The following is a 57,671-nucleotide window of genomic DNA, read 5'->3' as shown; positions in this document are numbered from 1 at the left end:
CTTTCACCGCCATAATCGCCACACGCTCCGGCCGCGGCGACCACGGCGGCGCTGGCAAAAACACACACGCCTGGGAGGCACGCGATGGCTGGTATCCGCTGGTTGGTTGCAGTCGGCATGACGATCACCACCCTGGGCAGCACCAGCCCGCGACTCGCCGCCACCCCGGCCAGCCCGCCACCACCCACCCGCTACGCCGACTGGCCACACATCAACAGCCCCTGGCATGCCGATGCGGCACTGGAAGCGCGCGTGCGGCAGATCGTGGCCGGCATGACGCTGGCGCAGAAGGTGGGCCAGATGACCCAGGCGGAGATCAAGTCGATCACGCCGGCCGAGGTGCGCCAGTTCTACATCGGCTCGGTGCTGAACGGCGGCGGCTCCTGGCCCGGCGGCAACAAGCACGCCAGCGTGGCCGACTGGCTGCAGCTTGCCGACGCGTACTACGACGCCTCCATGCACACCGACATGAAGGTGCCGCTGCCCATCCTCTGGGGCACCGACGCGGTGCACGGCGACAGCAACGTGTTCGGCGCCACGCTCTATCCGCACAACATCGGTCTGGGCGCCGCGCACGACGTGGCGCTGGTGCACGACATCGGCGCGGCCACCGCCCGCGCCGTGCGCGCCACCGGCGTGAACTGGGCCTTCGCGCCTACCCTCGCGGTGGTGCAGAACCCGCGCTGGGGCCGCACCTACGAGGGCTTCTCCAGCACCGGACCGCTGGTACGCGCCTATGCGAAGGCCTACGTCGACGGCCTGCAAGGCCGCTTCGGCGAGCACAACGTGCTGGCCACCGCCAAGCACTTCATCGGCGACGGCGCGACCTACCACGGCACCGACCAGGGCCAGTCGCGCGTCGACCGCGCGCACATGATCAACGTGCACGGCGCCGGCTACTACGGCGCGCTCGAAGCGGGCGTGCAGAGCGTGATGATCTCCTACAACAGCTGGGACGACGTGGCCGACCACCTCGACTACGGCAAGATGAGCGGCGCCAGGGCGCTGGTCACCGGCGCGCTGAAGGACAAGATGGGCTTCGACGGCCTGGTGGTGTCGGACTGGAACGCCATCGGCCAGTTGCCCGGCTGCAGCAACGCCCAGTGCCCGCAGGCGATCAATGCCGGCATCGACATGGTGATGGTGCCCGACGACTGGAAGGCCTTCATCGCCAACACCCTGCGCGAGGTGAACGATGGCGAGATCCCCATGTCGCGCATCGACGATGCGGTGCGCCGCATCGTGCGCGTCAAGCTGCGCATGGGCCTGCTGGACGGCAAGCGACCGTCGCAGCTGGCCGGCGCCGGCGACGTCTCCGCCATCGCCGACCGCGCGCTGGCGCGGCGCGCGGTGCGCGAGTCGCTGGTGCTGCTGAAGAACAACCGCCACGTGCTGCCGCTACGGCGCGGCATGAAGATCCTGGTGGTGGGCAAGGCCGCCGACAGCATGGCCGACCAGGCCGGTGGCTGGTCGCTCACCTGGCAGGGCACCGGCAACGCGCCGGCCGACTACGCCAGCGGCGAAACCATCCTCGCCGGCCTGCGCGAAGCCGACGGCGCGGCCAACGTCAGCTACAGCGCCACCGCGCGGGGCGTGGATTTCTCGCGCTACGACGCCATCGTGGCGGTGCTCGGCGAGACGCCGTATGCGGAGACGATGGGCGACATCGTGCCGGCGGCGACGCTGCGCCACAGCGACCGCTATCCGGAAGACCTCGCCGTGCTGAACGCCGTGGTCGCCGCGCACAAGCCGGTGGCGACGGTGTTCCTCTCCGGCCGGCCGCTGTTCGTCAACGACCTCATCAACCGCTCCGACGCCTTCGTCGCCGCGTGGCTGCCCGGCAGCGAGGGCGGCGGCGTGGCCGACGTGCTGTTCGCGCGCGCCGGCGGCAAGCAACTCGACAACTTCCGCGGCACTTTGGCCATGCCCTGGCCGGACACGCCCTGCCCCGCCAGCGACGACAACGGCATCACCACGCCGCCGCTGTTCCCGCTGGGCTACGGCCTGCGCTACCCCAGCCAGCATGAACTACCCCGGTTGCCCAGCCACGCGGACATCACCGCCTGCGCCAAGGTGGATCAGCTTGCGGTGTTCCACACCCTGCCCGTGCCGCCCTTCAAGCTCTACCTCGCCGACGACCACGCCGAGCAGGGGCTGGCCGACGATTTGAACGCCACCATTGCCTGGCCCACCGCCACGCCGGCGCTGCGCGTGCGCACCGTGCAGCTGAACACCCAGCAGGACGCCAAGGAAGTCACCTGGCTCGCCCCCGCCAGCTTCTTCGCGCGCAGCGACCAGCCGGTGGACATCACCGCGCTGCTGGCCAGCCATGCCGCGCTGGAATTCGACCTGCGCGTTGTCACCCCGGCCACCCAGCCAGTGAACCTCTACATGCGTTGCGGCACCGGCTGCATGGCCAGCGTCGACCTTTCACGCACCCTCGCCGGCGATGCGGATGGCCAGCGCCACCACGTCAGTGTCCCGCTGTCCTGCTTCGTGCGGCGCGGCGCAGGCTTCGACAGCGTGGAGGTGCCCTTTGGCGTGGCCGCCGCGGCGCCTTTCGCCGCCGCCTTCGCCGACGTGCGCATCGTCGCCGGCGCCGCCGCCAACGACGCCAATTGCAACGCTTATCCGTGACCGACACCCGGCCCGACCGTCCCCGTCGCGGCACCGGCCATGGCTGAGCCGCGCGGAGTCCCCGTCTGGCTGGCGACCGCCACCATCGCGCTGTTCAGCGTGCTGGCGCTGCTTGCCCCGCATGGCCGGCGCGCGCCGGTGCCGACAACCCGGCCGGCGCCCCTGCATTGGGTCATGCCGCCCGCGCCCACGGTGCAGCTGTGGCTCTCCACCGCCGATCGCCGCCTGCAGCTGGCGCGGCAGCCGGACATCCCGCTGACCCGATCCAGCGCGCCGGCCACCATCGTCATCGACACCCAGCACCGCTTGCAGACGATCACCGGCTTCGGCGCCGCGCTTACCGACGCCTCCGCCTGGCTGATCGAGCAAAAACTCGGCGACGCGCAGCGCGAGGCCTTCCTGCGCGAAATGTTCGGCCCGCCGCCGGGGCTCAACCTCACAATGACGCGGCTCACCATCGGCGCCTCGGATTTCTCGCTCAGTCACTACACGCTGGACGACATGCCCGCCGGCCAGGTCGACCCCACGCTGGCGCACTTCAACGTGGTGCCCAACCTGGCCTACCTGATCCCGGTGGTGCAGCAGGCGCTGGCGATCAACCCGAAGCTGCGCATCATCGCCTCGCCGTGGAGCGCGCCGGCATGGATGAAGACCAGCGCCAGCCTGCTCGGCGGCAGCCTGCTCGAAGCCTACGAAAGCGCCTTCGCCGACTACCTCGTGCGTTACGTCGACACCTACCGCCGCTACGGCATCCCGATCTTCGCGCTCACCGTGCAGAACGAGCCGATGTTCCAGCCGCAGACCTATCCCGGCATGGCACTGCCCGACGATGCGCGCACGCGCCTGATCGGCCAGTACCTCGGCCCCGCGCTGGCCAGGCGCCAGCCGAAGACGCTGCTGCTGGGCTGGGACCACAACTGGGACGATCCCATGCAGCCGCTCGCCGTGCTGGCCGACCCGGTGGCCGCCGGCTACATCGACGGCATCGCCTGGCATTGCTATCGCGGCGCGCCGATCGCGCAGACCCAGGTGCACCAGGCCTATCCGGACAAGGACGTCTACATCACCGAATGCTCGGGCGGCGACTGGGCCTCGGCGAAAAACGGCGAGCTGCTGTGGTTCGCCCGCGACCTGCTCCTGGGCGGCTTGCGCAACTGGGCGCGCGGCGTGGTGTACTGGAACCTGGTGCTCGACCAGCACCACGGCCCGCATGCCGGCGGCTGCGCCAACTGCAAGGGCATGGTGACGCTGGACACCACCACCGGCGCGATCCACCGCAACGACGAGTATTACGCCTTCGCCCACTACAGCCGCTTCGTCCTGCCCGGCGCGACGCGGGTGGAATCCACCGCCACCGGCAAGGGCATCGACAACGTGGCCTTTGAAAACGCAGGCCATGGCCCGCTGGTGCTGGTGGTGGTGAACAGCGACACCACACCACGTGCCGTCGACGTGCGCCAGGCCGACCGCCGTTTCAGCTACACCATGCCGCCGGCAAGCGTAGCCACCTTCGTGTGGCCAGCGGATCGCCGCGACGACGACGGCGGCGATGCCGGCGACAGCCCGTCGCCCTGACCGCGGCTTGCGCCAGTGCGGCGGGATGGCCACGATAAACCACCACGAGCCGAGGCAAAGCACCATGCGCCCCACATCCGCCCTGCTGCGCCGCGCGTTCATCGCTGCCTCGCTGCTGGCCATGGCCGGCCTGCACGCGCAGCCGGTACCGCACACCAAGGTCGTCGTCATCAGCCTCGACGCCTTCGCCGCGCAGAGCCTGCGCGATCCGCGCCTGCCCGCGCCCACGCTGCGGGCGCTGATGCAACAGGGCACCTACGCGGCCTCGATGACGCCGATCAATCCCACCATCACCTGGCCCAACCACACCGCCATGGTCACCGGCGTCGACGCCAGCCGCCATCACCTGCTGGTCAACGGCCGCGTGGTGCACCAGCGCGAGGCCACGCCGCCGGAGATCCGCATGTGGCTGCCCAAGTCGCAGCTGGTGCCGCTGCCCACGGTCTACGACGTGGCGCACGCCGCCGGCCTCACCACGGCGGAAGTGGACTGGGTGGCGATCAAGGACGCCAAGGGCATCGACTGGTCATTCTTCGAGAATCCCGATCCGGACGGCAACATCGCGCGCGAGCTGGTGGCGCAGGGCGCGGTCAGCCGCGACGAGCTGGCGCACTTCCACGACTCCTCGCAAGCCTGGCGCGACCGCATCTACACCCGCGCGGCGGTGGACATCATCCGCCGGCACCATCCCGACCTGCTGTTGCTGCACCTCCTGTCGCTGGACAGCATCGAGCACGCCACCGGCTACGGCAACGACGCCGGCATCAACACCATCGCCTTCCTCGACGACCGTGTGCGGGACGTCATCGACGCGGTGCGGGCCGCCGGCGACGGTGATCGCACCGCCTTCCTGATCGTCTCCGACCATGGCCAGCGCAGCCTGCACCACCGGCTGCACGCCGACGTACTGCTCAAACAGGCCGGCCTCGCGGTGCCCGGCGCGAAGCAGCCGGCCTGGAGCGTGGCCGAAGGCGGCTTCGCGCTGATCTACCAGCAGCATGCCGACGCGGCCTCGCGCGACAGGCTCAAGGCGCTGTTCGCCGGCCGGCCAGGCATCGCCGCCGCGCTCACCCCGGACGAAGCCGCGCAGCAGGGCTGGCCCACCCCGGCGCAGACCGACCAGGCGCCCGACCTGCTGCTCTACGCCGCCGCCGACTACGCCTTCGACGACGGCGACACCGGCGCCTTCGTCACGCCCACCGCCGAGCGTGGCGCGCACGGCTACCCGAACACCGACCCGCAGATGCAGGCCATCTTCATCGCCGCCGGGAGCGGCATCCGGCCGCTGGGCGAGCTCCCCGCTTTCCCCAATGTCGACGTCGCCGCCACCATCGCGCGCTTGCTCGGCGTCACCATGCCCGGCATCCAGGGCCGGCCGCTGGGCGCCATCCTGGCACCAGCGCCGCCAGCCGATGGCGGACGCTGAGGGCTTGTGCGTTTTTCACGCGCTCAGCCTGGCCACGGACGGCCGGACACCAGGCAGGCGCGCCAGTGCCGGCCTGGTGGAGCTGCGTACGGGCATGTACCGGACGCGCCGATGAGTCGTCCGGCAGGAAGCCGAACGCCTCACAAGCCACCAACCTTGCCCGTTCCGCGCCACCTGCTCCGCCGCTGCCTGTTCGCCCTGCTGCTGGCGAGCGTGTACGCGCTGCCGGCGCGGGCCGGCGTGCAGGTACGGGTACAGGGCGTGGACGCGGCCATGGCGCAGGCGGTGGCCGCCTCGGTGGCGCTGTCGGCCTATGCCGGGCGCGACATCAGCCCGGCGCAACTGCGCCGCCTCTACGCGCAGGCGCCGGCGCAGGCCAGGGCGGCGCTGGAACCCTGGGGCTACTACGACGCCGACGCGACGGCGCAGCTGCAAGCGGCCGGCAAGGATTGGCAGGTGACGCTGACCATGCACCTGGGCCAGCCGGTCGTGGTGGGCGCCGTGGACGTGCGGCTCGACGCCGACGCGCTCGCCCTGGCGCCGGTCCGGCGTGCGCGCAACGCGATCGAGCGCCTGCGCGGCAAGCGCCTGGACGACGCCGGCTACGAAGCCGCGCGCGACGCCTTGTCGGCCGCGCTCGCGGCGAACGGTTTTCTCGACGCGAAACTCGTCACCCATCGCGTGGCGGTGGACACCGCCCGGCACCGTGCGAGCATCGAACTGGCCTGGCAGGCGGGCGCGCGCTACCGCTACGGCGCGGTGCATTTCACCGGCGCCCCCTTCGTGCCCGGCGTGCTCGAGCGCTACCTGCCGTTCCGCGCCGGCGACTGGTTCGCGCAGGATCAGCTGCTGCAATTGCAGCAGGCGCTGAACGGCACGGACTACTTCGCCGTGGTCGACGTGCAGCCGCAATTCGATGCCAGGGCCAACGACCGTATCGACATCGATGTGACGCTCACGCCGGCCAAGCGCACGCTCTACACCGGCGGCCCCTTCCTCGGCACCGACACCGGCTACGGCCTGCGCGCCGGCATGACGCGACGCTGGGTGAACCGGCACGGCCATCGCTGGAAGAACGAACTGGTGCTGGCGCAGCGCCTGAAGACGCTCGCCACGCTCTACACCATTCCCCTGCCCGGCGACGACCAGCGCAGCTGGAACTTCGGCGCCAACTACCGCGACGCCGATACCAGTACCTCGCAGTCGCACACGTTGGAGCTGGTCGGCAACGCCAGCCGGCAGTGGCGGGGCTGGACGCGCACGCTGGGCATGCATGCGCTGGCAGGCACCTTCACCGTGGGCCGGCACGGCAACGAGCCGGAGTCCACGCCCGGCGTCGAACACGGCAACAGCACGCTGCTGTTCGCCGAGGCCGCGCTCACGCGCAAGCAGGTCGACAACCCCGACTTCGTGCACGACGGCTGGTCGCTCACGCTGGCCGCGCGCAGCACCGCCGGCGACCTGCTCTCCTCGGCCAGCTTCAGCCAGCTCACCCTCGATGCGAAATGGATACACGCCTTCGGCGCAAAGGGCCGCAACCGCCTGATCCTGCGCACCAGCGCCGGCCACCTGTGGAGCGACGACTTCGCCGTGCTGCCGCCGCAGCTGCGCTTCTTCGCCGGCGGCGACCGCTCGGTGCGCGGCTACAGCTACCAGTCCATCGGCCCGCAGAACCGCTACGGCCGCGTGCTCGGCGGCACCAGCCTGCTGGTCGCCAGCGCCGAGGTGGAGCACTACGTCACCCGCAACTGGGGCATCGCCAGCTTCCTCGATGCCGGCAACGCCTTCGACGGCACCGACTATCGCCCGAAACTCGGCACCGGCATCGGCGTGCGTTGGCGCTCGCCGGTGGGCATGGTGCGGCTCGACCTCGGTACGCCGATCCACAACCGGCAACGCCACGGCGTGGTGCTGCACCTCGTGATCGGGCCGGATCTGTGAGCGGGCGCCCCCGCGCCCGGTCACAGGCAGCCCACGGACGGGCCGCACCTGCCGCAGCCGCTTCGTGGCTGCGGCAGGGAGCCACGCCCGCGAAGCGGGCATGCCGAATCAAGAACGGGCAGGACAGCCCGTTCTTGATATAGGCAAGGCTTGGCCCCGATGCGCACCAGTTCGACAATCGCCGCCAGTATCCGGAACCCTCCCATCGCATGACCTGGCTCAAGCGCATCGTCCTGGCGACTACTGCCCTGCTGCTGGTACTGGCGGCGGCAACCTGGTGGCTGCTCGCCACCGGCGCCGGTCTGCGTTTCGTCCTCGCCCGCGTACAGGCAGCCACGCACGGCGCGCTGCAATGGCGGCAGGCGCAAGGCTCGCTCATCGGCCCGCTGCAATTGGCCGGACTGCGCTACGGCGACGGCAAGGGCACGGTGATCGATGTGGCGCAGGCACGGCTCGACCTGCACTGCTGGCCGCTGCTGGCCGGACGCGTACAGGTGCGCGCGCTCGATGCCGACGGCGTGACGATCGCGCTGCCAGCGAGCACGCCAGACCACACGGGCACTGGCAGCTTCTCGCTGCAAGCACCGATCGACCTGTGGCTCGACCGCGTCCATGTCGGCAAGCTGCGCGTGAGCCAGGCCGGTCAACCCGTATTCGCTTCCGACAGCCTCGACCTCGCCGGCCGCTGGACGCACGCCGGCATCGCCATCGACGCGCTGAAGCTGCGCGCGCCGAACGGCCATGTCGATCTCGCCGGCCGCCTCGTACTTGCCGCCCGCGCGCGCGGCGACGGCCACGCCGACTTCGCGTGGACGCTGGGCGCGGCCATCTATGCGGGCCGGCTCGAAGCCAGCAGCAACGGCAAGCTGGCGCAACTCGACCTCGCCTTGCAGCAGCCGCTGGCGGCGCGCCTGCATCTGAGCCTGGCGCAGGACAACCACCACGACTGGCAGGCCACACTGGAGGCGCCGCGCTTCGATCCGGAACCGCTGCTGGGCGACAGCACGCTGAAATCCGTGGCGCTGGCCGTGCAAGGCCACGGCGACCGCCACGGCGGCGAACTGACCGGCACGCTGGATCTCACCCAGTACCGCGTGTTGCTGCAGCCGCTGCGCGCGCGCCTGAGCGACGATGGCAAGACACTGACGCTGCAGCAGCTCGCCGTGAGCTCGCCGCAGCTCAAGGGCAACCTGGCCGCCAGCGGCACGCTGCGACTCGCCGCCAAGCCTATGGACGGCGCGCTGGCGATCCAGTGGAACGACGTGCAACTGCCGGCCGAGCTGGCCGGCCAGCCACTGGCCAGCTCGGGCAGGCTCACGGTACGCGGCAACGCGGAGCGCTACCACGCCGATGGCGAACTCAGCCTCGGCCCACCGAACAAACCCACGCAGCTGACGCTCAACCTCGACGGCACGCCGCAAGCCATCGCACTGCACTCGCTCACGCTGCAACAGCCGCAGGGTTCGCTGACCGCGCAGGGCACGCTGCGATGGCAGACCGCCCTGGGCTGGCAGCTCGACGCCAGGGCCAGAGGCTTCGATCCCGGCCAGCTGTTCGCCGGCTGGAATGGCGCGCTGGATGCCGCGCTGACCAGCACGGGCAAACTGACGCCGAGCGGCCTCGACGCCACGCTGCAACTCGACCGACTCGACGGCCGCCTGCGCGGGCGCAAGCTGAGCGGCCACGCGAAACTGCAACTGTCGCCCGGCCGGGTGATCGACGGCCAGTTGCGCCTGGCCTCCGGCGGCAGCACGGTACGGCTCGACGCCAAACCGGGCCGCGCGAACGATGCCGAACTCCAGCTCGCCATCGCCTCGCTGGGTGACTGGCTGCCCGATGCCGACGGACGTCTGGACGGCCAATTCGCCATCCGCGGGATGCTGCCGAAGCTGTCCGTGAACGGCCACTTGAACGGCAGCGCGCTGGGCTGGCGGCAACAGCGCGTGGACACGCTGCAACTGGTCGTCGGCCTGCCCGATACCAGCCGGCTCGCCGGCAAGCTGGAGCTCTCCGCCGGCGGCGCGCACCTCGGCGGCCTCGCGTTCGGGCGCATCCACCTGCTGGCCGAAGGCAGCGAGGGCGACCACCGGCTGCAACTGGATGCGCGCGGCAGCCAGCTGTCCGCCACGCTGGCACTGCACGGCGCGCTGAAGAACGGCGCCTGGAACGGCACGCTGAGCACGCTGCACCTCGCACCGCAAGGCCTGCCCGACTGGCGCCTGCAGCACGCCAGCCGGCTCGCGTGGCGCGACGGTGCCTTCCGCCTCGACGAACTGTGCCTCAGCGCCGGCGACCCGTTGCTGTGCGTGGGCGCACGGCGCAGCCGGGCCGGCGACCTCGACGCCAGCTATCGGCTGCGCGCGCTGCCGCTGGCGCTGCTGCAGAACGCCGCCGGCGAGGCCGACCTGCCGCTGCGCATGGAGGGCGAACTGCACGGCGATGGCCGGCTCCACCGCAGCGCCGCCGGCCAACTCAGCGGCAACGCCAGCCTCGGCTCCGAACGCGGCAGCATCACCTGGATCGAGCATGCCGATGCGCCGCTGCTGAGCTACGAAAATTTCGCGCTGGACGCCGAGCTCGATGCGCGCAGCCAGCGCCTCAGCCTGCGCACCGCGCTCGACCATGGCGGCAGCGTGAGCGCCCAGGCGAGCCTTCACGGCAAGTCGCAGGCGCTGACTGGCCGGCTCGACCTGCGCCTCAACAACCTTGGCTTCCTCGAACTGTTCGGCAACGCGCTGGCGAACGTGCGCGGCCAGGTCACCGGCAGCTTCCAGTTCGGCGGCACGCTGGCGCAGCCGGCCGTGGGCGGCCAGGCCACGCTGGGCGACTTCGCCGCCGAGGTGCCGGCGGCCGGACTCAAGCTCGCCCAGGGCCAGTTGCTCGTGCACGCGCTCGACGCCCACCGCCTGCGCGTGGACGGCAGCGTGCGGTCCGGCGCGGGCACGCTCAGCGTGACCGGCGTCGCCGGCCTCGCTGGCGACGCGCCCACAGACCTCGCCATCCACGGCCAGCAATTCACCGCCGCCGACATCCCCGCCGCCAAGCTCGCGATCAGTCCCGCACTGCGCCTGCAGCGCGACGCGCAAGGCCTCGACCTCACCGGCTCGCTGCAGCTGGACAGCGCCGACGTGAACCTCGACCAGTTGCCCGACGCCGGCGCCAGCAAGGCCTCGCCCGACGTGGTGGTACTCGACCGCCCGCCGCCCGCGCCGGGCGGCGCGCTACCGTTCGCCGCCTCGGTGAGGGTGGATCTCGGCCGCAAGACCCACCTCACCGGCTTCGGCCTGGACGGCCGCCTGAGCGGCGTGCTCACGGTGAACGAACGCCCCGGCCGCGCCGCCACCGGCCAGGGCCAGATCACGGTCGACGGCAACTACAAGGCCTATGGCCAGAACCTCGCCATCGAGCACGGCCAATTGCTGTTCGCCGGCACGCCGCTGGACAACCCCGGCCTGGCCATCCGCGCGGTGCGCAAGCTCAACCCCAACGCCACCGTCGACGACGGGCAGGAAGTGGGGCTGGACATCGCCGGCACCGCGCGGCATCCGCTGCTCAGCGTGTTCGCCAACCCGGCGATGGAACAATCCGACGCGCTCGCCTACCTCGTCACCGGCAAGCCGCTGGCCCAGGTGAGCGGCAGCGAGGGCGACATGCTGGGCAGCGCCGCACAGGCGCTGGGCTCGGCCGCCGGCAACCTGCTCGCCCGGAACATCGGCGCGAAACTGGGCGTGGACGACATCGGCGTCGCCGACAACGCCGCGCTGGGCGGCAGCTCCGCCTTCACTGTCGGCAAATATCTCTCGCCACGGCTCTACCTCAGCTACGGCGTGGGCCTGTTCGAGCCGGGCCAGGTGGTGACCCTGCGCTACCGCCTGAGCCACCGCTGGCACCTCGAAGCGCAGAGCGCCACCAGCTTCAACCGCGCCAGCCTCGACTACCGGCTGGAGAAATAGCGCCGGGCGACAAACGCACGCGGCGTCAATGCCCAAAGGTCATGCGCCTCGCACACCAGTACCGCGCTATCGTGGTGGTCTTTCCGCAATGAAGGGCACGATCATGCAGCGCACCCGTTGGCTACTTGCCGCCGCCATCGCCGCCAGCTTCGGCGGCCCCTCCGCCTGGGCGGCCACGTCCGCCGCGCGCGGCCCCGTCATCGGCATCGACCTCGCCGGCGTCGATCACGCGGTGCAGCCGGGCGACAACTTCTTCGACTACGCCAACGGCACCTGGCTGAAGACCGCCAAGATCCCCGCCGACCGCTCCAGCACCGGCACCTTCCTCAAGATCTTCGAGCTCACCGAGCAGCACACCGCCGACCTCATCAGGCATGCCGGCGCCAGCCATCCGGCCGCCGGCAGCAACGCGCGCAGGATCGCCGACTACTACGCCGCCTACATGGACGAGGCCGCCATCACCCAACACGGCCTGGCGCCACTGAAACCCGAGCTGTCCGCCATCGACGCCATCGCCTCGAAGGCCGACCTCGCCCGCGTGCTGGGCAGCCGCCTGCGCGCCGACGAAGATCCGGTCAACGCCACCAACTTCCACACCGAACACCTGTTCGGCCTGTTCGTGGCGCAGGGGCTGGAAGATCCCTCGCACACCATCGCCTACCTGCTGCAGGGCGGCCTGGCCATGCCCAGCCGCGACTACTACCTCTCCACCGACCCGCACATGGCCGCGGCGCGCGGCAAGTACCACCCCTACGTGGTGGCGCTCCTGCAGCAAGCCGGCATCGCCGACGCCGCAGCCAAGGCGGACACCGTGATCGCGCTGGAGACGAAGATCGCCAAGGCGCAGGAAACCCTGCTCGACAGCCAGGACGTGCACAAGGCCAACAACCTGTGGACGATGGCCGATTTCGCGAAGAAGGCGCCGGGGTTGGACTGGGCCACCTACTTCAAGGCCGCCGGCCTCGACGGCCAGCAGCAGATTGACGTGTGGCAGCCCGGCGCCACCAGCGGACTCGCCGCGCTGGTGGCCAGCGAGCCGCTGGACGCGTGGAAGGATCTGCTCGTCTTCCACACGCTCGATGCCGCCGCGCCGCTGCTGCCCAAGGCCTACGCCGATCTGCACTTCGATTTCTACGGCCACACCCTGCAAGGCACGCCCGAGCAGCAGCCACGCTGGAAGCGCGCGGTCGGCGCCACCAACACCGACCTCGGCGACGCCGTGGGCGAGCTGTACGTGAAGAAATACTTCCCCGCCTCGTCCAAGGCCGAAGTGCAGCAGCTGGTGAAGAACCTGATCGCCGCCTTCGACGAACGCCTCGACACGCTGAGCTGGATGACTCCGGCCACGCGCGCCAAGGCCAAGGAAAAACTCGTCACGCTGAAGGTCGGCGTGGGCTACCCCGAACACTGGCGCGACTACGCCAAGCTGGAGATCAAGGCCGACGACGCACTGGGCAACCACCTGCGCGCCGAGAAGCACGAATACGCACACCAGCTCGCCAAGCTCGCCGCACCGGTGGATCGCGGCGAATGGTGGATGACGCCGCAGACGGTGAACGCGGTGAACCTGCCGCTGCAGAACGCACTGAACTTCCCCGCCGCCATCCTGCAGGCGCCGTTCTTCGACCCGCAGGCCGACGCCGCCGCGAACTACGGCGCCATCGGCTCCATCATCGGCCACGAGATCAGCCACAGCTTCGACAACACCGGTGCCGACTTCGACGCACAGGGCAAGCTGGAGAACTGGTGGACCAGCGCCGACGAGGCGCACTTCAAGGCTGCCACGGCGCAGCTTGCCAAGCAGTTCGACCAGTACGAGGCACTGCCCGGCCTGCACGTCAACGGCGAGCAGACCCTGGGCGAGGACATCGCCGACGTCTCCGGCCTCACCATCGCCTACCTCGCCTACCACAAGTCGCTCGGCGGCAAGCCCGCACCGGTGATCGACGGTCTCACCGGCGACCAGCGCTTCTTCCTCGCCTTCGGCCAGGCCTGGCGCTCGAAGATCCGCGACGCCGCCCTGCGCCAGCGCCTCAACACCGACGTGCACGCCCCCGCGCAGTTCCGCGCGCTCACCGTGCGCAACCTCGACGCCTGGTATCCGGCCTTCGACGTCAAACCCGGCCAGAAGCTTTACCTCGCGCCGGAGCAGCGGGTGAAGATCTGGTAAGCCGCACGCTGCCGCCCGGCTCGCGCCGGGCGGCTCGCGCCGGGCGGTACGCCGGCGGATCGATCAGGTCACCAGCGCCGCCGTCACCACGATCTCCACCTTCCATGCCGGATCGGCGAGGCGCGCTTCCACCGTGGCGCGCGACGGCGCCTGGCCCGGCACCACCCAGGCGTCCCACGCGCGGTTCATGCCGGCGAAATCGGCGATGTCGGCGAGATAGATCTGCGCACGCAGGATGCGCGTCTTGTCGCTGCCGGCCTGCGCCAGCAGCGCATCGATGGCGGCGAGCACCTCGCGCGTCTGCGTCTCGATGTCGGCGTCTGCCGTTTCGGCCACCTGCCCGGCGAGATAGACCACGCCGGCGTGGATGCTGGCCTCGGACATGCGCGCTCCGGCGTCGATGCGTTGGATCATGGCAGGGCTCCCGTGCGACCACGTCGCGTGAGGGTTGACGAAACGCCGCGCCGACGCGCGGCAGGGATTCACTCGCGCGGTGCGTCCGCGCCGGCGCCGATGCCCAGCCCCGCGATGCCGGCGATGGCGGCGGCGTCGAAGCCGGCCAGCTCGGCGAAATGCCGGCCGCGTTCGGCGTAATCCTTGAACTGATCGAAGCTGGGCGCACCGGGCGAGAGCAGCACCACGCCGCCTTGTGGCGTGACGATGCGCGCCATCTCCACCGCCTCGTCGAAGCTCTCGGCCTCGCCCAGCGGCAGTTCGGTCTTCGCCTGCCGCAAGGCCAGCGCGATGCGCGGGCCGTTGGCGCCCTGCGCCACGATGCGCAGGCGCGGCCGATCCTTCACCGCCGCCACGAACTCCGACCAGTCCAGACCGCGATCGTGGCCGCCCACGATCACCGTGACCTCGCGCGCGGCGAGGCTGTCCAGCGCGGCGCGCGTGGCCTTGGGCGTGGTGCTGATGGAGTCGTTGATGAAGCTGAGCCCCGCGCGCTCGCCCAGCGGCTGCAGGCGATGCGGCAGCGGCTGGAAGCTGGCCAGCGCGGGCGCGGCCCGGATCGCGTCGAAGCCCATCGTCTCCAACGCGGCCAGCGCGGCGCAGGCGTTCAGCGCGTTGTGCTCGCCCGGCGCGGTCATCCCGGCCAGCTCGAACACGCGTGCGCCACCGCGATGGATCGCGCCGTCGGCCACATGCCAGCCATCGGCGGTGCCGAACACGAGGCGCTGCGGATGCGCGGTGGTGCGTTCGATCAGGTTCGCCTGCAAACCGTTGACCAGCAGGGTGCGCGAGACGTCGGCAAGCTTGAGCTTGTCGGCCACGTAGCGCTCGCGCGAGCCGTGCCAGTCGAGATGCTCCTCGTACAGGCTGGTGACCACGCCCAGCTCCACCGCGCCGGCCTCGCCGGTCTGGAAGCTGGAAAGCTCGACAGCCCACAGCTCGGCCGCCTGCCCTTGCAGTTCCAGCAGCGGCAGGCCGATGTTGCCGGCCAGTGCGGTGCGCACGCCAAGCGCGCGGGCCAGGTGCGCCACGAAGGCGGTGGTGGTGCTCTTGCCCTTAGTGCCGGTAATGGCGAGCACGCGCTCCTGCGGGTTCTCGCCGAACCACAGCGCGGTGCCCGAGGTGAACACGGTGCCATGCGCCTGCGCGGTGGCGATCTCGGGTTTGTAGAGCGAAATGCCCGGCGACTTCACCACCACGTCGTAGGCGCACAGCGCCACCGAGCTGGGCTGTTGGCCGTAGACGGTGAGCGCGGCGTCGAAGGCGCTCGCGGCGGCGACCTCGTCCTCGCGGCAGTACAGCGCCAACGGCAGTTGCGGCAACGCGGCGCGAATCGCGCGGATCACGGCGCGGCCTTCGCGGCCGAAACCCCACACGGCCACGCGCTTGCCGGCCAGTTCACCGAGGCGCATCAGGCGATGGCCTGCAGCGCCGCCTGCAGGCGCACCGGAACACGGTGCTCGGCGGACGGCACCAGCCACGGTTCCAATGCGAGCTGCGTCCGGTCGAGCTGGGGCAGGATCTCCGCGCGGAAGCGCTCGACCAGCGCGTCCTCCTGCCACTCGGGCCGCTGCGCCAGCGCAAACATCGCGGCGCGCGCCTCGGCGCCCTCACCCACGCATTCGAAGGGCTTGTGATCCTGGTATTCCAGCAGCGCATCGAAGCCGGCGGCCTGCGTTTCATCGTCGAGCAGGTTGCGGCCGAAGATCGCCAGCAGCCGCGGTTTGGGCAGGAACGGCGCCAGCGCGAGGAACACGAAGTGGCACTTCGGGCACTGCCCGCACCAGCGGTCGGCGGGCTTGGGGCCGAGCAGCTTGAAGTTGCGGTTGCAGCTGGAGAACACGTCGAAATACGGCGTGAGCTTCGCGAAGGCACGCGTGATCGCCAGCTCCGAATACGGACGCAGCAGCGAGCAGTAATCAAGGTCGGCCGCCACGTGCGTGTGCAGCCAGTCGCCCAGGAGCTGCTCGAAGGTGTAGCCCTTGCTCCACTGGTGGTTCACCTGCTGGCCGTCGTACTCCAGCGTGGCGGCGGAGGCGGAGCGCTCATTGGCGAAGGCGATGGAATCGAAGCCGTAGAGGATGGCGGCCACGGCGAGGATGGCCGAGTTCACCGCGGTCACCGGGATATGCCCGTTCCACGCGCCGAGGCGGTTCAGCTCGAACAAGCCGGGCGCCAGCTCGCGCCCGATGTTGAGCGTGGGCAGGCCGGTGCGCTCGGCGCAGGACTGGATCAGCGCGGAGCGGCCGATCCATACCGCGGTGGCTTCGCCGGCTATGGACTTGATCGCCTCGACCGCAACGAGCGAATCCTTGCCGCCGCCGATGGGGATGAGGGTGCGATGGGGAAGCTTGAGGCTTGGAGCCTGCGGTGAATCCGTACCCTCTCCCCCGGCCCCTCCCCCGCTCGCGGGGGAGGGGAGCGAAGCACGGGGAAACTGGATGCGTCCACGCAAGTCGAGCCCATTGCGGTAGGCGAACTCGGCGAGGCCATGCAGGTAGAGCGCGTCGAGCAGGTCGGCGGTGGCGGCATCCAGCGGGCCGTCGGCCAGCTCGATCCTCAGCGGCACACCAGCCTTGTAATAGCTCACGCCGGCGACCAGGTGCAGCAACTTCAGCGCGGCATCGAACGCCGCCTGGCGCTCGCGCGGCAGGGCCGGCGCATCGGGAAAGACGATGCGCTCCACCAGCGGCGCGCCGTCGTCGAAAGCATAGGCCAGCTCGGCCACGCCGTCGGCGTAGCGCGCATGGAGAAAACGGAACGCCTGGGTCAGGCGGGGGTTGATGGTGGTCACTCGTCAATCTCCACAGCTCGCCCCCGTCAAAGAGGGCGCCGGGCGGGCCAGGGTTCGCATCAGCGACCCGGCACGCCCTCGATGGGCAACAAAAGGCATTGTCCCAGAAACCCGCACGATCCGTAGGAGCCTGCGGGTGGGCGATAGGCCCTTCGCGAAAGGCTTCATCGCCCGCCAGCGGGCTCCTACGAGCGGTCAGTTGTCCAGCACCACCTCTTCGGTTTCCCCGCGCAGGTTGTATGGCGAGGACATCACCTTGCCGTAGGCGCCGGCCTGGGCAATCAGCATCACGTCGCCTTCCTGCGGTTCCGGCAGGCGACGGTCGCTGCCCAGCACATCGCCGGATTCGCAGATCGGACCGACCACCTGGAACAGGCCGGTGGCTTCCTCGTCCAGCCGCGTGAGGTTGGCGATCTCGTGCCAGGCGTCGTACAGCGCGGGGCGGATCAGGCTGTTCATGCCGGTGTCCACGCCAAGGTAGCGCCAGCTGCCCTTGCCCTTGGTCTGGGTGACGCGCGCCAGCAGCACGCCGGCATCGGCCACCAGGTAACGACCCGGCTCCATCCACAACTGGTAGTGCGGATAGGCGGCCTTGACCTCGCGCAGCACCTTGTCCAACGCGGCGATGTCCAGCGCAGCCTCACCCGGATGCGCGGGCACGCCCAGGCCACCACCGATGTCGAGGAAGCTGATGCTGCCGATCCGCTCGGCGAGGCTGGCGAGCTGGCCGTGCACTTCGCCCCAGTGCCTGGCGTCGAGCACGCCCGAACCCAAGTGCGCATGCAGGCCGCGCACGGTGACGCCATGCGCGTCGGCATGACGCAGGAAGGCATCGAGCTGCTCCAGCGGCAGGCCGAACTTGCTGCCGCTGCCGCCGGTGCGCACTTTCTCGTGGTGGCCCAGGCCGCGGCCCAGATCCAGTCGCAAGGCGATCTCGCGGCCACGGAACAGCTCGCCCCAATGCTCGATGGGATGCAGCGCATCCAGCGTGATGGTGGCGCGCGTGGCAAGCCCTTGCACGTAATCCTCGCGCGCGGCGAAGTTGGGCGTGAACAGCAGCGGCGTACTTTCCGGCACGACGCGGCTCACGGCTTCCAGCTCGCCCGGCGAGACGCACTCGAAGGCGAAGCCTTCCCCGGCCAGTGCACGCAGGATGGCCGGATGGGTGTTGGCCTTCACCGCGTAGTGCAGTCGATCCACCGCCGCCAGCGATTTCAGCGCCCGCGCCTGCGCGCGCACCGTAGGCAGGTGGTAGACGTAGCGCGGCGTGGCTTCGGCGGCCAGCGCGAGCAGGCGCGCGCGTTCGGCCAGCGCGCGCCACCACGCGGCGGACAGCGCCGTCTCGCCCGTACCGTAGAGGCTCTGCCAGCTGGGGCCGAACAGCGCGCTGTCGTCGGTGCGCAGTGCGCCGGCGGCGATCAGCAGCTCGTGCAGGTGCGGGATCAGCGTGTCGACCACGTCCTCGTCCACCACGAAGGTGAGGTTCAAGTTGTTGGACGATTGCGAGATCAGGTGTACGCGCAACTGGTCGAATTCGGCCAGCACGGTGGAGAGCGTATGCAGCATCGAGCGCATGCCGCGACCGACCAGGCTGATCGCGGCGCAGGGCGCGATCACCTTGACCCGGCACACCTTGGCCAGGTCGGTGGCCAGCGCGGCGATGGCGTCGGAGTCGAGCAGGTTTTCGGTGGGGTCGAGCGAGACGGTGACGTTGGTTTCGGCCGAACCGATCAGGTCCACCGACAGGCCGTGCTTCTTGAAGTATGCGAACACGTCGGCGAGGAAGCCGACCTGTTGCCACATGCCCACCGATTCCATCGAGATCAGCGTGATGCCCTTGCGCGCGCTGATCGCCTTCACCGAGGGCGCGTGCTCGCGCACCTGCGGGCCGATCACCGTGCCGTCCAGTTCCGGCCGGTTGGTGTCCTTCACCAGGAGCGGCACGCGCGGCTCGCGCAGCGGCGACAGGCAGCGCGGGTGCAGCACCTTGGCGCCGGTGGAGGCGATTTCCTGCGCCTCCTCGTAATCGAGCTTCTGCAGCAGGCGCGCGCCAGGCACCTGGCGCGGGTTGGCGGTGAACATGCCGGCCACGTCGGTCCAGATCTCCACGCGCGCGGCCTTGAGCAGCGCGCCGAAGTAGGACGCCGAGGTATCCGAGCCGCCGCGGCCCAGCAGCACGGTGCGGCCCCCGCTCTCGTTGGAGACGGGCTCGCGCGCGATGAAGCCCTGGGTGATGAATACCTCGCCCTGCCCCGCCAACCGCGCGCCAAGGGCAGGGTCGGGCTTGGCCTCGACCATCGCCGAGAGCAGCTTGGTGCGCTCGTTCTGGTTGGGCAGCGCGATGGCTTCGAGGCAGTCGCGCGCGTCCACCCACTGCGTGGGCAGGCCGGCATGGGTGAGGAAGGCCGCGCCCAGCGCGCTGGAGAGCAGCTCGCCATGGGCCTGCACCCGCGCCTGCCAGGCCAGCTCGCCCAGCACGGCCGGGCCGTCCGCCGCGAGCGCCATCAGCTCGTCCAGCCGCGTGCCCAGCGTGGGGGGTAGCGGCAACTGCATGTGGCCGAGCAGGTCGTGGTGGCGCTGTGCGATCGCGTCGGCCGCCGCCTTGCGTTTGCCCGCATCGCCCGCACCGCACAGCTGTTTCAGTGCGTCGGTGATGCCGGTGAGCGCGGACACGACCACCAGCACGCGCGCGCCTTCGGCACGGCGGCTGGCGACCAGCTCACGGATGTTCTGCCAGCGCGGCAGGGTGGCGACACTGGTGCCGCCGAACTTCATCACGATCCAGGGGGCGCCGGCAGGAAGCGGCGCGGAGGCGTTCAAGGTCACGGGCGATCGGGCCATGGTTGCGGGAAAAGCGTTCCCGCCAGTGTTGCGCTGCCGCAAAGCAATTGCAAGACGCCGCGCCATTGCCGCGATATGGACGTTTAGACATCCATCCGGTGACTGGCCTTGAGCATGGGGATGGCTGCTGTCTGCCCCGCGGGAACAGCGATGGCCCAACCCCTCTCCCGCTTGCGGGAGAGGGGTTGGGGGAGAGGGTGCCGGGGTTTGTTGCAAGCCTCGCACCCTCGCCTCAATCCTCTCCCCACAGGGAAGAGGAGGCGAAGGCGTGCGCTTTGCGCACAGGCTTTATTCGATAACGACGAGGGGAATCTTGCCGATCTTGCCGCGCCATTCGCGCGGGCCGGTCTGGTGCACCGAGACGCCGTTGCTGTCCACCGCCACGGTGACCGGCATGTCCTGCACCTCGAACTCGTAGATCGCCTCCATGCCCAGATCCGCGAACGCCACCACGCGGGCGGCCTTGATCGCCTTGGAGACGAGGTACGCCGCGCCGCCCACGGCCATCAGGTACACCGCCTTGTTGTCGCGGATCGCCGCGATGGCGGCATCGCCGCGCTCGGCCTTGCCGACCATGCCGTACAGGCCGGTCTGTTCCAGCATCTGGCGGGTAAATTTGTCCATGCGCGTGGCGGTGGTGGGGCCGGCGGGGCCGACCACTTCGTCCCGCACCGGATCGACCGGGCCGACGTAGTAGATGAAGCGGCCGGTGAAATCGACCGGCAACTGCTCGCCGCGGTTGAGCATCTCCACCATGCGCTTGTGCGCGGCGTCGCGGCCGGTGAGCAGCTTGCCGTTGAGCAGCAGGGTTTCACCAGGCTGGAAGCTGGCGATTTCCTCGCGGGTGATGGTGTCGAGGTTCACCCGGCGCGCGTTGGTGGGGTTGAAGGTGAGCTTGGGCCAGTCCTCCAGCGAGGGCGGCGCCAGCGTGACCGGGCCGGAGCCGTCAAGCACGAAGTGCGCGTGCCGGGTGGCGGCGCAGTTGGGGATCATCGCCACCGGCAGGTTGGCAGCGTGGGTGGGGTAATCCTTGATCTTGACGTCGAGCACGGTGGTCAGGCCGCCCAGTCCCTGCGCGCCGATCCCCAGCGCATTGACCTTCTCGAACAGCTCGGTGCGCAGCTCTTCGATGCGATTCTTCGGGCCACGTGCGATCAGCTCCTGGATGTCGATTTCCTCCATCAGCGCTTCCTTCGCCAGCAGCATCGCCTTCTCGGCGGTGCCGCCGATGCCGATGCCCAGCATGCCCGGCGGGCACCAGCCGGCACCCATCAGCGGCACGGTCTTGAGCACCCAGTCCACGATGGAGTCGGAGGGGTTGAGCATGACGAACTTCGACTTCGCCTCCGAGCCGCCGCCCTTGGCCGCCACGATCACTTCCACCGTATCGCCCGGCACCACCGACACGTTCACCACCGAAGGCGTGTTGTCCCTGGTGTTGATGCGCTTGCCGGCGGGGTCGGCCAGCACGCTGGCGCGCAGCTTGTTGTCGGGGTCGAGGTAGGCGCGGCGCACGCCTTCGTTGGCCATGTCCTCCACGCCCATCGTCGCGTCGTCCCAGCGCACGTTCATGCCGATCTTCAGGAACACGGTGACGATACCGGTGTCCTGGCACAGCGGCCGATGGCCTTCGGCGGCCATGCGCGAGTTGATGAGGATTTGCGCCATCGCATCCTTGGCGGCCCGCGACTCCTCGCGCTCATAAGCCGCCGCCACCGCTTTGATGAAATCGACGGGGTGGTAGTAGCTGATGTACTGCAGCGCGTCGGCGACAGACTGGATCAGGTCTTCTTGCTTGATGGCGGTCATGGGGCAACTCGTGGGGCGATGGGTGCCGCGACGGGCACGACAGCCGCCTATTGTGCCGCAGCCGTCGGCACGGGCAAAACGACCATCGCAGAAAGATACGGCGGTTTCACAATGGCCGCCGCATGATCCAGCCACCAAAACGCGCCGCGGCAACCCTTCGCCAGCATGGCCGTCGCTGCGACACCCGCAGGGAAGCTCAAGCTTTCACACACTGGGCCGCTAACCCTGCCAAGGCCGTCGGGCCACTCCGCTACCAAACACTCTCTCCAAGAGACACCCCACATGCATTACTCCAAGGCTCTTCCCCCCCGCACCTTAGCCCTGTCGCTTGCCATGGCCATGGCGATGCCACTCGCCGCGCACGCCGATGACGGCTTTTCCTGGCGCTTCTCCGGCTTTGGCACGGCGGGTGTAGTGGACACCAATTCCCGCGACGTGCTGCTGGCCAACCCGGGCCAGCTCAAGGGCACGCAAAAAAACCCGTCCGGACTGGTGGACAGTCGCCTCGGCGGCCAACTCGACCTGACCTTCAACCCCAAGCTCTCCGCCACCGTGCAAGCCATTGCCATGCAGGACGCCAGGGGACGCTTCCGCCCCACGGTGGAGTGGGCCTTCTTGCGCTACAAGCTCAGCAGCGATCTGACCATGCGGCTTGGTCGCCTGGGCTGGCCGGCCTACCTGGTTTCCGACTACCGCTACGTGGGCTACGCCAATCCGTGGGCGCGCGCGCCACTGGAGGTCTACAGCCTCGCCCCGCTGGACAACTACGAAGGCGTCGACCTGGTCTGGTCGCACCCGGTGGGCGAAGGCTATCTGAGCGTGCAGGGCCTGGAAGGCCACGCATCCACCCCCTACCCCTCCACCGCGACCAAGTCCGGGCGACTGAAGGTCAACCAGCTGACCGGCCTGTACATCACCTATGAGATAGGCAACCTGCGTCTGCGTGGCGGTGCCAGCACCGCTAAGGTGACACTGGCCAACATCGACAACTTGAACATGCTGGTCGGCGGCCTGCAGATGACCGGCTTCACCCACATTGCCAACGCCATCGTTGTGGACGGGGCACGCACGACATTCACGAGCCTCGGCGCGAACTACGACAACGGCAAGCTGCTGCTTACCGGCGAATACGGCAGGCTGCATTCCAGTTCGGTCGCGCTGGGTACCAGGCAGGGCTGGTACGGCACGGTGGGCTATCACTTCGGTAAATGGACGCCCTATGCGACCTGGGCCGGCTTCGGCAAGCGCGACGTGAGCGCCAATTATGTGGTTCCGCCATTCGGCCCATTGGTGCCGTTGGCCGTGGGAGTCGACAGCTTCACTCTCGGCAACAGCCAGCACACCGCCTCGATTGGTCTGCGTTGGGACGCTTTCAACAACGTAGCGATCAAATTGCAGGCCGACCACGTGAAGCCCTCCAGCCAGGGGGGCACGTTCAAGAGCGTGCCTTACGGCTTCAACGGTCATGCGGTGAACATTACCTCCGTAGTCGTCGACTTCACTTTCTGAGGCCTCACCATGCAACCCATCCTGCGCAATGCACTACTCGTTGGTACTTTGGTTTTCGTCGGTGCGCCCGCCTTCGCCGGCACCGCGGTGATCGTGAGCTCATCGAGCCCGGTGAAAGCCCTCAGCAAGGACGAGGCAGCAGCCTTGTACCTGGGCAAAACCAGCACCCTGCCCGCCGGCGGCAGCGCCAAGCTGTACGACTTGGCCGACTCCAATCCCCAACGCGAGAAGTTCTATCAGGCCGCCACCGGCAAATCGGCCAGCCAGGTGAAGTCGGTATGGTCGCGCCTGGTGTTCTCCGGCCGCGCGGTACCACCCAAGGAACTCGGCAACGACGCCGCCATGGTCAAGGCGGTGGCGGCCGATCCGTCCGCCGTCGGCTACGTGGACAGCAGCGCGGTGAACGGCTCGGTGCGCGCGGTGCTGCAGCTGCCGTGACCCCGCGGGCCCGCTCCGGCGGGCCCGCCCACGAACCCCCGGGGTATCCATGAAGTTCAAGACCCGCATCCTGCTGCTCCCTGGCGTGACGCTGGCGCTGTTCGTGGCCGGCTGGTTGATCGGCAGCACCATCGCCGCGCACACCGCCACCAACGTCAACGCACTGGGCAGCACCGACTATCCCTATCTCGAAGGTGTGAGCCACCTGGACGAGCTCAGCAAGCGCACTACCCAGACCATCCAGAGCGCCGTGGCCGAAGGCGACAAGAGCAAGCTGGACGACGTGCACGCCATCGCCGGCAACGTCGCCAGCGAAGCCAAGCGCCTGTCCACCCTGGAAGGCCACGCGGCCAGCGCCAAGGCATTGGGCACGGCCTACGATGCCTATGTCGCCGCGGCCACCGCCGCCGCCAACGTCATGCTGGCCGGCAAGGGCGACAGCGGCAACGTCGTGGCCTCGATGCAGCAGACCCAGAAAACGCTGGAAGATCTGCTCACCCACGAAACCACCAGCGCGCGCAAGGCCGTGCAGGATCGCCTGACCGCCTCCGGCCAGGGCGTGCGCCACGCCATGGTCGCCAACACCATCTCCGGCGCCGCCACCGTGGCGGTGCTGGTGCTGGGTGCCTGGCTGGTGCTGCGTGCCATCGCGCGCGACCTTGGCGCCGAACCCGAGCGACTGAGCGAGATCGTCGAACGCATCGCGGCCGGCGACCTGCATCAGGAAAGTGACGAGCATGCCCACCCGCAGTCGGTGTTGGGCAAATTGCAGGGCATGACCCATCAATTGAACGACATCGTCGGCGCGATCCGCAGTGTTTCGCAAAGCGTCAGCGAGGCCTCCGCGCAAATCAGCGAAGGCAATGACGATCTCTCGCAGCGCAGCCAGGACCAGGCCGCCGCACTGGAGGAAACCTCCGCCTCCATGGAGGAAATGAACGCCTCGGTGAAACACAACGCCGAGAACGCCGGCCAGGTCGACCAGCTCGCCAGGAACGCGCGCACGCAGGCCGAACTGGGCGGCCAGGTGATGGCCGAGGCGAACGACGCCATGCGCGCCATCGCCACCGCCAGCCACCGCATCGCCGACATCGTGGGGTTGATCGACGAAATCGCCTTCCAGACCAACCTCCTGGCGCTCAACGCCGCCGTGGAAGCCGCCCGCGCCGGCGAGCAAGGCCGTGGCTTCGCGGTAGTGGCCAGCGAAGTGCGCAGCCTGGCGCAACGCTCGGCCAATGCGGCCAAGGAGATCAAGGCGCTGATCGCCGACAGCGTGGGCAAGGTCGACGCCGGCAGCGCCCTGGTGGAACGCTCCGGCCAGACCCTCGCCGGGATCATCGACAGCGTGAAGAAGGTCACCGACAGCGTGGCCGAAATCGTTGCGGCCAGCCAGGAACAGGCGACCGGCATCGACGAGGTGAGCCGCACCATCACCACCATGGACGACAACACCCAGCGCAACGCCGCCCTGGTCGAGCAGGTATCGGCCACCAGCCGCGCCATGCAGGAGCAGGCCGGCGCGCTGATTCACCAGGTCGCCTTCTTCACCCTGGCCGACACGCCTGCCGGAAGCACAGACGCGGAAGCCGTGCCCACCGACCCGCCAGGCACCGAGCTGGCGCTGCGCGACGATCCGGCGTTCTGAGCACCCGCGAAAATCACCTGCCTGCCGTGGTCGCCGCGGCGCGCCCCTGACCGCGGCGCGTGAAAGCGGCGACCATTGGAGGCATCCAACTTCCCTGGTTTTCACGCCACACGGCGCGCCCGGCAACGCCCGCATTCCTCACCGGCACGGCCCCCGCACGCCACGCCATGGATCGGTGCCTCGTTCAGCACCACGCATTCCTAAGCCGGCCACGGCAATGCCACAATGCGCGGGATACCTCTTGAGGAGACCCCGCATGGCGCCAGCCCCAGCCCATGAAGCACCGGCAAAGACGGACAAATCCGCTGCGCCCGCGGCAGTTCCAGCCGGCATCGCCTTCGAGGTCAACGGCGAGCGCTTCACGCACACCGGCGACCCCCACATGCCGCTGCTGTGGTACCTGCGCGACGTGCTGCGCCTCACCGGCACCAAGCCCGGCGGCGTCCACGGCGAAGACGGCGCCGACCTGGTGCTGGTAAACGACAAACTGGTGGCGGCGATCACCCAGCCGATGGCCAAACTGGCCGGCAAGCACATCACCACGGTGGAAGGCCTGGCGGCCCACGACGGCGCCTTGCACCCGCTGCAACAGGCCTTCATCGATGAGGACGCGATCGGCTGCGGCTACTGCACGCCGGGCTGGCTGATGGCGGGCGTCGACCTGCTCAAGCGCAAGCCGCACCCCAGCGACGCCGACATCGACCAGCTTCCCAACCGTTGCCGCTGCGGCTGCCAGACCCGCGTGCGCGCGGCGATCAAGCGCGCCGCCGCCGGCAAGGCAGGCCAGCCATGAGCCCCCATCAGCCCCACGGCATCGCGCTGTCGCGCCGCCGCTTCCTGCAGATCCTCGCCGGCAGCGCCGGCGCCCTGGTGGTGGGCATCCGCTACGCCACCGCCGGCGAGCCGCCGCTGCCGCCCGAATGGCTGGGCAATCATTTCCACGAACTGGGCGCCTACGTGCGCATCGACGCCGAGGGCAACGTGCTGATCGGCGCGCGCGACCCCGACACCGGCACCGGCGTCGCCACCGCGTTGCCCATGGTCATCGCCGACGAGCTGGACGCCGACTGGAATCGTGTCAGCGTGGTACAGCTCGGTCTCGGCGTGACCGCTGGCGACAACGGCCAGCCACACTGGACGTATGGCCACCAGCGCGGCGGCACCGGCAATGCCATCCCCGCCGCCTGGGCCGACCTGCGCCAGGCCGGTGCGCTCGCGCGCTGGCTACTCACCCAGGCTGCGGCCCAGCGGCTGGGCATCGCCGCCGACCGCCTGCGCTGCGAAGCCGGCACGGTGATCGCTCCCGACGGCCGCCGCGTCACCTACGGCAGCCTGGTTGACGACGCCAGCCAGCTCGACCTGCCCGCGCAGGCACCCGCGCCCAAGGCACCCAACCACTACACCCTGATCGGCAAGCCGGTGGGCGACGTGGACGCGCACGCCATCGTCACCGGCCAAGCGCGGTTCGCCATCGACCACCACGAAGCCGAGGAACTGGTCGCCGTGCTGCTGCACTGCCCGTGGCACGACGGCAGTCTGGGCAGCATCGACACCGCATCCGCGCTGGCCATCAAAGGCGTGGTGAAAGTGGTGCAGCTCAAGCCCGAGCCCCACCAGCCGCCCGGCTACACCGTGATCGCCCCCGCCGTGGCGGTGCTGGCGGAAAACACCTGGGCCGCGCTCGAAGGCCGCGACAAGCTCAAGCTGACCTGGCAACCCGGTCCCAGCGCCAAGGAAAACAGCGCCGCACTGGAACAGCAAGCCACCACCCTGCTCGACGGCGACAGCGCCCCCACCACCCGCGTGCGCAACGATGGCGACGTGGACAAAGCCGGCAAGCATGCCGCGCGCCGCCTGGATGCCACCTATTACCAGCCCTGGCTGGCACACGCCTGCGCCGAACCGACCAACTGTCTGGTGCATCTGGAAAAGGACAAAGCCCGCCTGGTGGTGCCCACCCAGGCACCGCAGCAAGCCTGGGCAGTGGCACAGCGCCTCACCGGGCTGCCCCCCGCGCAGATCGAGATTCGCGTGCCGCGCGTCGGCGGCGGTTACGGCCGCCGGCTCGACCACGATTTCGTGGCCGAAGCGGTGATGCTGGCCAAACTGGTGGACAAACCCGTGCGCCTGCTGTGGACGCGCGATCAGGACCTCACCCACGACTGGTACCGCTCCGCCACCGCGCACAAACTCAGCGTCATGCTGGACGGCAAGCGCAGGATCACCGGCTGGAACCAGCGCATGGCCAGCGCTTCGGCGCTCAGCGGGCGCGGCGTACCGCCCGATCGCCAATGGACGTCGGAAGTGGCGTCCGACCAGTTGCCCGCCGGCCTCGTGCCCAACCTCCGCAGCGACTGGTTCGCGCTGGAAAGCACGCTGCCGCGCGGCCCGCACCGCGCCATGCCGCACCTGGCCAACGCCTTCGCGGTGCAAAGCTTCGTGGACGAAATCGCCCACCTCCTGCACGAAGACCCGCTGGTTACCCAATTGCGCCTGCTCGGCGAGCCGCGCAGCGTCGCGCTCTCGGGCGGCGCCACGCTGGACACCGGCCGCCTGCGCAACGTGCTGCAACAAGCCGCCGAGCGCATCGGCTGGAAGAACTGGCTGCGCAGCGTCAACGGCCTCGGCCTGGCCTGCTGGCACATGGACGGCGCCTACGTGGCGCACGCCGTCGAGGTGTCGCGCCAGGGCGAAGCGTTGAGCATCGAGCGCTGCGTCTGCGCGGTCGACGTGGGCCGCGTCATCAATCCGCTGGGACTCGAAGGCCAGGTGGCCGGCGCCACGCTGGATGCCCTCTCCACCGCCATGAACCTGGCCATCACCAGCAAGGACGGCCAGGTGCAGCAGCACCACGGCAAGGACTACCCACTGGCCAGCATGGCCCAGTTGCCCAAGCAGGTGGAGGTGATCGTCATGGATGGCGGCGACCGCGCGCCCACCGGCGCCAGCTTCCTCGCCATGCCCACCGCCGCACCCGCGCTGGCCAACGCGGTATTCCGTGTCAGCGCGGTGCGCGTGCGCCGGCTGCCGCTACTGAAGGAGTTCCAGCGGCTGTTCTGAGCGCCGGTGAAAAACCGGCGAACCTTCCGCGGCACGCCCCACGGGACGCCAGCGCCGTTCGCCCTGAGCTTGGACGCGTCGCACCGACGCCGAAGGCCGCGCCACCATTGGCTTCGGCAACAGCGTGGTTCAACACCAGCCGCACCCGTTCCGAACGGAAACGGGCCGCGGCGGATCAACGCGCAGCATGGCCGCGTTCAGAACACCGACGTGAACGACACGGTGAAGAGGTTGCCCTTGCCGATGAAATCGAATCCCGAGCGGTCGCGAAAGCTGTCGAACTGGAATTTCAGTGCCATCGACGGACGGAAATCCCAGCGAATGGTCGCCGTGCGGGTATTGTCACGCTGCGGCTGAGTGTAGATGGGCGAGGTCGTCTCGAAATATCTGGAATAGGTCAGCATGCCGGTGACATCGCCAAGGCGATAACCCCCGCCAACGATGTAGGACCTTGCGTCGTATCCGAGCGCGTGCCGCTTGAACATGTTGAATTCGCTGCGCAGTATCCAATTGTTGTAATCGACGTTGAAAGCAGCCCCAATGATCTGCTGCGGCACATTGCTGAATACCACCGTAGGGACACCGCTATCGTCGTAGGTGGTCTCACTGATCCTGTTCCGCTGGTAAATCAACCGAAAACCGAAGATATCGTTGCTGATGTCGAGATAACCGCCAACGATATGGTGCCAGGCAGAATCCGACCGCACTCCCGTATAGAGATATTTATAATAGGCATCGTTGCCATTGAAGCTATTTCCCATCCACACGTTGCCGGTCACACCCCATTGCCCGATGGTGTTTCGATACATCACGTTGGCGCCATCGTAGCTATAGATGTCCCATCCGTAGACATCAACCGGCGGGCGTACCCAAATATATGAGTAACCTATGTAATTCGTGTCGGAGTAATAGTATATCGGCAGACGCTTGCGGCCAGCCTGCACGCTCCAGGACGAGTCGAGGTTGTAGGTAAGGTAGGCCCAATCGATGCTTGCCTGCGTCTTCGGCTCGCCACGCGCCACGACTTGCACCGTCGCCGAAAGCTTGTTGGTGAACTTGGCACTGCCTTGCAGGCCGACCAGCGACTCCTGGCGGGCGCTCCAGCCGCCGCCGTTGTACATGCCGGCATATTCGTAATTCGCGAGGAAACAAGGGCAGTGGTAGCTCAGGTAATCGACATGGGCGCCACTTACCATGGTGCCCGCCGTGATCGACGAGAAACCGCTCAAGGAAAATTCCACGGCATGTGCCGGCTTTGCATACCCAGACAACGACACGACCACGAACAACACCCATATCGCCCGCACCACCGCCCCAATACGCATGACTTTCCCCTTCAGCCATCCCGGATCGAGTGTAGCAAGCCCAACTGTGTAGCCAATGTGGTCGGCGGGCTCGACTCCAGCTGATTAGCGACAACGCCCAACCAGCTCATCCCGTCACCCGCCGGAGAAGAGCACACCTCGCCGGGCGCGCCGGGCGGCACCCTCGCGACGACGTTCGAATTTTCCGCAGACGCCGGGCGGCCGTGCTTTTCCAGCCGTTCAGCCCGGCGATCCGTGGCCAGGTCGAACGTTGAAAACTCCACCTGTTCTCACCCGTGTTCCGGCGCCGCCGCCTCCAGCACCTGCAGGCTGTTGCCGTCGCGGTCGACGCTGTCCAGGCGCACGCCGAAGCCCCACAGGCGGGCGACGTGGCGGAGCACTTCGCTGGCCTCGTCATCCAGCGGACGATCCTGGTAGCGCATGTGGCGCAGGGTGAGGCTGCGGTCGCCGCGCAGATTCACGTTCCATACCTGGATATTGGGCTCGCGCACACCGATGTCGTATTGCCGCGACAACGCCTGCCGCAGCTCGCGGTAGCCATCCTCGTCGTGGATCGCGCTGACCCGCAGCTCTGGCTGGCTGCTGTCATCGTGCACCGCGAACAGGCGCAGGTCGCGGATCAGATGCGGGCTCAGGTACTGGCCAATGAAGCTCTCGTCCTTGAAGTTGCGCATGGCGTGGTCGAGCGTGGGCAGCCACGGCGCACCGGCGATCTCGGGAAACCAGCGCCGATCCTCGGCGGTGGGCGCACGGCAGATGCGCTGGATGTCGCGGTACATCGAGAAGCCCAGCGTGTAGGGGTTGATGCCGCTGTAGGCCGGGTGACCGACCGGCGGCTGGTAGATCACGTTGGTGTGCGAGGAGAGCCACTCCAGCATCACGCCGTCGGTGAGCAGCCCTTCGTCGTAGAGCGTATTCATCAGCGTGTAGTGCCAGAAGGTGGCCCAGCCCTCGTTCATCACCTGGGTCTGCCGCTGCGGGTAGAAATACTGCGCGATCTTGCGCACGATGCGCACCACCTCGCGCTGCCACGGCTCCAGCAGCGGTGCGTTTTTCTCTATGAAATAGAGCAGGTTCTCCTGCGGCTCCTGCGGGAAGCGCTCAGCCTGGCTGGCGGCGTCCGCCTTGCCGGGGTACGTCGGTAAGGTGCGCCACAGCTCGTTGACCTGCTGCTGGGCGTAGCGCTCGCGCTCCTCGCGCTCGGCCAGCTCGCGCGCCAGCGTGCGTTTGGACGGCCGGCGATAGCGATCCACGCCGAGGCTGGAAAGCGCGTGGCAGGAATCGAGCAGTTGCTCCACCGCATCGAAGCCGTGGCGTTCCTCGCACTTGGCGATGTAATCGCGCGCGTAGACCAGGTAGTCGACGATGGAGCCGGCGTCCGTCCACATGCGGAACAGGTAGTTGCCCTTGAAGAAGCTGTTGTGGCCGTAGGCGGCGTGCGCGATCACCAACGCCTGCATGGCGGTGGTGTTCTCCTCCATCAGGTAGGCGATGCAGGGGTTGGAGTTGATGACGATCTCGTAGGCCAGCCCCATGTGGCCGCGCCGGTAGTTGCGTTCGGTGGCGAGGAAGGCCTTGCCGTAGCTCCAGTGGCGATAGTTCACCGGCATGCCCACGCTGGCGTAGGCATCCATCATCTGCTCGGAGCTGATGATCTCCAGCTGGATCGGGTAGGTGTCCAGTCCGTAGCGGGCAGCAGCGGCCTTGATGGCGGTGTGGTAGCGCTCGATCAGCTCGAAGCTCCAGTCGCTGGGGTCGGGCAGCGGGCTGGCGGCGCGCGGGCCGGCCGGCAGCGGCTCGGTGGGCACGTCGCGCTGGCGACGCTCGCCCTGCTCGGCGATGCGCCGTGGATCGTCGTTGTGGCGACGTTCGATGGCCGGATAACGGATGAAGTTCATGCCGCCGCGCCCTCCTTGCGGAACAGCTCACGGAATACCGGATAGATGTCCTCCGGCGTGGCAACCTTGCGCATGGCGAAGTTGCCGAAGTCGCCCTGCAGCTGGCTGTATTCCTCCCACAGGTTCTGTTCGTCCTCCACCACCTGCACGTAGGCGTAGTAGCGCGCCAGCGGCAAGATGCGGGTGGCGAGCAACTCGCGGCAGCGCGGACTGTCGTTGGGAAAGTTGTCGCCGTCGCTGGCCTGCGCCACGTAGACGTTCCAGTCGCCCGAGGCATAGCGCGCGCGAATGGTCTGGTCGAGCAATTCCAGCGCGCTGCTCACCACCGTGCCGCCGCTCTCGGTGGAGTGGAAGAACGCGTCCTCGTCGACCTCGCTGGCCTGGGTATGGTGGCGGATGTAGACGATGTCGATGGTTTCGTAGTGCCGGGTGAGGAACAGGTAGAGCAGGATGAAGAAGCGCTTGGCCAGCTCCTTGCGCGCCTCGTCCATCGAGCCGGAGACGTCCATCACGCAGAACATCACCGCCTGGCACACCGGCACCGGCACCTTGACGTGGGCGCGGAATCGCAGATCGATGGGATCGAGGAACGGCGTGCGGCCGATGCGCTGGCGCAGCGCCTCGATGCGTCCGCGCAGCGCCTCGGCATCGTCGCCGTCGCCCGCGCCGCGCGCCTCCAGCGCCGCCAGTTCCGCCTGCAGCGTCGCCAACTCCACGCCGGGCGAACGGGTCAGCGCGATGCGTCGGCCCAGCGACTGGCGCATGGTGCGCAGCACGGCGAGGTTGTTCGGCGTGCCGTCCTGGCTGTAGCCGGCGCGGCGCGATTTCCACTGCGGATGGTCGCCGATGTGGGTGCGCAACAGGTGCGGCAGGGCGAGATCCTCGAAGAAGAGCTGCATGAACTCTTCCTTGGACAGGGTGAAGGTGAAATCGTCCTCGCCTTCGCCGCTATCGCTGGCCTGCGAGCCGCTACCGGCGCCACCCTGCGGGCGGGCGATGGTGTCGCCGCGCACGTAGTCGGTGTTGCCGGGGTGCACGGTGTCGCGGATGCCGCCGCGGCCGTGGCGGAAGCTGGGCTCGTTGATGTCCTTGCGCGGGATGGTGATGTTCTCGGATCGTTCGATCTCGCGGATGCCGCGCGTGGAGACCGCGCGCCGCGCGGCCTCCGCGATCTGCGCCTTGTAGCGGCGCATGAAACGCTCGCGGTTGCCCACCGACTTGTTCTTGCCCGCCAACCTGCGGTCGATGATCTGCAAAGCCGCCTCCAGGGTAAGCCTGCTGCCGAAACCGCGCCCGCGTCAGCTGCTCTTGCGCACGCGCAGATACCACTCGCACAAGAGGCGCACCTGCTTGGGCGTGTAACCCTTGGCCACCATGCGTGAGACGAAGTCTTCATGCTTGCGCGCGTCCTCCACGCTGGCCTTGGCGTTGAAGCTGATGACCGGCAGCAGCTCCTCGGTGTTGGAGAACATCTTCTTCTCGATCACCACGCGCATCTTTTCGTAGCTGGTCCAACTCGGGTTCTTGCCTTGGTTGTTGGCGCGCGCGCGCAGCACGAAGTTGACGATCTCGTTGCGGAAATCCTTGGGGTTGGCGATGCCGGTGGGTTTCTCGATCTTCTCCAGCTCGGCGTTCAGTGCGCCGCGGTCGAACACCTCGCCGGTATCGGTGTCGCGGTATTCGCTGTCCTGAATCCAGTAGTCGGCGTAGGTGACGTAGCGGTCGAAGATGTTCTGGCCGTACTCGCTGTAGCTCTCCAGGTAGGCGGTCTGGATTTCCTTGCCGATGAACTCGGCGTAGCGCGGCGAGAGGTATTCCTTGATGTAGCCGATGTAGCGGGTCTCCGTGTCCTTGGGAAACTGCTCGCGCTCGATCTGCTGCTCCAGCACGTACATCAGGTGCACCGGATTGGCGGCCACCTCGGTGGAGTCGTAGTTGAAAACCCGCGAGAGGATCTTGAAGGCGAAGCGGGTGGAGACGCCGGTCATGCCCTCGTCCACGCCGGCGTAGTCGCGGTATTCCTGGTAACTCTTCGCGCGCGGGTCGGTGTCCTTCAGGTTCTTGCCGTCGTACACCTCCATCTTGCTGAACAGGCTGGAGTTCTCCGGCTCCTTCAGCCGCGTGAGCACGGCGAAGCGCGCCATCATCTTGAGCGTGCCGGGTGCGCACACCGCACCGCCCAGCGAGGATTCGCGGATCAGCTTCTCGTAGATCTTCACCTCCTCGGAGACGCGCAGGCAGTACGGCACCTTGACGATGTAGATGCGGTCGAGGAAGGCTTCGTTGTTGCGGTTGTTGCGGAACGCCGTCCACTCGCTCTCGTTGGAATGCGCCAGCACGATACCGTCGAAGGGGATCGCGCCGAAGCCCTCGGTGCCCTTGTAGTTGCCCTCCTGGGTGGCGGTGAGCAGCGGATGCAACACCTTGATCGGCGCCTTGAACATCTCCACGAATTCCAGCAGGCCTTGGTTGGCCAGACACAGGCCGCCGGAGTAGCCGTAGGCGTCGGTGTCGTCCTGCGCGTAGTTCTCCAGCTTGCGGATGTCGACCTTGCCGACCAGGCTGGAGATGTCCTGGTTGTTCTCGTCGCCCGGCTCGGTCTTGGCAATGCCGACTTGTTTCAGGATGCTGGGATAGCGCTTCACCACGCGAAACTTGCGGATGTCCCCGCCGAACTCCTCCAGCCGCTTCACCGCCCACGGCGAAAGCACGCGCTGCAAGTGGCGACGCGGGATGCCGAACTGTTCCTCCAGCACGGGGCCGTCCTCCACCGGATCGAACAAGCCCAGCGGCGACTCGTTCACCGGCGAATCCTTCAGCGCGTAGAACGGCACCTTCTGCATCAGGTATTTCAGCCGATCCGCGATCGAGCTCTTGCCGCCGCCGACCGGGCCCAGCAGGTAGAGGATCTGCTTGCGCTCCTCCAGCCCCTGCGCCGCATGGCGGAAGAACGCGACCACCTGCTCGATCGCCTCCTCCATGCCGTAGAACTCGGAAAACGCGGGGTAGCGCCGGATCACCTTGTTGGCGAAGATGCGGCTCATGCGTGGATCGTCGCGCGTATCCACCATCTCCGGCTCGCCGATGGCGCCCAGCATGCGCTGCGCCGCGGTGGCATAAGCCATGGGATCGCGCTTGCACTCGGCGAGGTAGTCGTCGATGGACAACTCCTCCTCACGGCCCCTGGCGTAGCGTGCGGCAAAATGGTCGATGGCATCCATGGAACCTCCCTTGGCAGTGCCTGGGGCGGGCAAGGGGCTCGGACGGCACTGCGTGTTGGCTGGCTGGGATGATCGCCCCCCTTTCGTGGACGATCCGTGAGATGGCATGGCGTCGTGCGTGTCATGCACCATGCAAATCCGTGGACAGCACCAAGCCGCAAGCGTTCCCGTCAGCGCGACGAACCACCGCACCGCACGCGGTGCAAGCCCGGTGGCGGCGAAAGTTCGAACGCCGTCGCGCGGCGCGGCGTCCGGCGGCGGCCGCAGCAGTCGAGCGGTTTTTCACCGGTTCTCAGTGGAACTGGTCGCTGGCCGGCGCCCACGTGCTGGCTGCGGATGCTGGCCGCAGTGAGCTGGCCGGCACCGTGTCGACGGGGCAAGCCGGCGGCAACGGGCCACCCGCCACGCGCGCGGCGGCGCACAGCGCGGCGTTGTCCAGCACCACCGGCGCGGCCCTGGCCACGCTCGCCGTCGTCGCAGGCGACGACGTCACTGCGGGCACGCTGCCGCCGGGTGCGGCGGGCAGGTTCAGCCGGTCGTACACCTGCTGCGCCGCGGGCGCAGGCGGCGGATCGGCATTGGCGCAGCCCAGGAGCGCCACCGGCACCAGCGGCATCGCGCTGCACTTGATGCGGATGCCACGCGGCAGGTGGAAGGTGTGCTGCACCGTGGTCTTTTCCGCCGCGCGACGCAGCGCGGTATCCACCGTGCTCTCGCCCTCGGGTGCCCAATCGGGCTCGAAGCGCGTGGGCTGGTACTTCACGCCGGGCAGCTTGTGGCTCATCACGGTGGTGTTGCCAGTGGGCTTGAGCTGGATGTAGTCGGGCAAGCCGTTGGCGGAATTTGCCGCACCGGGCAAGGCATCGGAAGCCTTGCCCGAGCTGGCCTTGCCCGACGCCGTGAGCGCCGGCGACAAACCGTGCGAGGCCGGCATGCCGTGGCCGTGCACGGTGGCCGTGGCGGCGGCACCGGCCACACCTTGCGGCTGGCCCGGCGGCGCGCTGTCGCTGCCCTGCGGGCTCGCGTCCGGCGCGCTGCTGTGATCGGCGGTGGCCGATGCGGGTGCCGCGCTGGCGGCGGCATCCGCCGCTACCTCCGGTGGCATGGCGACAGGCGCGAGTACGACCGGCGCGGCCAACGCCGCCGCAGGCACCGGCTTCAACGCCGGCGTGGCCACCGGCGCCACCGTGGGCGTCGGTGCTGCCGTCTGCGGGATCGCCGCCAGCGGTGGCTCGGCCACGGGCGCCAGCGCCTGCAACTTTGGCAACGCCGCGGGCGCCGGCGGCACGGGCGCCCGCAGGTGTGTGTCCAGGCTCACCGCCGGCGCCTTGGGCGCGGCCAGCGGCACGGCCTCCAGCGCTGGCGCGGGCGGCGGCGCGGAAAGCTCGGCATGCGTCAGCGGCGCCAGCGCCGCCTCGGTCGCCTTGGGCGCCACGCGATCCAGCGCCACGCTGGGCGCCGCGATGCTGGGCGGTGCCGCTGGCGGCGTGATCGGCTGCGCCAGCGAGGGTGGCGGCGGCATCGCCTGCTTGCCTTCGAGCTGCGGCGCGCGCAGCGGCTGGGGCTGGAACTTCGGCGGCACGGGAGGCTCCAGCGTGGGTTTGGCCAGTTCCACCGGCGGCGGCTGGCTGGCCAGCGGCACCGGCGGCGCGGCTTGGGCGGGCGCAGGCGCCGGCAGGCTGGGCGCGGCGGGCGGCGCGGACGCCGCTTTCGCCCTGGGCGCACGGGCTTGCGCGGGTGACGGCGGCGACACGGCGACAGCCTGCCGCACCGACGCACTCGCCGCGTGGCCGCGATGCACCGGGCCGACCTGTCGCGGCGGCTCGCCTTTGGGCGGTGGCGGCGCGAGATCGGGCAGTTCGATGAAGTGCGCCTTGAGCTGGGGCGACGGCACAGGCCTCGACGGCGGCTCCCACGCCGGCCCGAGGATGAAGGCGAACAGGAACAGCACATGCACGACGAGGCTGCCGGCCAGCGCCAACGTGCGCCGCCACAGCAGGCGCGGCGCCGGCCGCTGGCGCGCACGCTGGTTCAGCATGCGCGCAGAGGCGGCCAGCGGCGAGCGCCGCAAGATTTCAGCGGGACGCAAGGCAGAGCGTACGGGCGGACGCGGAGATGACTCGGGCGGCATCTGCGCAGTGTAGCGACTCAGTGCCGCGAGCCCTGCTGCAAAACCGCCGGGGAACGGCCTGTCGGGCAACCTCGCACAACCCGCTTCCGCGGTCGACACGTGAACAAGGGGCACCATTGGGCGCCGTTCCACCACGCGCGCTGCGTCTCCGCACCGGCATGCCGCTTGCAGCCGCCGTCGCTCTTGCCGTGCCCCACCGTTCCGCACTTCTGGTACGCAGTTACCTGCCGGCGCCTTCCATCTGCGCTATGGTTGTGCTCGTGTTCGGCGGGATGTGGCCGCGGTCGCCGGAGGCGAAGAAAGGCACGACGCAGGTTGCTGGCGGCCGATGGGACACCGGAGGTGTGCTCGTGAAATGCCCATCTGCATTGCCCGGAGAAACCGATCGAGTGAAGGCCCTGTCCGACTACGGGCTCGGCGAGGATCACCCGTTGCCCAGCCTGGAACCCATAGTTCAGCTTGCCGTGCGTTCGCTGGGAATGCCGATGGCGGCGGTCAACATGATCGGCAGCGATCATGTGTTCTTTGCCGCCAGTTCCGGCATCGAGCCTGACGGCGAAGGCGTGGACATGCGGCGTAGCGTGTCGTTCTGCGCCCATACCATCACCCAGGACGGGGTGATGGTGGTACCCGACGCCACGCTCGACGAACGTTTCCACGACAACCCGCTGGTGGCCGGGCCGGCAAAGATACGCTTCTACGCGGGCGTGCCGCTGCTGTCGCCACAGGGATACCCGCTGGGTGCGCTGTGTGTGCTCGACCAGCAGCCACACCATGACTTCTCCGCCACCGACCGCCAGTTCCTGCGCGAGCTGGCGAAGATCGTGGCGGATCGCCTGGAGTTGCGCCGCATCGAATTGTCGGCCAACACGCTGCGGCCGTTCGACTCGTTCGCCCGCAATTCGCCAACCGCGGTGGCGTGGTTCGACGGAAGCGGCGAAATCGTCGCGTGGAACGACTCCGCTGCCGCGCTGTTCGGCTACGGCCCGTCGGAGGGTATCGGGCTCCAGGTCGATACGCTGCTGTCGGAGCCGGACCGGGCGGAGGTCAATGCGCTGATCGCGTGCGCCGCGCGTGCCGGCTCGGTGGACGGCCTGTGGATACCGGAACATATCCGCGGCCTGCGCAAGGACGGCAGCGAATTCCTGCTGGGCATCGCCCTGTTCTGCTGGAACGAAAACGGGCGGATGATGTTCAACGCGCATCTGCAGGACCGCACGGCGCGCCTGCTCAAGCAGGAGGAACTGCACCGTCTGGCCAGCACCGACGTGCTCACCGGCCTGGCCAACCGGGCGGGCCTCTACCGACGCATGGAGTCCGCCTTGCTGGAGTCCCGCGCGCTGGCGGTGGTGATGCTCGACCTGGACGGTTTCAAGGACGTCAACGACACCCTGGGGCACGCCGCCGGCGACAGCCTGCTGTGCGAAGTCGCACGCCGGCTGAAACTGTGCGTGGGGGCGGGAGACCTGGTGGCAAGGATGGGGGGCGACGAATTTGCGATCCTGCTGGCCGACGCCGCCAGCGGGCAACGTGCGGCGGGGCTGGCACAGCGATTCGTGGAAGCAGTCGCCGAGCCTGTCGTCGTGGACGGCAACGAGGTGCGGGTGTCGGCGAGTTGCGGCATCGCGATCACCCAGGAAAGCGGGCTGGAGGCGCTGGAACTGGTGGGCGATGCCGACCTGGCGCTGTTCGAGGCCAAGAAGGAGAGGCGGGGCCAGGCCTGCCTGTTCGTGCCTGCCTTGCGCGAGCAAGCCAACGCGCGGCGCCTGCTGGGCACCGAGCTGCGCCGCGCCGTGGGTGCGGGCGAGTTCGTGTTGTTCTACCAGCCGCAGGTTCGCCTGGGCGATGGCGCGCTGATGGGGGCCGAGGCCCTGATCCGCTGGATCCACCCGCAGCAGGGCCTGCTGTCGCCGGCTGCCTTCCTGCCGGCATTGGAGACCGGGTCGCTGGCGATCGCGGTCGGCTCCTGGGTGCTGGACGAAGCCTGCGCGCAGGCGGCTTACTGGCGCTCGCACGGCGCCCCGGACTTCCGCATGGGGGTGAACCTGTTCGCCGCGCAACTGCGCCTCAACGACCTGATCGCCGACGTCCGGTTCGCACTGCAACGCCACGGCCTGCCGCCCTCGGCACTCGAACTGGAAGTGACGGAAAACATCGTGCTGGACGATGACGACCTGATCCTCGAGACGCTGAAAGGCTTGCGTGACATCGGCGTCGGCATCGCCTTCGACGATTTCGGCACGGGTTACGCCTCGCTCAGCCTGCTCAGGAAATACCCGTTGACCCGGCTGAAGATCGACCGTTCGTTCGTCATGCACGTGCACGACTCGGATCGCGATGCATCGGTGGTCCGGGCCATCATGGACATGGCGCGCAGCTTCGACCTGGAGATCATCGCCGAGGGGATCGAAAACAACCGGCAGCGCGACCGCCTGTGCAGGATGGGGTGCCAGGAGGGGCAAGGCTACCTGTTCAGCCAGCCGCTGCCGGCGCTGGTATTCGGCAGCACGTTCGGCATCGGCGACACCGGGGCCCTGGCGGCCTGCGCCTAGCCGGCCGTCGAGGGGCCGCCTGCCGGCGCGATCCACCAAGCGATCGCCCGCCGCCAACGCATGCAGGCGCCCGACCGGCGAGCCGGGAAAGTGCGGGAAGGCGCCTTCCCGACAGCCCGCTTCAGCGCCCGCGCAGCTCCGCGTCCACCGCGCGCAGCGGCGTGTCGCTGGGACAGCCATCCGCCAGCGGCTTGCCGGCGCGGTACAGCGCGATGCACTCGGCCAGCGTCGGCGGCGTGGCGGCATGCGGATTCGGCGCCAGCGGTGCAGGCGCCATGTCGAGGCGCACGTCGCCATCCTTGCGCGAGGGCGCTGGCGGCGGATCGCCGCCGCAGCCGCCGGCCAGCATCGCCAGCGATACGCCGCAGTGGATGTGGATACCGCCGGGCAGATGGAAGGTGTGCTTCACCGTGGTCTTGTCCACCGCCTTCTGCAGTACGTCGTCGATGGCGCTGCCGCTGCCCTTGTTCCAATCCCGGTCGAACCGCGTGGCCTGATATTTGATCGGACTGATGTGCCGCATGAGGCGTGGGTCGCCCGGCGGCAGGTGCTGCACGTATTCAGGCAGCGGCGCCATGGCTGCGGCGGCAGGCAGCAACGGCGCCCCGTCGGCGTCGAACAGCCGCGGGCTGGCCACGCTGGCAGCGGGCGCGGGCGCGGCCACCTGCCGCGCGGATACCGCCGTCGGGGCATGACGCTGCGGCAGTGCCACGGGCATCGGTGGCGATGGCGCGGCCACCGGCTTCCTCGTGGCGGGCAGGAAGTGGATTTCCAGGGCCTCGCCACGGGGCGCATGGCGTTCCGCCGGCGGGGTCGGCAGTCGCATGGCCTGCCGCACCAACAGCACGAAACCTGCGTGCAGCAGCACCACCAGCGCCAACACCAGCCACGCCGGTCGCCGGTGGTGCACCATCGGCTCGCGTGGCCGCTGCCGCACCACCCAAGGGGCGGCGGCGGGCGCGCGCATGGCCACGTCGTCGCCGGAGGGCGACGGCGTGTCGAGCATAGCGACCTGGATCAGGGGGACGATGGGAAAGCCTTTGCCACGATGGATACGGCCGAAGCGGCACGTTCACGCAGACCACGCCAAGTGGCCCCGGGTTCCCGTCTTGACGTGACGCTAACCGGAGCGCGCCCACCATCGGCAGCGATTCACCGCCCCGCCATGACTACCCGGCCGCCTCGGCGGCGGTCATGGCGGCCCGCCAATCGTCACGCGCGACTTCCGTGTCGCCCCGGCCACACGCAGCCACGCCCCACCATGGGAGGGTCGCCTCGTGTCCAGCCACACGGAATCCATCCGCAACCTCGCGCTCGTCGGCCACGCCGGCAGCGGCAAGACCACCTTGTTCGAGGCCCTGCTTCACGCCGGCGGCGCCATCCAGGCGCCAGGCACGGTGGAGCGCGGCACCACGCAGTCGGACACCGACGCGCAGGAGAAGGCGCGCGGCCACTCCATCGACAGCTGCATCGCCGGCATCGACCGCGGCGGCTGCCACATCAACCTGATCGACACCGCCGGCTACCACGATTTTCGCGGCGGCACGCTCAGCGCCCTCACCGCGGTGGAAACCGCGCTGATCGTGGTGAACGCCATGAACGGCATCGAGCACGGCACGCGCCGCATGATGGAGCACGCGCGCTCGCGCGGCCTCGCCCGCGTGCTGGTGGTGAACAAGATCGACTTCGAGGGCGCCCGCCTCGGCAGGCTGGTGGATGCGCTGCGCGAGGAATTCGGCGCCGAGTGCCTGCCGGTGAACCTGCCCGCGCAAGGCGGCAAGCAGGTGCTGGACTGCTTCTTCCACACCCAGGGCACCACCGATTTCTCCTCGTTGGCCGAGGCGCACCGGCGCATCGTCGACCAGGTGGTGGAAATCGACGAAGCCGCGATGGGCACCTACCTCGACCGGGGCGAAGCCGCGCTCACGCCGCAGCAGTTGCACGATGCCTTCGAGCAATGCCTGCGCGAAGGGCACCTGGTGCCGATCTGCTTCGTCAGCGCGCGCAACGGCACGGGCGTGGCCGAGCTCATCTCGCTCATCGAACGCCTCCTGCCCGAACCCGCCGAAGGCAATCCGCCGCCCTTCGTCGATGCCGCCGGCAAGGCGGTGGCGGTCAGCGCCGATCCGGCCAAGCACGTGCTGGCCCACGTGTTCAAGATCGTCAACGACCCCTTCGTCGGCAAGCTGGCGATCTTCCGCGTGTGGCAGGGCACGCTGCGCCACGATGCGCAGCTCTACCTCGGCACGGCGCACAAGGCCTTCAAGGTGGGCCACCTGCTGCGCGTCAACGGCAAGCGCCACGAGGAAATCGCCGCCGCCGGCCCGGGCGAGCTGGCCGCCATCGCCAAGGTGGACGACATCCACTACGCCGCCGTGCTGCACGATGCACACGCGGAAGACAGCATCGGGCTCACCCCTCCGCGCTTTCCGCCGGCCATGTTCGGCCTCGCGCTCACGCCCAGGCACAAGGGCCAGGAACAGAAGCTCGCCAACGCGCTGGCTCGGCTGGCCGAGGAAGACCCCTGCCTGCACCTGGAGCACCACAAGGAGCTCAACGAAACCGTGCTTCGCGGCCTCTCCGAGCTGCATCTCGCAGTGACGCTGGAGCGCATGCGCGAGCGCTATGGCGTGGAAGTCGACACCCACCCGCCGCGCATCGCCTACCGCGAAACCATCGCCGCGAGCGCCGAGGGCCACCACCGCCACAAGAAGCAGACCGGCGGCGCCGGCCAGTTCGGCGAGGTATTCCTGCGGGTGGAGCCGCTGCAACGCGGCGCCGGCTTCGAATTCGTCGACGCGCTGAAAGGCGGCGTGATCCCCGGCAGCTACCTGCCGGCCATCGAGAAAGGCGTACACCAGGCGATGGAGCGCGGTGCCGTGGCCGGTTACCCGCTGCAGGATCTGCGCGTCACCGTGTACGACGGCAAATACCATCCGGTCGATTCCAAGGAAGTAGCCTTCGTCAGCGCCGGCAAGAAAGCCTTCCTGGACGCCATGACCCGCGCCAGCCCCATCGTGCTCGAACCCATCGCCAACGTGGAAGTGGCTATCCCCGAAAGCGCCGTGGGCGACGTTACCGGCGCGCTCGCCGGCAAGCGCGCCCGCATCCTCGGCACCGACAGCCAGCGCGGCGGCGAGCTGCTGATCCGCGCCCAGGCGCCGCTGGCCGAGCTCGTCGACTACGCCACCGAACTCAAATCCCTGACCGCCGGCCGTGGCCGCTACAGCCTCGACCTCAGCCACTACGAACCCGTGCCCGCACCAGTGCAGAAGCAGCTCGGCGAGGCCTGGAAACCCAAGGTCGAAGAGGATTAGCAGGCTGTCGAGAAACAGCCCGCTGGCGCAATCCATGAATGGATCGCACGCCGAGCAAGCACGCAAGTGCTTGCTCGGCGGGGCCGCGTCCGGACATGCGCCGGACGCGGCGAGTTGAGAAAGTGCAGGAAAGCACTTTCTCAACACCCTGTTGGCGGCCTTGGTGCTCGGGCGAATTCAGCCCGCGCTGTCCGTCAGCGCCAGCCGCAAGGTGCGCAGCAGCTCACGCGTGGTAACCGGTTTGTCCAGCACGTACAGGCGTGGCAGCGTGGACAAATCGCCCAGTTCGGGCGGCGAGTCGGCCCGGGCCAGCATCACCACCGCACCGGCGTAGCCTTGTTCACGCAGGGCGACCAGCGTGCGGGCGCCACTCAGCAGTTTCATCTCGGCGTCCAGCAACACCAGATCGGGCAGGCCGTACACGGTCGCCCACTGCCATGCCGCAGCGCCGCTCTGGCAGCCCTGCGGCTGATAGCCCCAGGCATCCAGCGTGTCGCAAAGCAGGGTCAGCTGGCTGACACCTTCGGCCACCACCAGCACGCGCTCGCCCGCGCCATCCAGCCGTTCCTCATCGGCATCCGACGCGGGTTCCGCCGACACTTGCTGCAGCGGGAGGTAGAGGTCGAAACGGCTGCCACGGCCGGGGACGCTCTCCACCCGCAACACGCCGCCGTGGCTGGCCACGATGCGCCGGCATGAAATCAGCCCCAGGCCGGTGCCCTGCGCCTTGGTGGTGAAGAACGGCTCGAACAGGCGTGCCATGACCTCGGTACTCATGCCCGCGCCACTGTCGGCCACGGACAATCGCAGGTAACGCCCCGGGCGTGGCGCCTCGGCATGGCGGAAGAACCCGGTATCCAGCTGTTGTTCCATCGCCTCGACGCGCAACGTGCCGCCAGACGGCATCGCCTGGATGGCGTTCAGGCACAGGTTCAGCAGGCATTGCTGCAGCTCGGTGTGGTTGCCGGCGAAGACCAGCTCGGGAACCTCGACCGCGACATCCATGTGCACGTTGCGTGGCACGCTGCCCTGCAGCAGCAGGGCGAGTGCATCCAGCAGCGCGCCCAGCCGCACCTGCTCGGCATGCTGCGCCCCGCGCGCGAACGAGAGCATGGACTGCACCATTTCCAGACCGCGCTTGCCGCAGTCGTGCACCAGCGCGCCCAGTCGCGCCACCTGTGGGTCGTCGGTGTAGCCGCGCAGGCTGTCGCCGGCCAGGAGCAGCGGCTGCAGCAGGTTGCGCAGATCGTGGCTGAGCCCGCCAGCGAGCATCGCCAGGCTCTCGAAGCGCTGGGCGCGGATCAGCCCGGCCTGGGCGCGTTCACTGGCGCGACGCTCGGCCGCCTCGGCCAGCGCGCGGCGCACCGCACTGGCCAAACGCGCGGGGTTCTGCTTCAGGATGTAGTCGGTGGCGCCATCACGCAGCGCGGCGATGGCGGCCTCCTCGCCCAGCGTGGCGGAAACAAAGATGAAGGGCAGGATGGCATCGCGCTCGCGCAGCAGCTGCAGCGCGCGGCGGCCATTGAAGCCCGGCACGCTGAGGTCGGAGAGCACGATGTCCGGCCCGAAGGCCTGCAACGCGGCGAGATAGGCCGCCTCGTCATCCACCACCTGCGCGGTGTAGGCCAGGCCATCGCTTTCCAGCTCGGCCAGCGCCAGCTCGGCATCGTGGGGATCATCCTCGACCACCAGCACCCGCACCGCGCCGGCGTCCGCGGCCCGCGTACCACCCGGCTCCACCGCTTCCGGCGGCATCAGTCCTGCTCCGGCGCCTGGTTGAGGATCGCCCAGAACTGCCCGAGCGTGCGCACCGCGGCGAAAAACTGATCCACGTCCACCGGCTTGATGACGTAGGCGTTGACGCCGAGATCCCAACTGCGCGCCAGGTCGCTTTCCTCGCGCGAGGACGACAGGATCACCACCGGAATGCGGCGCAGCTGTTCGTCGGCGCGCATGCGCTTGAGTACTTCCAGGCCATCCATGCGCGGCATCTTGATGTCCAGCAGCACCACGGCCGGCACGCCGGGTTCGCGCTCGGCCCATTCGCCGCGGTGCTGCAGCCAATCCATGCATTCCACGCCATCTTGCACATGCACGACCGGGTTGGCGAGGTTGGCCTCGCGCAGGGCATCCAGCGCCATTTCGGCGTCGGCAAGGCTGTCTTCGACCAGCAGGATGGTGCGTATCGGAGGGGTAATCATGTGGTTCTCTTGGTGGAGGCGCTGGGCAGGTCCAGCGCCGGCAGGGTGAAATGGAAATGCGCGCCGTGACCGGCCTCGGCCTCGGCCCAGACCCGGCCGCCGTGGCGCGCGATGATGCGCCGCACGTTGGCCAGGCCAATGCCGTTGCCGGGAAAGTCGCTGGCGCGGTGCAGGCGCTGGAACACGCCGAACAGCTTGTCCGCGTACTGCATGTCGAAGCCGGCGCCATTGTCGCTCACGGTGAATTCGTAATCGCCGTCGCGGCCGCGCTGCACGTCCACGACGATGCGCGCCAGCTCGCGTTGGCCGGTGTATTTGACCGCGTTGCCGACCAGGTTCTGCCACACCGTGCGCAACATGTTTTCGTCGCCCACCACGATGGGCAGCGGCGCAATCACCCAATCGATGCGGCGTCCCGGTACATCGACCAGGCTCAGTGCCCGCGCTTCCTCGGCCAGCGACTGCATGTCCACCGGCTGCAGGCGCAGCGCGCCGCGCCCCAGGCGCGAGAACACCAGGAGATCCTCGATCAACTGCGCCATGTGCTGCGCCGAACTGCCGATGACATCCAAGTAATGGTTGCCGGTGGCGTCGATGCCCTCGCCCAGGTGCAGGCGCAGCTTGCGCGCGAAACCAGCGATGTGGCGCAACGGCGCGCGCAGGTCGTGCGAGACGGAATAGCTGAAGGCCTCCAGCTCGCGGTTGACGTCGGAGATCTGCGCCACCTTGCCTTCCAGCTGATGATTCAGCTCGCTGACCCGCTGTTCGGCCAGTGCGCGCGCGGTGACGTCGCTCACCGTGAGCAGCAGGGCCTGCGCGTCGCTGTCCTGCTGCTGGATGCGCCGCGCGTTGACCACCACGTGGCGATCCACACCATCGGGCGTGCGCTGCACCACTTCGTAATCCCACAACTCGCGCCCGCGCAGCAGCACGTCGCTCAGCCGCTGCAGCAGCGCGCCGTCGTTCCACGCGCCTGCGCCGATGCCGGCCAGCGGCAGCGCACGGTGATGCCGGGAGTCCAGCCCGTACATCTCGCTGAAAGCGGTGTTCACCAGCAGGCTGCGCAGCTGGCCATCGAACAGCGCGATCGGCTCGCGCACCGCCTGCACGATCATCTGCGCGCGCAGCACCGCCCGCCCTTCGCGGGTTTCCGCGAGGCGGCGCTTGCCGATCTGCCGCTCCGAGGTCATCACCACCACGATCAGCAACACCAACTGCGCCAGCGCGGTGAGCGTGAGTACGAACTGGCTGCGCTCCACCCGCTTGGCCACCTCGCGGGTGTGCCCGGCCAGCAGGCCATCCTCCACCCGCACGATGCCGCCGACCAGCTCGTGCATGTGGAATAGCTCGCTGGTATCGCGCAGCGACTGCCGCGCGCCGATGGCATCGCCACGATGCAGACGCGCCAGTGCCTGCCCCAGCAAGGTGATGCGTCCGGTGGCGACGCTTTGCAGGGCGCCGATGCGCGCCTGCTGGTCGGCATTGTCGCGGGTCAAGTCGCGCAATTGCGCCAGCAGCGCCGGCACCTGCCGTCCAGCACCTTCGGCACGCTGCAGGGTCGACGCGTCGCCATCGCCGGCAAGCGCGCGGTAACTCGCCGCTTCGCTGTCACGGATCACATAGGCGACGCGATAGACCAGCGCCTTGACCTCGTTGGAACGGTTGAGCCAGGCATTGGCCTGCTGCGTCTCGTCGGCCATCGCCCGCGTGGCCAGGTACGGCAGGGCAACGATGACCACCATCGCAAGCAGGAGCGCGACGACGCGCCAGCGCAACAGCCCCCGGACTTTCATAGGACGGACGACATTGGTGGTACCCCTCCCGCTCCCCGCAGGCGATCGCCCATTCTGTACACAATCGCGCTCGCGGCCAAGCCTTTCCCGCCCAGGCATCACCCGCTATGGGTGACCTGCGCCACGGACTGCGGTAGATTCGGCTTTACAAGGGCTTGGAGCCAGCATCTCATGTCGACTGCAACGCAAGCACCGCCCGCCGGCCTGACCGGGCTGGCACGTCGGCTGGTCGCCGAAGGCCTGCTGCCGGAGGCCGAGGCCCGCCGCGCGGTGCAAGAAAGCAACCAGCAACGCACCACCCTGACTTCCTGGCTGCTGGGCCAGAACCTGGTGGACAACGGCAGCCTCCTGCGCCTGGCCTCGCAGGAATTCGGCATGCCGATGCTGGACGTGTCGGCGATGAATCCGGCGCAGTTCCCGATGAACCTGATTACCGAGGCGCTGCTGTCCAAACACCGGGCACTGCCCCTGTTCCTGCGTGGCAAGCGCCTGTACGTGGGCATCGCCGACCCGATGCAGCTGAATGCATTGGAAGACATCAAGTTCCACTCCGCCTGCATGGTGGAGCCGATCCTGGTGGAGCGCAGCCAGTTGAACCGTGCCATCGACTCGGCGCTCTCCGGCCTGCACAACGCGATGCCGGACATGGGCAACGAGGAGCTCGACAACCTCGACGCCGAGGGTGGCGAGGTCGACGAAGGCAGCGGTGGCGGCATCGACGCCAATGGAGCCGACGACGCTCCGGTGGTGAAGTTCGTCAACAAGATCCTGGTCGACGCGATCCGCCGCGGCGCCTCGGACATCCACTTCGAACCCTTTGAAACCCAGTACCGGGTGCGCCTGCGCATGGACGGCATGCTGAGCGCCGTGGCCAGCCCGCCGCTGAAGCTCGCCAGCCGCATTTCCTCGCGCCTGAAGGTGATGGCGCAGTTGGACATCGCCGAAAAACGCGTGCCGCAGGACGGTCGCATCAAATTGAACCTCAGCAAGAACCGCGCGGTGGACTTCCGCGTCAGTTCCCTGCCCACGCTGTTCGGCGAAAAAATCGTGCTGCGTATCCTGGACGGCTCGGCGGCCAAGATCGGCATCGAGAAACTGGGCTACGAACCGGAGCAGCAGAAACTCTACGTGGACGCCATCCACAAGCCTTACGGCATGGTGCTGGTCACCGGCCCCACCGGCTCGGGCAAGACCGTGTCGCTGTACACCGGCCTCAACATGCTGAACACCCCCGAGCGCAACATCTCCACCGTGGAAGACCCGGTTGAAATCCGCGTGGAGGGCATCAACCAGGTGCAGCAGAACGCCAAGCGCGGCATGACGTTCGCCAGCGCGTTGCGCTCCTTCCTGCGACAGGATCCGGACGTCATCATGGTCGGCGAAATCCGCGACCTGGAAACCGCCGAAATCGCCATCAAGGCGGCGCAAACCGGCCACATGGTGCTCTCCACGCTGCACACCAACGACGCGGCGCAGACCATCGCGCGTCTGATGAACATGGGCATCGCCCCCTACAACATCACCAGCTCGGTCACCCTCATCATCGCCCAGCGCCTCGCCCGGCGCCTGCACAGCTGCAAACGCGAACAGCATCTGCCGCCGCAAGTGCTGCTCGCCGCCGGTTTCACCCAGAAGGATCTCGACGAAGGGCTCACCCTGTACGAGGCCGTGGGCTGCGACGAGTGCAACGAGGGCTACAAGGGCCGCGTGGGCATCTACCAGGTGATGCCGATGCTGGAGGAAATCCAGAAGATCATCCTCGCCGGCGGCAACGCCCTGCAGATTTCCGAGGTAGCCAAGGCCGCTGGCATCAACGACCTGCGCGCCTCGGCACTGCTCAAGGTGAAGCAAGGCCTCACCAGCCTGACGGAGATCGACCGTGTCACCAAGGATTGACGTCGCCAGCCTCATGAAGCTGCGGTATCCAACACGCTTTCCCTGCTGAAAATGCCTTAAGCTTCGGCACCAGCAGGATTTCGCGCCCCCACCGGGCACCGAAACGCACCACGCAGGGGAGAACGGGCATGGCCACGGCGACCGCTACCGCCAAGAAAGATCCACACTCGCTGGGCGCCGAACGCGCCGCGGTCAGCAAGCTCACCGTCTACGAGTGGGTGGCGCTGGACAAGCGTGGCAAGCGCATGAAAGGCGACATGCCAGCGAAGAACGCCTCGCTGGTGAAAGCCGAGCTGCGCCGCCAGGGCATGAACCCGCAGACCGTGAAGGAGCGCGCCAAGCCGCTGTTCGGTGCCACCGGCAGTTCGGTCAAGCCGCGTGACGTGGCGGTATTCAGCCGCCAGATCGCCACCATGATGAAGTCCGGCGTCCCCTTGGTACAGTCCTTCGACATCATCGCCGACGGCCAGAAAAATCCGCGCTTCAAAAACATATTGATGGACGTCAAGCAGGGCCTGGAGGGCGGCCAGGCGCTGCACGAAGCCTTTGGCCGTTACCCCGTGCAATTCGACGAGCTCTACCGCAACCTGGTGCGCGCGGGCGAGGCCTCGGGTGTGCTCGACACCGTGCTGGACACGGTGGCCACCTACAAGGAGCGTACCGAGGCGCTGAAAAAGAAGATCAAGAAGGCGCTGTTTTATCCGATCATGGTGGTTTCGGTGGCCTTCCTGGTCAGCATGATCATGCTGCTGTTCGTGGTACCGGTGTTCGCGCAAACCTTCAAGGATGCGGGCGCCGCCCTGCCCGCGCCGACCCAGGTCGTCATCACCGCATCCGAGTTCATGAAAAGCTGGTGGTGGCTGGTTCTGCTCGTCATCGTCGGCAGCGTGGTGGGCCTGGTCGCCGGCAAGCGTCGTTCGGTGAAGTTCGCCCACGCTCTGGACAGATTCACCCTGAAATTGCCGGTCTTCGGCAAGATCATGCGCGAATCCGCCATCGCCCGCTTCGCCCGCACCCTGGGCGTGACCTTCCATGCCGGCGTGCCGCTGGTGGACGCGCTGGACTCCGTCTCCGGCGCCACCGGCAGCATCGTCTATGGCGATGCGGTCAAGAGCATCCGCGACGACGTCTCGGTGGGCCATCAGCTGCAACTCGCCATGAAGCAGACCGGTCTGTTCCCCAACATGGTGGTGCAGATGACCGCCATCGGCGAGGAATCCGGCGCGCTGGACAGCATGCTGTTCAAGGTCGCCGAGTTCTACGAGGAAGAAGTGGAGAATGCGGTGGACACCCTCTCCACCCTGCTCGAACCCATGATCATGGTGATCCTTGGCGTGGTCGTGGGCGGCATGGTGGTCTCCCTGTACCTGCCCATCTTCAAACTCGCCGGTACCGTGGGCTGATCCCAGCGATCCGTGGAAAAACCGCCCGGCGGCTGCGGCCGCCGCCGAACGTCTCCGACGGCGGCGCGCAGCGCGAAAACGACGATCATCGGGTTCACCCAATTCCCCGGTTTTCACGCAGCGCGGCTCGCCTGGCGACGCCCTCGCGACGACGTTCGCATTTTTCACCGGCTCTGACGCATGCCTGATCTGCCCCTCTCCGTCTGGATCGCCCTCGCCGCCGTACTCGGCCTCCTGGTCGGCAGCTTCCTCAACGTGGTGATTCTGCGGCTGCCCGAGCGCATGGCGGCCCTATGGCGACGCGAAGCGCGCGACGTACTGGAGTTGGCTAGTGGCGACGAAACCCTGCCGCCCGGCATCGTGCGCGAACCCTCGCATTGCCCGCACTGCAAGCACCCGCTGTCGGTGGCGGACAACATCCCTCTGTTCGGCTGGCTGTTCCTGGGCGGGCGCTGCCGCTATTGCAAGACGCGCATCTCGATCCAGTACCCGCTGGTGGAGCTGCTCTCGGCCGTGCTCTGCGCCGCCGTGGTGTGGAAGTTCGGGCCTGGCTGGGTGGCCCTCGCCGGCCTGCTGCTGACCTGGACGCTCATCGCCTTGTCGGGCATTGACTTCCGCACCCAGCTCTTGCCCGATCAGATCACCCTGCCGCTGCTCTGGCTGGGGCTGCTGCTCTCGCTGAAATCCGTCGCCGTGACGCCAAGCTCCGCCATCCTCGGCGCCGCCATCGGCTACCTCAGCCTGTGGAGCGTGTACTGGCTGTTCAAATGGCTGACCGGCAAGGAAGGCATGGGCTATGGCGACTTCAAATTGCTGGCCGCGCTGGGCGCCTGGATGGGCCCCATGGCGATCCTGCCCGTCGTACTGCTCTCCTCGCTGATTGGCGCCATCGTCGGCGGCAGCCTGATCGCACTCTCGCGCCATGAACGCGGCGTGCCGATGCCCTTCGGCCCCTTCATCGCCATGGCCGGCTGGGTGTGGTTCTTCGCTGGCGACAGTCTGCTGCACGGCTACATGCAGCTGACCGGCCTGCAGTGAGCGCCACACCAACCAGCTACCTCGTCGCCCTCACCGGTGGCGTGGCGGCGGGCAAGAGCGCGGTGGAAAAACGCTTCGCCGCGCTGGGCGTGCCGGTGCACGATGCCGACGTCGCCGCGCGCGCGGTGGTGGCGCCGGGCAGCGACGGCCTGGCCGCCGTGGTACAGGCCTTCGGTGCGAACGTACTCGACGCCAGCGGCCAACTCGACCGTCCCGCGATGCGCCAGCGCATTTTCACCGACCCCGCCGCACGCGCCACGCTGGAAGGCATCACCCATCCGCGCGTGCGCCAATGGCTGCACGCGCGCGCACTGGCCGACACCGCACCGTACAGCCTGCTCGCCATCCCGCTGCTGGCGCGCAACCTCGCGCACTACGGCTGGATCGACCGCGTACTGGTGGTGGACGCCCCGGTGGAAACCCAACTGGCCCGCCTGCTCACCCGCGACGGCATCGACGAGGCGTTGGCGCAGCGCATGCTGGCGCAGCAGGCCAGCCGCGAGGAACGCCTGCGCCTGGCACACGACGTGATCGACAACAGCGGCACCGAAGCCGCGCTCGATGCTGCGGTGGCGGCGCTGCATCAGCGCTACCTCGCGCTCGCCGCCGGGCGATAGCCCGCTAGACGATGTGCGGGTAGCCCCCGAAATCCAGCCGCACCGCATCGCCCGCCACGCGCAGACGCGCCGGCACGCCGAACGGCAGGGTGAACTTGTCCGGTGCATGGCCGAACGGCAGGCCATCGAGTACGGGCAGGCCGACCACACGCCGAATCTGCGCGAAGCTGGTCGTCAAGTCATAGCCATTGTCATGGGCGCCATGCCGGCACGCGGTGAAATCACCCAGGATCAGCGCCCGCTGCCGTCCCAACACCCCGGACAGGTGCAACTGGTACAGCAACCGTTCGATGCGGAACGGCGGCTCGCCCACGTCCTCCACGAACAGGAGGCCGCCTTCGATGCACGGGAAATACGGCGTGCCAAGCAGGCTGCACAGCATGGCGAGGTTGCCGCCCCACAGCGGGCCTTCGAGATCCAGCGTGTGCTCGCCGCTGCTCGTCCACTGTGCGTGGCCCTGCGCCGATCGCACGGTGCGCCAGAAATGCGGCACGGTGAGCGTGCTCGGGATCTGCGCGCCGAAGTCGGGGCCGAGCATGGGCCCGCCGAAGGTGGTTAATCCGCTTTTTGCGTACAACGCCAGCTGGACCGCGGTGAAATCGCTGTGCCCCACCAGCACGGTGCCGGCGCCGGCCAGCCGCTCACGCAATGCGCCGTAATCGAGCTGCGGCAGCAGCCGCGTGGCGCCGTAGCCGCCGCGGATCGCCAGCGCCACGTCGGGCAGCACGTCCAGCGTGGCCAGTGCGTTGAGGTCGGCCGCGCGCTCGGCATCGCTGCCGGCAAAGCGCCCTTCGACACGCGCCAGCACCGCCTCGCCCTCGACGAGACAACCCGCCTCGCGCAGGCGCGCCGCGCCGAGTGCCATCGCGGCATGGTCGTGCGGGTAACCGGAGGGGGCGATCAGGCGGACGCGGGTAGCGGACATGGTGGGCATCGCGAGGGGGATACCGGGATTATGCGGGCAGATGACGCCCGCAGCATGGCCAAGGCGTGGCAAGCACCGGACGATTCCGAGAGCGCTCCATCGCCTGCGATGGCGCCTTTCGCCAAGTGCCCCATCGCCCGCGAGCAGGCTCCTACACGTACTCGACGACTTCGAGCCCGAAACCGGCCAGCCCCACCAGCTTGCGCGGGGTGCCGAGTACACGCAGCCGGCGCACACCCAGATCCGCCAGCATCTGTGCACCGAGACCCAACTGGCGCCATTCCTGCTGTTGTGCCGCCTCCGGTTCCAGCGCGGCCGGCTGGCGTTTCAGCCGCGCCAGCAGCGCATCGGACGTGTCCTCGCCAGAAAGCACCAGCAGCACGCCGCGCCCCTCGTCGGCGATGCGGCGCAACGCGCCGGTGACGGTGAGGCCGAGGTCGTCGCGCTTGAGGTGCAACACGTCGGACAAGGTGTTGCGCACGTGCACGCGGCTGAGCACCGGCGCGCCGTCGTCCACCGTGCCACGCACCAAGGCATAGTGCAGGCCACGACGGATCGCATCGCGATACGCCACCAGGCGGAAGGCGCCGAACTCGGTTTCCACCGTTTCCTCGTGCACGCGGGCGATGGTCTTCTCGGTTTCCAGGCGGTAGCGGATCAGGTCGGCGATGGTGCCGATCTTGAGACCGTGCTTCCTGGCGAACACCTCCAGCTCGGGCCGGCGCGCCATCGAGCCGTCCTCGTGCAGGATCTCGATCAGCACCGCCGAGGGCTCCAGCCCGGCCAGCGCGGCCAGATCGCAGCCGGCCTCGGTGTGTCCTGCGCGGGTGAGCACGCCGCCGGGCTGGGCGGTGAGCGGGAACACGTGGCCGGGCTGGGAGAGATCCTGCGGTTTGGCGTCCGATTTCACCGCCACCTGGATGGTGCGTGCGCGGTCGAACGCGGAGATGCCGGTGGTGACGCCCTCGGCCGCCTCGATCGAGACGGTGAAGTTGGTGTGGTAGGGCGAGGTGTTGTCGCTGACCATGGGCCGCAGGCCGAGCTGGCGCGTACGCTGCTCGGTGAGCGTGAGGCAGAGCAGGCCGCGCGCCTCGCGCACCATGAAATTGACGTCTTCGGGCCGCACCATCTGCGCGGCCATCACGATGTCGCCTTCGTTTTCGCGATCCTCGTCGTCGAGGATCACCACCATGCGGCCGGCGCGCAGTTCGTCGAGGATTTCGGGAATGGTGTTGAAGCTCATGGGTGGCATGTCCGTGTTTTGGTTCCCTTCTCCCCTCGGGAGAAGGTGCCCCGCAGGGGCGGATGAGGGTCCGAGAGCGACGCGAGTCATGCGCCCTCTCCCCAACCCCTCCCCCGCTTGCGGGAGAGGGGCTTCGCGAGATCAGGAGAAACCGTGCTGCTTGAGAAATGCTTCGTCGAGCCTGGGCGCGACAGCGCCGCCGATCAGGCGCTCCACGTAGCGCGCGATCACGTCCACCTCGATGTTCACCGCGTCGCCCACGCGGCGGGCGTGGAAGGCGGTGCGTTCCACGGTGTGCGGGATCAGGTTGACGCCGAAACGGCGATCGGTGACTTCGTTGACGGTGAGGCTGGTGCCGTCGATGCACACCGAACCCTTGGCGGCGATGTAGCGGGCGAGGCTGGCCGGCACCTCGAACACCCAGCGCAGCGAGCGGCCGTCGGGCACGATCGACACCACCTTGCCCACGCCGTCGACATGGCCGGAGACGAGGTGGCCGCCCAGGCGGTCGGCGAGGCGCAAGGCCTTTTCCAGGTTCACCGCGTCGCCGGCCTGCAGCGCGCCCAGCGTGGTGAGCGACAGCGTTTCGTTCGACACGTCGGCGGCGAAGCCGCGCGCGGAGAGCGCTACCGCCGTGAGGCACACGCCGGAGACGGCGATGGAATCGCCGAGCTGCACGTCGGCAAGATCGAGGTCGGCGGTATCCACGTGCAGGCGCAGGTCGCCGCCGCGCGGTTCGAGCCGCGCCACGCAGCCCACGGATTGGATGATGCCGGTGAACATCAACGCGCCCTCCGGCGGACGGCGGCGCGCGGCGCAATGGCGACTTGAATCATGAAACGTCCTCCACGTGAGCGGGTGGGAACGCCTCAAGGCATGAGGCCGAGGCACGGCAAGCCGCGCCCCGTACCGTCTTCTTTCATCCGGACTGTGAGGAAACGGTCGCCCGCTTCCAACCGTCGGCTCCGGCATCTGACCGGATCTGCTGACCCTCTGCACGATGGCAGAGGCGCTCGCGGGCTCGTGCCTGTCGGCACCTACCGCCGGTGGGGAATTCCGCCCCGCCCTGAAGACGCTTGCCGGCGAACCGGCCGGCGGATTCTAGCACGACCACATGACGCCCCCTGCCTTCCCTTCGCCCGCTTGATCGGTGAGCGATCAGACCTTGGCATCACGCAAGCAGGTCGTTTCTCAACAGCACGCCAGCAGCGAAACTCGTTTACCAGCGCCGGAAATGATAGTGTGCGCGTACATTAGCGTTTGCGCAGACCACGCCGGGTCTTCAGCAAGTACAGGGAGTTGTCAATGATGTTTTGGGTATTGGCGTTCATGGTCGTTGGCACCATTTTCTGGGGAAGCAATCTTGGCTGGCAACAGTGTCTAATTTTCTGGGCTGCATTCCTCCTGGGAGGTTTGCTTTTCCTATTTGCATTTCATTCGCCACGTCTTGCAACGGTTTACATGGGCATTGTCGGGGCTTGGTTTGTTGGCAAGGCAGCCACCAATGACACCTCGATGCTTTAGAGATCACCTGATCAACCATCACCCGTGGTGACGTCGCGCTTTTCGTGGCGTGCGTAGCACGATGACGGCCAGACGCATTGCCGCCGTGCAGAGCAGGTTGGGCACGTCGGCCGCCCCGTTCCCGTCGCCGTGTGCACCAGCCCACTTTCGGCATTGACGCCGATGTGCGTCTTCATGCCGAAGTACCACGGGCTTCCTTTTCTGGTCTGGTGCATCTCCTGGTCGCGCGCCTTGGCCTCGTTCTTCGCCGACGGCGCCGCCGCGATGATCGTGACGCCCACAATCGTGCCTTGCTACAGCCTGAAGCCGCACTGCTTCAAGTGCTTGCTGCCCCCTCTTGTCTGGCCTACCCGAAGGCAGCAGCGATGGCCGTGCGGCTGAGCTGCCGGAGCGGCTACCGATGCTGGCGCACAGGAACTCGAACACGGAGCGCCCCTGCTTGCCGATGAGCGAGCGCATGCCAGCATCACTTGTGTGTGACGCGCTGTGCACGGTGCTGCTCCAGCGCAAGATGCCGCGCGGTGTCATCATGCACACCGACCGCGACAGCCAGTATTGCTCGCACGAGCATCGCGCGCTGCTAGACGAACACGGGCTCATCGCCAGCATGAGCGCCCGAGGCAACGGCCACGACAACGCCGCCATGGAAAGCTGGAGCCATACGAGGCGATTTACGGCAAACACATCGCCATGCGCGAGCAGGCGCGTGCCTGTGTATTCGACTACATCGAGCTCGGCTACAATCGAGCCGGGCTCCACTCGACCCTGGGCAGCCTCAGCCCGGAGCAATCCGGGCTGACCAATGCTGCTTAATCGAGTGTCCGAAATGCGGGGGCAAGATCAGCCCCGTCACGCTGGCCGCAGGCGCAATCGCCAGTCTGCCCCCAGCATGCGCTGTTCGAGCTGGCGCAGCTGCCAGCGATCCGTCATGTCGGCAAGCATCGGCAGCTTCAGCAAGGGGCGTGCGGCATCGCCCAGCAATACCGGCGCGATGTAGAGCAGCAGCTCGTCGACCAGCCCCTGCGCGAACAACGCGCCGCACAGGGTGGCGCCAGCTTCCACCTGCACCTCGTTGATGCCACGCGCGGCGAGCAATGCCAGCACGGCGCGCACGTCCAGCGTCTCGCCCTGCTCCGCCACGGCCATGCACTCGGCGTCCGCCAGATGCGGCGCATGCGCGTCTGCCGCGGCGCCATGCAATAGCAGGGTCGGCGCGGCAGAATCCAGCACATGACTGCCGGCAGGCGTGCGCAGTTGGCGATCCAGCACCACGCGCAGCGGCGCGCACGGCGCTTCCTCATCCCAACCCTCTGCCCCGGCAGAGATGGCGTCGCGTCGAACGGTGAGGCGCGGGTCGTCGGCCAGCACGGTGCCGATGCCGGTGAGAATGGCGCTGGAGCGTGCTCGCCAACGCTGCACGTCGGCGCGCGCGGCCTCGCCCGTGATCCATTGCGACGCGCCGTCGGCCAGCGCGGTGCGGCCGTCCAGGCTCATCGCCAGCTTGACCCGCACGAAGGGACGGCGGCGTTCGAGCCGGCTGAAGAAACCGGCATTGAGGTCGCGCGCCTCGTCCGCCAGCAAGCCCATGTCGATGGCGATGCCGGCGTCGCGCAACTTGTCCAGGCCACGTCCCGCAACCAGGGGGTAAGGATCCACCGCCGCCACCACCACGCGTGCCACGCCGGCGGCGACCAGCGCATCGGCGCAGGGCGGCGTACGACCGTGGTGGGCGCAGGGCTCCAGCGTCACATAGGCAGTGGCGCCGCGCGCGCGTTCACCGGCTTCGCGCAAGGCATGCACTTCGGCATGCGGGCCACCGGCGCGCTGGTGCCAGCCACTCCCTACCACCTCCTCGCCGTGCGCGATCACGCAGCCCACGCGCGGGTTGGGCTGGGTGGTGAACAGGCCGCGTTCGGCCAGGCGCAGGGCAAGCGCCATGTGGTAGTGGTCGGTAGCGGTGAAGCTCATGCGGGTCTTCCTCTCCGCTGCACGCAGCGGCTGCGAGGTGAGGGGGACAGGCTGCCGACAGTGTCGCATCTAATCGCACGCTGGACACGCATCATGGCCAGACCGCCCCTGCCCCTCGCCCCCGGCGGCAGGAAGGAGGGTGGCATGCGGCTCAGCCCTTGCGGGATCGGCGCGATTCCGCCGCCTCGCCGCCCAGCAACGAGAGCTGGAGCTTTTCCAGTTCGGGCAAATCATGCTCCAGCCGCGCGATCTCTTCGAGGAAGGCCTGCACGTCCTCGAACTTGCGATAGACCGAGGCGAAGCGCACGTAGGCCACCTGGTCGAGCTTCTTCAGCTCGCGCATCACCAGCTCGCCCACCTGGCGCGAG

The 57,671-nt window shown here is 68.3% G+C and carries 38 protein-coding genes, 2 pseudogenes and 1 riboswitch (1 of these 41 only partly in view); of the genes and pseudogenes, 20 read left to right on the top strand and 20 right to left on the bottom strand.

Annotated elements, in window-relative coordinates:
* Positions 1-117: 117 nt before the first annotated feature.
* From AC3WQA_RS15310 to AC3WQA_RS15285, 6 genes are all read left to right on the top strand, one after another.
* Positions 118-2,637, top strand: a complete 2,520-nt coding sequence (locus AC3WQA_RS15310) for a glycoside hydrolase family 3 protein (RefSeq protein WP_492675896.1) — start codon at positions 118-120, stop codon at positions 2,635-2,637.
* Between the two features lie 39 nt (positions 2,638-2,676).
* Positions 2,677-4,212 carry a glycoside hydrolase family 30 protein gene (locus AC3WQA_RS15305; RefSeq protein WP_492675895.1) on the top strand — a complete coding sequence of 512 codons (1,536 nt, stop codon included), beginning with the start codon at positions 2,677-2,679 and terminating at the stop codon, positions 4,210-4,212.
* A gap of 64 nt (positions 4,213-4,276) precedes the next feature.
* Complete coding sequence (locus tag AC3WQA_RS15300; protein ID WP_492675894.1) at positions 4,277-5,638, top strand: alkaline phosphatase family protein; 1,362 nt, start codon at positions 4,277-4,279, stop codon at positions 5,636-5,638.
* Positions 5,639-5,794: 156 nt separating this feature from the next.
* Positions 5,795-7,579, top strand: coding sequence for an autotransporter assembly complex protein TamA (locus AC3WQA_RS15295; RefSeq protein WP_492675893.1), 1,785 nt, complete (start codon positions 5,795-5,797; stop codon positions 7,577-7,579).
* 209 nt (positions 7,580-7,788) lie between these two features.
* Entirely contained in the window at positions 7,789-11,532 is a 3,744-nt protein-coding gene (locus AC3WQA_RS15290; protein WP_492675892.1) for a translocation/assembly module TamB domain-containing protein, read from the top strand.
* A 103-nt stretch (positions 11,533-11,635) separates the two neighbouring features.
* Positions 11,636-13,702: a M13 family metallopeptidase gene (locus AC3WQA_RS15285; RefSeq protein WP_492675891.1), complete on the top strand. Its 2,067-nt coding sequence runs from the start codon at positions 11,636-11,638 to the stop codon at positions 13,700-13,702.
* Between the two features lie 63 nt (positions 13,703-13,765).
* Here AC3WQA_RS15285 and AC3WQA_RS15280 read toward each other — a convergent pair whose 3' ends face one another.
* The 5 genes from AC3WQA_RS15280 to AC3WQA_RS15260 form a co-directional block, all read right to left on the bottom strand.
* Positions 13,766-14,116 carry a RidA family protein gene (locus AC3WQA_RS15280; RefSeq protein ID WP_492675890.1) on the bottom strand — a complete coding sequence of 117 codons (351 nt, stop codon included), beginning with the start codon at positions 14,114-14,116 and terminating at the stop codon, positions 13,766-13,768.
* A 68-nt stretch (positions 14,117-14,184) separates the two neighbouring features.
* Complete coding sequence (murD, locus tag AC3WQA_RS15275) at positions 14,185-15,567, bottom strand: UDP-N-acetylmuramoyl-L-alanine--D-glutamate ligase (protein WP_492675889.1); 1,383 nt, start codon at positions 15,565-15,567, stop codon at positions 14,185-14,187.
* The gene (gene murL / locus AC3WQA_RS15270; protein WP_492675888.1) at positions 15,567-16,949 is read right to left on the bottom strand and encodes a UDP-N-acetyl-alpha-D-muramoyl-L-alanyl-L-glutamate epimerase; all 1,383 of its coding nucleotides are present in this window, start codon (positions 16,947-16,949) and stop codon (positions 15,567-15,569) included. Before murL ends, murD begins: the two co-directional genes overlap by 1 nt.
* A gap of 195 nt (positions 16,950-17,144) precedes the next feature.
* Positions 17,145-19,775, bottom strand: a complete 2,631-nt coding sequence (locus tag AC3WQA_RS15265; RefSeq protein WP_492675887.1) for a bifunctional aspartate kinase/diaminopimelate decarboxylase — start codon at positions 19,773-19,775, stop codon at positions 17,145-17,147.
* A gap of 303 nt (positions 19,776-20,078) precedes the next feature.
* The gene (locus AC3WQA_RS15260; protein WP_492675886.1) at positions 20,079-21,599 is read right to left on the bottom strand and encodes a fumarate hydratase; all 1,521 of its coding nucleotides are present in this window, start codon (positions 21,597-21,599) and stop codon (positions 20,079-20,081) included.
* A gap of 339 nt (positions 21,600-21,938) precedes the next feature.
* Here AC3WQA_RS15260 and AC3WQA_RS15255 point away from each other — a divergent pair, with 339 nt between their 5' ends.
* From AC3WQA_RS15255 to AC3WQA_RS15235, 5 genes are all read left to right on the top strand, one after another.
* The gene (locus AC3WQA_RS15255) at positions 21,939-23,108 is read left to right on the top strand and encodes a hypothetical protein (protein ID WP_492675885.1); all 1,170 of its coding nucleotides are present in this window, start codon (positions 21,939-21,941) and stop codon (positions 23,106-23,108) included.
* A gap of 9 nt (positions 23,109-23,117) precedes the next feature.
* Complete coding sequence (locus tag AC3WQA_RS15250; protein ID WP_492675884.1) at positions 23,118-23,546, top strand: type 2 periplasmic-binding domain-containing protein; 429 nt, start codon at positions 23,118-23,120, stop codon at positions 23,544-23,546.
* A 49-nt stretch (positions 23,547-23,595) separates the two neighbouring features.
* A complete protein-coding gene (locus AC3WQA_RS15245) occupies positions 23,596-25,191 on the top strand; it encodes a methyl-accepting chemotaxis protein (protein ID WP_492675883.1) in 1,596 nt (531 codons plus the stop codon).
* A gap of 256 nt (positions 25,192-25,447) precedes the next feature.
* On the top strand, positions 25,448-25,984 hold the full coding sequence (locus AC3WQA_RS15240) for a (2Fe-2S)-binding protein (protein ID WP_492675882.1): 537 nt from the start codon (positions 25,448-25,450) through the stop codon (positions 25,982-25,984).
* Complete coding sequence (locus tag AC3WQA_RS15235) at positions 25,981-28,251, top strand: xanthine dehydrogenase family protein molybdopterin-binding subunit (protein ID WP_492675881.1); 2,271 nt, start codon at positions 25,981-25,983, stop codon at positions 28,249-28,251. The genes AC3WQA_RS15240 and AC3WQA_RS15235 overlap by 4 nt, the downstream gene beginning before the upstream one ends.
* A 197-nt stretch (positions 28,252-28,448) precedes the next feature.
* On the opposite strand, the gene AC3WQA_RS15230 is transcribed toward AC3WQA_RS15235, so the two are convergent.
* The 5 genes from AC3WQA_RS15230 to AC3WQA_RS15210 all read right to left on the bottom strand — a co-directional run bounded on the left by AC3WQA_RS15230 (position 28,449) and on the right by AC3WQA_RS15210 (position 36,733).
* Positions 28,449-29,576: a hypothetical protein gene (locus tag AC3WQA_RS15230; RefSeq protein WP_492675880.1), complete on the bottom strand. Its 1,128-nt coding sequence runs from the start codon at positions 29,574-29,576 to the stop codon at positions 28,449-28,451.
* Positions 29,577-29,845: 269 nt separating this feature from the next.
* Positions 29,846-31,474 (bottom strand): SpoVR family protein, encoded by a 1,629-nt coding sequence (locus AC3WQA_RS15225; RefSeq protein ID WP_492675879.1) that lies wholly within the window; start codon positions 31,472-31,474, stop codon positions 29,846-29,848.
* Positions 31,471-32,730 (bottom strand): YeaH/YhbH family protein, encoded by a 1,260-nt coding sequence (locus AC3WQA_RS15220; RefSeq protein ID WP_492675878.1) that lies wholly within the window; start codon positions 32,728-32,730, stop codon positions 31,471-31,473. Before AC3WQA_RS15220 ends, AC3WQA_RS15225 begins: the two co-directional genes overlap by 4 nt.
* Positions 32,731-32,772: 42 nt before the next feature.
* The gene (locus tag AC3WQA_RS15215) at positions 32,773-34,695 is read right to left on the bottom strand and encodes a PrkA family serine protein kinase (RefSeq protein ID WP_492675877.1); all 1,923 of its coding nucleotides are present in this window, start codon (positions 34,693-34,695) and stop codon (positions 32,773-32,775) included.
* A gap of 292 nt (positions 34,696-34,987) precedes the next feature.
* Positions 34,988-36,733 (bottom strand): hypothetical protein, encoded by a 1,746-nt coding sequence (locus AC3WQA_RS15210; protein ID WP_492675876.1) that lies wholly within the window; start codon positions 36,731-36,733, stop codon positions 34,988-34,990.
* A 251-nt stretch (positions 36,734-36,984) separates the two neighbouring features.
* Between AC3WQA_RS15210 and AC3WQA_RS15205 the strand changes: the two genes are divergently transcribed.
* Entirely contained in the window at positions 36,985-39,378 is a 2,394-nt protein-coding gene (locus AC3WQA_RS15205) for a putative bifunctional diguanylate cyclase/phosphodiesterase (RefSeq protein ID WP_492675875.1), read from the top strand.
* A 121-nt stretch (positions 39,379-39,499) separates the two neighbouring features.
* Here the strand turns inward: AC3WQA_RS15205 and AC3WQA_RS15200 are convergent, their stop codons facing one another.
* On the bottom strand, positions 39,500-40,384 hold the full coding sequence (locus AC3WQA_RS15200; protein ID WP_492675874.1) for a hypothetical protein: 885 nt from the start codon (positions 40,382-40,384) through the stop codon (positions 39,500-39,502).
* Between the two features lie 271 nt (positions 40,385-40,655).
* Between AC3WQA_RS15200 and fusA the strand changes: the two genes are divergently transcribed.
* Positions 40,656-42,695: an elongation factor G gene (gene fusA, locus AC3WQA_RS15195; RefSeq protein ID WP_492675873.1), complete on the top strand. Its 2,040-nt coding sequence runs from the start codon at positions 40,656-40,658 to the stop codon at positions 42,693-42,695.
* A gap of 177 nt (positions 42,696-42,872) precedes the next feature.
* On the opposite strand, the gene AC3WQA_RS15190 is transcribed toward fusA, so the two are convergent.
* From AC3WQA_RS15190 to AC3WQA_RS15180, 3 genes are read right to left on the bottom strand one after another with little or no spacing between them, the layout of a single operon-like run.
* Entirely contained in the window at positions 42,873-44,450 is a 1,578-nt protein-coding gene (locus AC3WQA_RS15190; protein ID WP_492675872.1) for an ATP-binding response regulator, read from the bottom strand.
* Positions 44,450-44,896: a response regulator gene (locus AC3WQA_RS15185; RefSeq protein ID WP_492675871.1), complete on the bottom strand. Its 447-nt coding sequence runs from the start codon at positions 44,894-44,896 to the stop codon at positions 44,450-44,452. The genes AC3WQA_RS15190 and AC3WQA_RS15185 overlap by 1 nt, the downstream gene beginning before the upstream one ends.
* Entirely contained in the window at positions 44,893-46,689 is a 1,797-nt protein-coding gene (locus tag AC3WQA_RS15180; protein WP_492675870.1) for a sensor histidine kinase, read from the bottom strand. The genes AC3WQA_RS15185 and AC3WQA_RS15180 overlap by 4 nt, the downstream gene beginning before the upstream one ends.
* Positions 46,690-46,860: 171 nt before the next feature.
* Here AC3WQA_RS15180 and pilB point away from each other — a divergent pair, with 171 nt between their 5' ends.
* The 4 genes from pilB (at position 46,861) to coaE (ending at position 51,643) form a co-directional block, all read left to right on the top strand.
* Entirely contained in the window at positions 46,861-48,585 is a 1,725-nt protein-coding gene (gene pilB, locus AC3WQA_RS15175) for a type IV-A pilus assembly ATPase PilB (protein ID WP_492675869.1), read from the top strand.
* Positions 48,586-48,713: 128 nt separating this feature from the next.
* The gene (locus AC3WQA_RS15170; protein ID WP_492675868.1) at positions 48,714-49,988 is read left to right on the top strand and encodes a type II secretion system F family protein; all 1,275 of its coding nucleotides are present in this window, start codon (positions 48,714-48,716) and stop codon (positions 49,986-49,988) included.
* A 180-nt stretch (positions 49,989-50,168) separates the two neighbouring features.
* Positions 50,169-51,026: a prepilin peptidase gene (locus AC3WQA_RS15165; protein WP_492675867.1), complete on the top strand. Its 858-nt coding sequence runs from the start codon at positions 50,169-50,171 to the stop codon at positions 51,024-51,026.
* Positions 51,023-51,643: a dephospho-CoA kinase gene (gene coaE, locus AC3WQA_RS15160; RefSeq protein ID WP_492675866.1), complete on the top strand. Its 621-nt coding sequence runs from the start codon at positions 51,023-51,025 to the stop codon at positions 51,641-51,643. The genes AC3WQA_RS15165 and coaE overlap by 4 nt, the downstream gene beginning before the upstream one ends.
* A 4-nt stretch (positions 51,644-51,647) precedes the next feature.
* Here the strand turns inward: coaE and ldcA are convergent, their stop codons facing one another.
* The 3 genes from ldcA to AC3WQA_RS15145 form a co-directional block, all read right to left on the bottom strand.
* Entirely contained in the window at positions 51,648-52,568 is a 921-nt protein-coding gene (gene ldcA, locus AC3WQA_RS15155) for a muramoyltetrapeptide carboxypeptidase (RefSeq protein WP_492675865.1), read from the bottom strand.
* Between the two features lie 151 nt (positions 52,569-52,719).
* The gene (gene ribB / locus AC3WQA_RS15150; protein WP_492675864.1) at positions 52,720-53,811 is read right to left on the bottom strand and encodes a 3,4-dihydroxy-2-butanone-4-phosphate synthase; all 1,092 of its coding nucleotides are present in this window, start codon (positions 53,809-53,811) and stop codon (positions 52,720-52,722) included.
* Positions 53,812-53,952: 141 nt separating this feature from the next.
* Positions 53,953-54,594, bottom strand: a complete 642-nt coding sequence (locus AC3WQA_RS15145) for a riboflavin synthase (RefSeq protein WP_492675863.1) — start codon at positions 54,592-54,594, stop codon at positions 53,953-53,955.
* Positions 54,595-54,718: 124 nt separating this feature from the next.
* Positions 54,719-54,889, bottom strand: a riboswitch (FMN riboswitch).
* 227 nt (positions 54,890-55,116) lie between these two features.
* Here AC3WQA_RS15145 and AC3WQA_RS15140 point away from each other — a divergent pair.
* Positions 55,117-55,335 carry a hypothetical protein gene (locus AC3WQA_RS15140; protein ID WP_492675862.1) on the top strand — a complete coding sequence of 73 codons (219 nt, stop codon included), beginning with the start codon at positions 55,117-55,119 and terminating at the stop codon, positions 55,333-55,335.
* A gap of 116 nt (positions 55,336-55,451) precedes the next feature.
* On the opposite strand, the pseudogene AC3WQA_RS15135 reads toward AC3WQA_RS15140, so the two are convergent.
* Positions 55,452-55,628 (bottom strand): annotated as a pseudogene (locus AC3WQA_RS15135) (IS5/IS1182 family transposase); the annotation flags it as partial.
* Between the two features lie 107 nt (positions 55,629-55,735).
* Here AC3WQA_RS15135 and AC3WQA_RS15130 point away from each other — a divergent pair.
* Together AC3WQA_RS15130 and AC3WQA_RS15125 are read left to right on the top strand one after the other, a co-directional pair.
* A pseudogene (locus tag AC3WQA_RS15130) lies at positions 55,736-55,948 on the top strand (DDE-type integrase/transposase/recombinase); the annotation flags it as partial.
* On the top strand, positions 55,891-56,148 hold the full coding sequence (locus AC3WQA_RS15125; RefSeq protein ID WP_492676371.1) for an IS3 family transposase: 258 nt from the start codon (positions 55,891-55,893) through the stop codon (positions 56,146-56,148). The pseudogene AC3WQA_RS15130 and the gene AC3WQA_RS15125, both read left to right, overlap by 58 nt.
* Before the next feature lie 36 nt (positions 56,149-56,184).
* Here AC3WQA_RS15125 and ribD read toward each other — a convergent pair whose 3' ends face one another.
* Together ribD and nrdR are read right to left on the bottom strand one after the other, a co-directional pair.
* Positions 56,185-57,303 carry a bifunctional diaminohydroxyphosphoribosylaminopyrimidine deaminase/5-amino-6-(5-phosphoribosylamino)uracil reductase RibD gene (gene ribD / locus AC3WQA_RS15120; RefSeq protein ID WP_492675861.1) on the bottom strand — a complete coding sequence of 373 codons (1,119 nt, stop codon included), beginning with the start codon at positions 57,301-57,303 and terminating at the stop codon, positions 56,185-56,187.
* A 151-nt stretch (positions 57,304-57,454) separates the two neighbouring features.
* Positions 57,455-57,671: the 3' portion of a transcriptional regulator NrdR gene (gene nrdR, locus AC3WQA_RS15115; protein ID WP_492675860.1), read on the bottom strand. The gene runs 311 nt beyond the window's last position; the window shows 217 of its 528 coding nt (coding positions 312-528); its start codon lies beyond the right edge, outside the window; the stop codon is at positions 57,455-57,457.

The organism is Rhodanobacter sp. FW106-PBR-R2A-2-24, from assembly GCF_058789615.1.
This window is presented reverse-complemented; position numbering and strand designations above follow the sequence as displayed.

Bases quoted from the DNA above. Each gene is read 5' to 3' on its own strand.
- AC3WQA_RS15310 (WP_492675896.1), top strand. From the start codon at position 118: ATGACGATCACCACCCTGGGCAGCACCAGCCCGCGACTCGCCGCCACC.
- AC3WQA_RS15305 (WP_492675895.1), top strand. From the start codon at position 2,677: ATGGCTGAGCCGCGCGGAGTCCCCGTCTGGCTGGCGACCGCCACCATC.
- AC3WQA_RS15300 (WP_492675894.1), top strand. From the start codon at position 4,277: ATGCGCCCCACATCCGCCCTGCTGCGCCGCGCGTTCATCGCTGCCTCG.
- AC3WQA_RS15290 (WP_492675892.1), top strand. From the start codon at position 7,789: ATGACCTGGCTCAAGCGCATCGTCCTGGCGACTACTGCCCTGCTGCTG.
- AC3WQA_RS15285 (WP_492675891.1), top strand. From the start codon at position 11,636: ATGCAGCGCACCCGTTGGCTACTTGCCGCCGCCATCGCCGCCAGCTTC.
- AC3WQA_RS15280 (WP_492675890.1), bottom strand. From the start codon at position 14,116: ATGATCCAACGCATCGACGCCGGAGCGCGCATGTCCGAGGCCAGCATC.
- murD (WP_492675889.1), bottom strand. From the start codon at position 15,567: ATGCGCCTCGGTGAACTGGCCGGCAAGCGCGTGGCCGTGTGGGGTTTC.
- AC3WQA_RS15260 (WP_492675886.1), bottom strand. From the start codon at position 21,599: ATGACCGCCATCAAGCAAGAAGACCTGATCCAGTCTGTCGCCGACGCG.
- AC3WQA_RS15255 (WP_492675885.1), top strand. From the start codon at position 21,939: ATGGCGATGCCACTCGCCGCGCACGCCGATGACGGCTTTTCCTGGCGC.
- AC3WQA_RS15250 (WP_492675884.1), top strand. From the start codon at position 23,118: ATGCAACCCATCCTGCGCAATGCACTACTCGTTGGTACTTTGGTTTTC.
- AC3WQA_RS15245 (WP_492675883.1), top strand. From the start codon at position 23,596: ATGAAGTTCAAGACCCGCATCCTGCTGCTCCCTGGCGTGACGCTGGCG.
- AC3WQA_RS15240 (WP_492675882.1), top strand. From the start codon at position 25,448: ATGGCGCCAGCCCCAGCCCATGAAGCACCGGCAAAGACGGACAAATCC.
- AC3WQA_RS15235 (WP_492675881.1), top strand. From the start codon at position 25,981: ATGAGCCCCCATCAGCCCCACGGCATCGCGCTGTCGCGCCGCCGCTTC.
- AC3WQA_RS15230 (WP_492675880.1), bottom strand. From the start codon at position 29,576: ATGCGTATTGGGGCGGTGGTGCGGGCGATATGGGTGTTGTTCGTGGTC.
- AC3WQA_RS15225 (WP_492675879.1), bottom strand. From the start codon at position 31,474: ATGAACTTCATCCGTTATCCGGCCATCGAACGTCGCCACAACGACGAT.
- AC3WQA_RS15215 (WP_492675877.1), bottom strand. From the start codon at position 34,695: ATGGATGCCATCGACCATTTTGCCGCACGCTACGCCAGGGGCCGTGAG.
- AC3WQA_RS15210 (WP_492675876.1), bottom strand. From the start codon at position 36,733: ATGCTGAACCAGCGTGCGCGCCAGCGGCCGGCGCCGCGCCTGCTGTGG.
- AC3WQA_RS15205 (WP_492675875.1), top strand. From the start codon at position 36,985: ATGCCGCTTGCAGCCGCCGTCGCTCTTGCCGTGCCCCACCGTTCCGCA.
- AC3WQA_RS15200 (WP_492675874.1), bottom strand. From the start codon at position 40,384: ATGCTCGACACGCCGTCGCCCTCCGGCGACGACGTGGCCATGCGCGCG.
- AC3WQA_RS15190 (WP_492675872.1), bottom strand. From the start codon at position 44,450: ATGCCGCCGGAAGCGGTGGAGCCGGGTGGTACGCGGGCCGCGGACGCC.
- AC3WQA_RS15185 (WP_492675871.1), bottom strand. From the start codon at position 44,896: ATGATTACCCCTCCGATACGCACCATCCTGCTGGTCGAAGACAGCCTT.
- AC3WQA_RS15180 (WP_492675870.1), bottom strand. From the start codon at position 46,689: ATGAAAGTCCGGGGGCTGTTGCGCTGGCGCGTCGTCGCGCTCCTGCTT.
- pilB (WP_492675869.1), top strand. From the start codon at position 46,861: ATGTCGACTGCAACGCAAGCACCGCCCGCCGGCCTGACCGGGCTGGCA.
- AC3WQA_RS15170 (WP_492675868.1), top strand. From the start codon at position 48,714: ATGGCCACGGCGACCGCTACCGCCAAGAAAGATCCACACTCGCTGGGC.
- AC3WQA_RS15165 (WP_492675867.1), top strand. From the start codon at position 50,169: ATGCCTGATCTGCCCCTCTCCGTCTGGATCGCCCTCGCCGCCGTACTC.
- ldcA (WP_492675865.1), bottom strand. From the start codon at position 52,568: ATGTCCGCTACCCGCGTCCGCCTGATCGCCCCCTCCGGTTACCCGCAC.
- ribB (WP_492675864.1), bottom strand. From the start codon at position 53,811: ATGAGCTTCAACACCATTCCCGAAATCCTCGACGAACTGCGCGCCGGC.
- AC3WQA_RS15145 (WP_492675863.1), bottom strand. From the start codon at position 54,594: ATGTTCACCGGCATCATCCAATCCGTGGGCTGCGTGGCGCGGCTCGAA.
- AC3WQA_RS15140 (WP_492675862.1), top strand. From the start codon at position 55,117: ATGATGTTTTGGGTATTGGCGTTCATGGTCGTTGGCACCATTTTCTGG.
- ribD (WP_492675861.1), bottom strand. From the start codon at position 57,303: ATGAGCTTCACCGCTACCGACCACTACCACATGGCGCTTGCCCTGCGC.